Genomic DNA, 54,596 nt, shown 5'->3' with positions numbered 1-54,596 from the left:
GTTCGGGGCCTGCTGTCGCCGTGTAGCCCTCGTTGAAGATCAGGTAGAGCACCGCGAGCACCGCGTCGAGACGTTCGGGAAGATCGGCCTCGTGCGGCACCCGGTAAGGAATGCGGGCGTGGCGGATCTTCGCCTTCGCCCGGACGATCCGCTGCGCCATGGTCGCCTCCGGGACGAGGAAGGCGCGGGCGATCTCGGCTGTGGTGAGCCCGCCGAGCAGGCGCAGGGTGAGCGCCACCTGCGCGGTACGGGAGAGTGCCGGGTGGCAGCAGGTGAACACCAGCCGCAGCCGGTTGTCGGGCACGGCGCCCTCCTCGACGTGCTCTGCTGGGGCGTGCAGGACCGTCGCCTCGGCGTGCTTGTGCGCACGGGCCGACTCTCGGCGCAGCTGGTCGATCGCCCGGTTGCGGGCCGTGGTGATGATCCAGCCGGCGGGACTGGGCGGCGCGCCTTCGTCCGGCCAGCGTTGCAGGGCGGTCGTGAACGCGTCGGCGACCGCCTCTTCGGCCAGACCGATATCGCCCAGCACGCGGACAAGAACGGCGACGGCCCTGCCGTACTCGGCGCGGAAGACGGCCGCGATCTCTTCCGGCAACATGGCGTCAGGACGGCGCTGCGTTCCGGAACGGGCGTACGTCAATCGGCAGCGTCGTCGCGGCCGCGGCCTTGCGCCCCCAGACCAAGGCCGCGTCCAGATCGGGCGCGTCGATGATCCAGATGCCGCCGATGTGCTCCTTGCCCTCGAGGTAAGGGCCGTCGGTGATCATGCCGTCGGGCCGGACGACCGTCGCGGTGTCCGGGGAATGCAGGCCGCCGGTGAACACCCACGAGCCGCTCTCACGCAGCTCCTCGTTGAGCCGGTGCAGGTCGGCCATTATGCGGGCCATGGTTTCGGCGTCGGGCATGCCGCTGTCGGGCTGGTAGATGGAGAGCAGGTACTGCGGCACGGTCCGCTCCTTTACCGGCGAATGTACCGGGCAATGATGACGCCCGTGGTGGTCGCGACGCTACGGGTGAGCTCGAAGCCGGCTCGCGGGGCCGGGTCTTCGAACAGCAGCGAACCGCTGCCCAAGGCCAGCGGGTGGATCAGTAGCGTGTACTGGTCGATGAGGCCGGCAGCGTGCAGGGTGCGGACCAGCGACGCGCTGCCGATGATTGACAGATTCTGGTCCGACTGGGCCTTCAGCTCGGCCACCGTCGCGACCGCATCGCCGTGCAGCAGCACCGAGTTCTGCCAAGCGTCCACATCTTTCAAGGTCCGGGAGACCACGTATTTCGTGGCCGCGTTCATGTGCGTGCTGAACGGGTTGTCATCGGTCGCCTTTCCCCAGACAGTGCGGAAGTCCTGCCAGGTGCGGCGGCCGAGCAGCATGCCGCCCGGCGTGCTCATGCCCACCCCCATCTCCCGGGCCATCACCTCGTCCCAATAACCCTGCCCCCAGCCGCCGTAGGTGAATCCGCCGCGGGTGTCCTCATCCGGCCGCCCCGGACTCTGGACCACACCATCGAGCGTGACGTTCATCGTCACCGTGATCGAAGGCATCGAGTGCTCCCTCTGGGTTTCGCGGGCCGCCCGCTGCGAGCCCGTCACCCCTACACGAACGACACCCAGCGAAATCGACACCGCCGCGAAGCTGGGCGGATATGCCTGACCGGAAGGAGGTCTTCGACTTCAGCCACGGCGCCGTGCTGCGGGGTCGTGTTTCCCCGCAGCACGGCCGACCGGTCAGGACGGCGGCTCGTCGACGAAGCCGCCGCTGGCCGGGGGCGGCGCGGCGTCCCACGGGTCGTCCGCCGCCGGGACGTTCTTGCCACTACCGTCGCAGGTTTCTGACGTATTCCGGTCCCACCCCACGGAGGCCGCGGTACGGCAGGCCGGGCATCGAGCCCGCGAGCACATGCAGGCCCGCCGTCCTCGTCGGCGATCTGGGGCTCGAGGAACGGCGGGCAGCGCGAAGCGCCCGGTAAATGCCGGCCTTGCCATTACGGTGCGGTGTATGGCCAGGGGCTAGTGGCCGGCGGCCTTCGAGATGGCGGCGGCCAGCTCGTCCGGACGGCTCCACATTGGCCAGTGCCCCGTAGGCAGGTCGACGAGGGTAAGGTTCGTGAGCCGCGCGGTCTCCGCCATCATCGGGTGCCCCTCGCGGGCCATGGTCATCATGACCTCGGACGGGAACGACGACGCGATTATCGTCGCCGGGACCGACAGCCGCCGGTCGTCGTGCAGCGAGATCCGCTCGCGCATGATCGGCCCCGGCTCGGGCACCGACCGATCGCGGAAGCGCCGGAGCGCGGCGGCGTCGATTCCCTCAAGGCTCGCCCTCTGCGCGAGCACGTCGAAATCGGGCAGAGGGACCTCGTCGACGTCGTCAGGTAGTTCGGCGTCGAAGATCGCTCCGTCGGCGACCGGCCCGCTGTCGACATAGACGACGTGCGTCACGGCGTCGGGCCGGCGGTCGAGGAAGAGCATCGCGGGGAAGTTGCCGCCGCTGTGCACCACGAGTGCCACTGGGCCGCCCGCCGCGGCACGTGCCACCGCGTCGGCCAGGACGCTCGCCTGCTCGTCCAGCGTGCGCGCGGCGCGATCAGGGTCGTCGGGATCCAGCCCTGGAAGTGTCAGTGCCGTCACCGCATGGCCCAGCTCGCGCAGTGCGGGCACCACGCCGTCCCATGCCCACGCGCCGAGCCAGTGGCCGGGCACGAGTACCAACGCGGGGCGGACGGCCGCCGCGCCCTGCTTCGTCCAGTTCGATGTCATGGCCAGAGGTTATGGGGGACGGCGGTCCGCCGTATGTCACCATTTCTGTCATGAATTGTGGACGGGAGCGCGGAGCGTGAGGCGCGCGGAACGGCTGCAGGCACTGACCGAGAGCCTGCGGCGTGCCGGTCGACGAGGCCGCACCGCGGAGAGCTTGTCCACCGAGCTCGAGGTGACGACGCGCACCGTGAAGCGCGACATCGCTGGGCTCCTTGCCGCGGGCCTGCCGATCTGGAGCCGTACCGGCCCGGGTGGCGGATACGGCCTTTCCGAGACCGGATCCCTACCACCGGTCAACCTCGGTCCGAGCCAGGCCCTTGCCCTGACGGCGGCGGTGACCGTCCTCGGGGTGGGTCCGTTCGGTGACTCGGCGCGCAGCGCGACGCGGAAGGTACTCGACGTCGTCGACCCGGCCACCCGCCGTCGTGCGACGGACCTCGCCACGAGAGTCTGGGTCGACGTGGCATCCGGTGCGCCCCGTCGGGTGATGTCCCCGTTGGAGCAGGCAATGCTCGACCAGCGTGTCGTGAACATCGCGTACACCGACGCCCAAGGCCGCGCCACCCGCCGTGCGGTGGAGCCGCTCCTCTTCGCGTTCCGCCGCGGACACTGGTATCTCGTCGGCTGGTGCCTGCTGCGTGACGCGGTGCGGTGGTTCGAGGTTGGTCGCATCGCCCGGGCGACGGCGACTCGACGGCCCTGCTCCGGTCACGCCGTGTCGGAGGTCGGCGAACCGCCGGACACGGCGCGTCCGGCCGCCGTGTAAACGGCCGTCAGGGACGCGCCCTCATCGGCTGCGGTCAACCGCGCCCGGGGTCCTCTGGTCACTGCGCCGATTACATCCGCGGCTTGATCACTCACCTTCGACTGCGAGCGCCAGGGGATGCGCCGCAGCCGTCCAGCCGACAACGCCCCTGACACTCAACGTCATCCGCGACGCGCTCGCCCGGATCGTCGGACAGCGGGTGATCGTCGGACAGCGGGTGGCTGACGACCCGAACCTGCATTATCTCGACGGCCGTGACCTCTGCGGCGAGACGGACTACGTCGAATTCCCGCTGCCTACTGTGATCGCGACTCAGCCGCTCGGGCGCCTGTGTCCGTGGAACTGTGGTGCAAGGGCCGCTGTCCTGCCGCGATCATGGAACCATGAACGCGCGAATCGATGCGCCGGCTCGACTGGGCGAGACCGGCTTGCCCGACGGACGACGGCTTGCCTGGGCGGAATGGGGGCCCGACAACGGCACTGCGGTACTCCTGATCCCAGGTGCGGCGACGAGCCGGTGGCTCGGGTTGACCAGCGGGGTGGTGGAGTCGGTTGGTGCACGGCTGATCTCGGTGGATCGCCCCGGGCTTGGGGCCTCGAGCCCTTTCCCGGGCCGTACGTTCCAGGACTTCGCCGCGGACATCGAGCATTTCACCGAGACTCGTGGCTTCCGGCGCCCGCCGGTGATCGCCAACTCACAGGGCGCGCCGTTCGCTCTGGCCTGTGCGGCATCGGGGCAGGCGGGACCGCTGGCGATCGTATCCGCTGCTGACGAGATCGCAGCACCGGAATTCACCGAGCTGCTGCCCGATGACCTGCGGGCACTGGTGGAGCTGGTGGCTTCCGATCCGGCCGCGGCCGAGGCCACTTTCGCTGGTTTCGACGCCGACGCCATGTGGCGTTTGGTGACCCAGGGCAGCCCGCAGTCGGACCTCGCCGTTTACCGCGCCCCGGCGTTCGAGGACGCCTACCGTCGGGCCTTGACCGAGGCATTCAGCCAGGGGGCGGCGGCCGGCTATGCGCGGGACACCGTCCTGGCGATGGGACGTTGGCCCTTCGACCTGTCCGCGATCACCAGCCCGGTTGACGTCTGGTACGGGGCAGAGGACAGGAGCCACTCGCCGGACAACGGCGAAACCTTGGCCCGGCGCATTCCCAGAGCACATCGCCGGCTGGTCCCCGATATCGGCGGAGCCGTGCTGTGGACGCACACCGAACAGATTCTCCGCTCCTTGCTCAGTCACGACGCCTGACAGCCGGCGAAGATCGTCACTTCGCGGCGGTCAGTGCGTTTCGGACCAGTTCCAGCCAGCGCAACCGCGCGGGCTTCGGGGTCTGCTCGCCAGGAGAGGTGGTCAGCAACAGGATCACGTCGTCGACCGTGATGTCCGGGCGCAGCGTGCCAGCCTGGTGCGCCATGGCGATCATTCGCTCGACCGATTCCCTCGCATGTGCCTGTATCGCCTGGAAAACCTGCGGCGCCAGGTCCGACAGGGCGGCCCGGAGGAGTCGCTCGTCTCCCATCTCGACGACCACCCGGCGCATCAGGTCCATGATCTCGTCCGCCGCGGTGCGGTGACCGTCGATGATCCCGGCGACGGCAGCGTCGAGTGTCTCGGCGATCGTTGCGCCGAGGTCTTCCGCGATGGCCTCGATCAAGTCCTGCTTGGTGGGGAAGTGGCGATAGAGGGTGCCGACGGCGACGCCCGCCTGCGTCGCGATCTCGTCCATCCCCACCTCCGGGCCGCGCGCCACCAGAAGCGCCCGCGCGGCATGGAGGATCGCCCCACGGTTGCGCGCGGCGTCCGCTCGTAGTCCTGTTCGTCCGGTCACATCGCCCCTTGCCGAGAAGGTGAACTCGTGGTTCATAATAAAACATGAACGAGTCGTTCATGTTAAGGAGTGGGCATGGATAACTGGACAGCGGCGAACATTCCCGATCAGCAGCGCCGGGTCGCCGTGATCACCGGAGCCAACACCGGAATCGGTTTCGAAACAGCGAGCGCGCTGGCCCGGTGCGGCGCACGCGTCGTGCTCGCCTGCCGGAACCTCGACAAGGCGAAGGAGGCCGCCGGACGAATCGGCCCGGACACCGACGTCCTCCGCCTCGACCTGGCGTCGCTGACTTCCGTGCGCGAGGCGGCCGACGAGTTCCAAGCACGGTACGAGCGGCTCGACCTGCTGATCAACAACGCCGGCGTGACCGGTTTGACCGGCCGGACACGGGACGGGTTCGACATCCAGTTCGGGGTCAACCACCTCGGCCACTACGCGCTGACGGGCCTGCTGCTGAACCGGATGCTGCCGGTGCCGGGTTCGCGGGTGGTCACGGTCAGCAGCATCGGCCACCGATTCGGCCGGATCGACACCGAAGACCTGCGGTCTGCCGGCACCTATGCCGGCTCGAAGCTGGCGAACCTGCTGTTCACCCACGAACTGAACCGGCGGCTGGACGGCTCGAACACGGTCGCGCTGGCCGCCCACCCGGGCGGGGCAACCACCGAGATCTTCCGCTACTCGTCCGCATTGTTCCGGATCCCGAACCTCGTGATCGCCCGGCTGCTCGGGCGAACCCCCGCGATGGGCGCCCTGCCCACGCTGCGCGCCGCCACGGATCCGACTGCCCAGGGCGGGGAGTATTACGGCCCCGGCGGCCTGTTCGAAATACGCGGATACCCGCAACGGGTCCAGTCCAGCGCCCGCTCCCGCGACAGCGGTTCACAGCAACGCCTGTGGGAGGTCTCCGAACGGCTCACCGGGGTCGTCTACCCCGTCTGACCCGTACGAATACCTCGTCAGGGTTTGATGTTCTGGTTGAGGTGGAACAGGTTGTCCGGGTCGTAACGTTTCTTGACCTCCACGAGCCGGTCGAAATTGCCCTTGTAGTTCGCCCTGACCCGGTCCTGATCGTCCGTGGCCATGAAGTTGACGTAGCCGCCTTCTTCCGAATGCGGTGCGGTCGCGTGATAGTAGTCGCGGACCCAGCGGATTGCCGTGTCGTTGTCCGCGGGGTCGGGCCACATTCCCGCGATCACGGTGGCGAAGTTCGCTTCCCGGTAGGCGAAAGCGGTGGCGTCCGGAGCGACCCGGTGGCAGGCGCCGTTGATGGGATAAATGTGCACTGCCGAGTTCACCGCAGGCAGTCCCGGGCCGTGCTCGAGGTGCGCCGCGATTGCCTCGTCGGTCAACTCGGTGACGAAGTTGGCTTTCCAGTAGTGCTGAAGTCCCGGAGGCACCAGCGGGTCGAACACGCTGTTCAGCGCAGGGTAGGGCATCGGCCCCACCAGTTCGGCCACGACCGGGCCGATCTCGCGCAACGAATTGATCGCCTGCTCGCCCTCGTCGAGGCGCCCCGTCCAGCAGGCGACGAACAGCGCAAACGGCTCGCCCTGCCGGTCTTCGGGGATGAACGGCAACGGCGGCGCTATCTGGAATCCGGGAAACCCGCCGAACTGTTCAGGCGCGTCGACGATGAACTCACGGTAGAAGCGAAGCAGGTCGGGCGCCGCGTCGAGTTCGAACAGCATCGGCCCGCCGTAGATGTCGGCGACGGGGTGCAGCCGGAATTCGAAGGAGACCACGACACCGAAGTTGCCGCCACCCCCGCGCAACGCCCAGAACAGATCATCGTTCTCCCTTTCGCTGGCGACCACAAAACGGCCGTCCGCGGTCACCACGTCGGCGGAAATCAGATTGTCGCAGGACAATCCGGCGGCGCGGTCGAGGTAACCGATGCCGCCGCCGAGGGTGAGGCCGCCGACACCGGTGGTGGAGATGATGCCACCGGTGGTGGAGAGCCCGAACGCATGCGTGGCCGCGTTGAAGTCTCCCCAGGTGGCACCGCCTTCCACGCGCGCGGTCCGGTTCCTCGGATCGACGCGGACGCCGCGCATCGCCAACAGGTCGATCACCACCCCGTCGTCGCACGTGCCGAATCCCGGCACGCTGTGGGAACCGCCGCGCACGGCCAGGTCGAACCCGTGTTCCCGGGCGAAGTTCACGGCCGCCAGCACGTCCCCGGCGTTGACGGCCCGGACGACCACCCTCGGGTGGCGATCGATCATCGCGTTGTAGACCCTGCGGGCCTCGTCGTAGTTCTCGTCGTCCCGGGTGATCACCTCGCCACGAACCCGTTGCCGCAACGTGTCGAGAGTGGGAGCACTCATGTCGCCTTCCTCCGGTCGACCCCGTGATGGCGTAAGAATTCAGCTCACCGTCCGCGATGCGTCACGGCTAGAGGCGGAAGTCCTCTGTGGATGTCGCGCCCGTGGTTGTCGCCGGCAGGCGCGGCCCGTCGACATGAATGAGAACACGTTCTACACTCGGGGCCCAGGTGAACGGCTGGTGAGGAGCGACGATGCCCGAGGCGTGGAAGAGGGCCGTAGCCCTAGAAGACACCGAGGTCGACGTGGTCGTGGTGGGGTTCGGCGGGGCGGGGGCGTGCGCGGCCATCGAGGCGGCGGATCGCGGCGCGGACGTGCTGGTCGTGGACCGCTTCCAGGGCGGGGGCGCGACGGCGATCAGCGGCGGCGTGGTCTATGCCGGCGGCGGCACCGTCTACCAGAAGGAAGCCGGCTGCGACGACAGCGTCGAGGCAATGCTCAACTACCTTCGCCTCGAGGTGGGCGACGCGGTCTCGCCGGCCACCCTGGAACGTTTTTGCGCAGACAGCGTGGCGAACCTGGACTGGCTCGCCGCCAACGGTGTCCCCTTCGAGGGCAGCCTGGCCCCGCGGAAAACGTCCTACCCCACCAACGACTACTACCTCTACTACTCGGGCAGCGAGGCGGCGCCACCGTTCCGCGACGCCGCGACGCCCGCGCCGCGCGGCCACCGTGCGAAGGGCCGGGGCACCTCGGGGAAAGTCCTGTTCAAAGCCCTGGCACGAGCGGCGACACAGCGTCGGGTGCGGGTGGCGCGCCAGACCCGGGTGACCGGTCTGACCACCGACGCGGACGGCCGGGTGACCGGCGTGGAATGCCGCCGGATCACCTCGACGACGGGACGGCTGGCACACCGGTGGCTGTCGGTGTCCAACCGTAAGCTCAACATCTATTTCCGGCCCGCGGGCAGACTGCTGGACGGCCCGATCCGGCGGCTGGAGGCCCGGCACGGCCGCACCTGGCGGGTGCGCGCGCGGCGAGGCGTGATCCTGGCCGCCGGGGGGTTCGTCTTCAACCGCAAGATGCTCGCCGAACACGCCCCGCCCTACCGCAGCGGCTCGTCGCTGGGCACCATCGGCGACGATGGCAGCGGCATCCGGCTCGGCGAGTCCGCCGGCGGAGCGACAGCACGCATGCACCGAGTCTCCGCCTGGCGGTTCTTCAACCCGCCGCTCTCGCTTGTCGAGGGCGTGCTCGTCAACCGCGACGGCGAGCGGTTGTGCAACGAGCTCTACTACGGAGCACGGATCGGTGACCACATAGCGGAACAGCGCGACGCCAAGGCGTACCTGATCATCGACCAGCGCATCCTGGACGCGGCCAAGTCGCAACTGGCCGGGCAGACGCTGTGGTTCCAGCGCTGGCAGGCGAATTACCTGTTCACGGTGGGCCACCTCAAGGCCGGCAACATCGAGGAACTGGCCACGCGGACCGGGATCGATCCCACCGGGCTCCGGCGCACCCTCGACACCTACAACGCCGATGCCCGGTCCGGGAAGGACCGGATGGGAAAGGACGCCGAGCACGTACATCCGTTGGAACGGGGACCGTTCTACGCCTTCGACTGTTCACTTCGGACACAACGGGGCTTCCCCTGTCCGATGATCACCCTCGGTGGCCTGACCGTGGACGAGGAATCGGGTGCGGTGACGCGGGTGGACGGTTCCGCCATTCCCGGCCTCTACGCGGCGGGACGCACCGCGGTCGGGGTGTGCTCGGAATCCTACGTAAGCGGACTGTCCATTGCGGACTGTGTCTTCTCCGGCCGGCGGGCCGGTTCGGCCGCCGCAGGCGCATCCTGAGCTCACCAGGCCGCGCGTTCGACCTCCCTGCCGTGCGCGATGACGGCCCAGATGACCACGACGTCCAGCGCGATCACGATGGTGGCCCACACCGGGTGCGCGGACAGGAACGTGAGCTGGGCGATGGCGTTGATGCCCGCGAGCACCACGGCGGTGATGCGAGCCCACAGCGCACCGGTGAACAGCGCGGCCCCCGCGGCCACGGCGAGGATGCCGATGATCAGGTGGACCAGGCCCCAGCCGGTCAGGTTGAACAACAGCAGGCCGGACGGGCTCACGATGTAGAACCGGGGGCTGAACAGGGCGACGATGCCTTCGATGATGTTGAAGAAGCCGAGCAGGATCATCATGGCCCCGGCGAACCAGATCCAGCCCACCCAGGCCGAGCCGGGGCGGATTTCCCGTTCCGGCGCGACGGACCTTTCGCGTTGGGGTGAGGCGGGCGGTGCACCGTCCGCTGCCGGAGTTCCTGGATGCGTGTGTTCACCCATGGCCCCTCCCAACTGTGGCCGACCGGTTCACCTTGATGATCGATCGGGCACGGGGCCTGGTCCTCGCCCGCTTGAGGTGGTTTACGAGCCGTCTGGCGCGTGGTGGTTCACGGCCGTGCTTCGAGCGCTTTGAGCAGACGCTGCGCCGAGCCACCCAGGTTCCAGCGTTGCGCCAGTTCGGCGACCCGGCCGGGGTCGGCGGCCTGGGCCGGCACGGTGTCCGGTCCGGACAGCAGCACCGGCGCGCCGGTGGCCGCGCGGACCACGGTCGGCGCGGCGTCGAGGTAGTCCTCGGCGCCACTGATCTTGAGCCGCAGCTTCAGCGGCAGCTCGGTGCTGCCGGTCCTGGCCGCATCCAGCAGGGCTTCGACCGAGCCGAACTGGGTGATGAGCCGGGCGGCGGTCTTCTCGCCGATCCCGGCGACCCCAGGGAGGCCGTCCGACGGGTCGCCGCGCAGGATGGCCATGTCGGCATAGGCAGGACCAGCGTGGTCGCGGGGCACCCCGTATTTCGCGGCGATCTCGGCGGGGCCGAAGATCTCGGCCTTGGCCCAGCCCCGGCCGACATAGATCACCGACACCGGGGTGGGCTCGTCGCGCACCAACTGGAACAGGTCGCGGTCACCGGTGACCACCTCGACCGGGTCCTGCTTTTCGCGGGCCGCGAGCGCGCCGATGACGTCGTCGGCCTCGTAGCCCCGCGCTTCCGCCGTGGCGAGGCCGACCGCGGCGAGCAGGTCGAGGATGATCGGCACCTGCGGGGTGAGCGCGTCGGGCACATCTTCGGCGTCGGAGTCCGGGCCGGCGACCCGGTGCGCCTTGTAGCTGGGCAGCGCCTCGACCCGGAACTGCGGCCGCCAATCGGCATCCAGGCAGGCAACCAGCCGGGAGGGCCGCCGCTCGGTGAGGATCCGGGCGAGCGTGTCGGCGAACCCGCGTACCGCGTTGACCGGCGTGCCGTCCGGCGCGGTCAGCGAGTCGGGCAACGCGTAGAACGCACGGAAGTACAGGCTCGCGGAGTCCAGCAGGGCTAACGTCACGAGCACAGCCTGCCAGACCCCCTGCATGCCGACCCGCTGTCCCCGGCACCGCCCAGGCGGGAGCCGATAGGCTTTGCCCATGTCAAGCCGATCTCCCCGGGCCATGGACCCGGCCACCCTCCGTGCCCGACTCGACCGTGCCCGCGCCGCCGCGGCCCAGGCCGAGACCGACGCCCTGCTGATCTCACCCGGTGCGGACCTGCGCTACCTGATCGGCGAGGCAGGCGGCTCCCTGGAACGGCTGACCACGCTGGTTCTGCCCGCCGGCGACGGGGTCCCCGCGCTGGTGGTGCCGAAGCTGGAGGCGCCCGGGTACGCGCACGTGCCGACCACGGAACTCGGCGTCGAGGTGGTCACCTGGGTCGACGGCGAGGACCCGTACCGAATGGTGGCCGCCCGGCTGGGCCGGCCGGGCCGGGTCGCGGTGAGCGACGACACCGCGGCGCGTCACGTGCTGCCGTTCCGCGCGGCGTTGCCGGACTCGCGGCAAACCCTGGCCGGGCCGGTCCTGCGGGAGCTGCGGATGCGCAAGGACGCCGCCGAGATCGACGCGTTGCGGCGGGCGGGCGCGGCGATCGACCGGGTGCACGCGCGGATGGGCGAGTGGCTGCGGCCCGGCCGCACCGAGGCCGAGGTGGGCGCGGACATCACCGCCGCGATCGTCGAGGAGGGCCACACCCACGCCGACTTCGTGATCGTCGGGTCCGGCCCGAACGGAGCCAGCCCGCACCACGACGTGTCCGGCCGGGTCATCGAGCGGGGTGACGTGGTCGTGATCGACATCGGCGGCCCGTTGCCCGACGGCTACAACTCCGACTCCACCCGCACCTACGCGGTGGGTGAGCCCCGCGACGCCGACGTGGCGGCGACCTACGCGGTCCTGCAGCGGGCTCAGCAGGCGGCCGTGACCGCGGTGCGCCCGGGGATGCGCGCGCAGGACATCGACGCGGCGGCGCGCGAGATCATCGCCGAAGCCGGGTTCGGCGAGAACTTCATCCACCGCACCGGGCACGGGATCGGTCTCGAGGTGCACGAGGAGCCCTACATCGTCGGCGGTAACGAACTCGTGCTGGAAGCGGGCATGGCCTTCAGCGTCGAGCCGGGCATCTACCAAACCGGCCGGTGGGGCGCGCGGATCGAGGACATCGTCGTGGTCACCGAGGACGGCGTCGAACCGTTGAACACCCGTCCGCACGAACTCGTCGTCCTCGAGCCATGACCAGTGCGTTGGAGCCACTGGACCGGGCGATCGCGCGGGAACTCGCGTTGGACGGGCGGTGCAGCTTCACCGACCTCGCCGAACGGGTGGGGCTGTCGGTTTCGGCGGTGCACCAGCGCGTCCGGCGGCTGGAGCAGCGCGGGGTGATCCAGGGCTACCACGCCCGGCTCGACGGCGAGCAGATCGGCCTGCCGCTGACCGCCCTGATCTCGCTCACCCCGAACGATCCGGCCGCGCCGGACGACTATCCGCAGCGGCTGGAGCACATCACCGAGATCGAGTCGTGCTACTCGGTGGCCGGGGACGAGTCCTACATCCTGCTGGTGCGGGTGGAATCGCCGCGTGCGCTGGAGGACCTGCTGCGGCGCATCCGGGAGTCCGCGAAGGTTTCCACCCGCACGACCGTGGTGCTGTCGACGCCGTTCGAAGGCCGGTCCCCGACGCTGTGAACTACGGTACGGTGATAGGTATGGCAACTCGTAAGATCACGCTGTCCCTGGATGCGGCCGCGGTGGAGTTCGCCGAGCGCGCGGCCGCCGAACACGGCATTTCGCTGTCTTCCTGGCTGTCGCGGGCGGCCCGCCGGGAAGCCGTCCGCACCGGCTACCACCCGCCCGCGCGGGCGGCCGACGCGGAGCGGCAGGCGGCAGGCGACGAGGCGGAGCTGGCCGCGGCCGAAAAGGAGCTGCGTGCGGAGGGGTGAGATCTGGACCTATCACCCACCGGCACAGCCCACCCGGGCACGGACGGTGCTCGTACTGTCTTCGGACGGCGTGAATGAGTCCGAACGGCCCTGGCTGCTGGGCGCCGAACTGCTCGAATACGACCCGCAGGACATCCTCGGTGTCGCCCTGGACAGCCGGTTCTGGGTGTCCACCCTGAGCGTGACCCGGCTCTACCGGCCGTGGTTCACCGAACGCCTCGCCGAGATCGACGCAGGCGTGCAGGAACGCGTGGACATCGCCCTGCGCGCCGCGCTCGACCTGTAGCGGCTCAGCTCGCGGTGAGCGTGGGCGTGGCGTGGAGGTTGCCGTCGGCGCCGACCAGGCATGCCGACGAGGGCAGGGGAGTGGCGAGGAACTCGGTGAGGCAGCGCCCGATCTGGGCGTGGCCTGCCGCGTTGGGGTGGAACGACTCCTGCAGCGCGTGGGGCGCGCGGTCGGCGTCGGAAAGGTCATGGAGCTGCAGGGTCAGGCGGCTGAACCATTCCTTCGCCGGGTCGGCGCCGCCGCTGCACGCCTCGTGCCCGTCACCGGCCCTGGACAGATCGAGGAACCGGGCCCCGGTCTCGCCGGCGGCCCTGGCCAGCCCGTCGGACAGGGCCCGCACTCCCTTGTCCCGGACCCACACCAGATCCTCGCTGCGAAAGGGGCAGCCGTTGAGGTTCTGCAGTGCCGCGGCGATGTCCGGGCCGATCGGCGCGGCGTAGGACTGCAGCACCAGTTGGTAGTCCTCGGTTTCGTAGCCGGCCCGGGCGAGCACCTGCCTGACGTCACGCAGCGCGGACACGACCTTCGGCACCATCGCGTCGATCCGGTCCTGCCAGGTGGCCTTGATGGTGTCGCTGCACGGCGCGTGATCGGTGATGAACCAGGACTGGAAGCATTCGTTGACCAGCTGGGAAAAGTGCGGGTCGTCGTTGGCGCCCACCGCCACCACGACCACCGCGACGCGGTGGGTCTTGACCAGCGAGGCCAACTGCTCGGCCTGTGACGGCTCGGTGTATTGCTTGACGTCGCCGAGCCCGACCTGTGCGGACGTGGCGCCGGAACAGGCCAGGTTCACCTTGGCTTCGATACCGGGCACGTCGGTTTGAAATACCTCGGCGTGGGGAGAACGATGACACCAGTCGCCGTTGGCGCCATTGGTATCAGGGGTGTAGTCCCCAGCGCCTTCGCCAGAAATCGTGCTGTCGCCGAGAGAAACTATCGTGAGCGGCCCGGTTCCGGGCGGCCCCTGACGCCTTACCGGCGGTGTGCCGGGGCCCCACGTCAAAACGAGCACCGCCGCCAGGACGGCCACGAAGAGCAACGCTCCCGCACTGATCCACCACCGATACCGCCGCATCGCACGAAAGTGTACGGACTCCCACCGAAGGGCCGTGATGAACCATGAGGACCAACCAGAGCCCGTGCCGGTTCTGTGATCGGCCGCCGCGGCCCGGACAGTACCGCGCGCCCGGCCCACGGGGACCGATCTGCGTCGACTGCCTGGAGGCGGGCCTGCAACTGGTCCACGACGGGCAGGCACGAGTCAGCCTCGGCGGCACCCACCTCGCCCTGGCCTCGTCGCCGGGGGAGCAGGCGTGCGAGTTCTGCGGTCGCAGCGAGCGCCGGTCCTTCCTGGGATTACGGCGGGCGCTGGCCAGGATGAGCTGCCCCCAGCGGGGTTCGGTGATCTGCGCCGACTGCCTCGATCGCGGCGGCGATCTGTTGAACCGGGTGGCGCGGGAACGAACGAAGTGAGCGGTCCGGATTTTCTGTAGGGTCGGCAACGGAAAGTTAACCGTAGGCACACACAGGAGGGCCGCATGAGCCACCATTGCGCAGCCCTGCTCGTGCGGCCCGACCGGGCTGGGCCCCCGCTGTGGCACGCTTTTCCGCCACAGCAGGGGAGGGTGTCTCGCAAGAACGCGGGAAGTGAATGACCGTGGCCGCCTCGACCAGTGCTTCGCTGCTGCTGGCCGTTCCGGCCGCGGTGGTCGGCGCCGCCTGCATGGGACTGGCCAGCGCGGCGCAGGAGCGCGCCACCAAGGAGGTCGCGGTCACCCGGATCCTCGACCCGGGGCTGCTGCGTGGGCTGGTCCGCCGGCCACTGTGGCTGATCGGCATGGTCGCCACCGGCGCCGGGCTGGCGCTCCAGTTGATCGCGCTGGCCTTCGCCCCGCTACTGGTCGTGCAGCCGCTGCTGATCACCTCGCTGATCTTCGCCGGCGTGTTCTCCGCACGCCTGGAACGCCGGGCCCCCGACGCGGTGATGGTCGTCGGCTCGCTGACCTGCGTGGCCGGACTCGCGTCGTTCCTGCTGCTGGCCCGCCCCAGTGGGGACGTCGACCTGCTCGCCACCACCCCCCAGCCGTTTCCGCTGGCCATCGCGCTGATCCTGCTCACCCTGCTCGGGCTCGGCGTGTCGGTGGTCGCTCACGGGTCGGTGCGGGTGCTCGGGCTCGCCGTGGCCACCGGGGTGCTCTACGGCATGACCGCGGGGTTGATGAAGATCGTCGCCGTGCAGGCACGCGCAGACCTCACCGAGCCGTTCCGCAACTGGGCGCTCTACCTGGTGTGCCTGGTGGGGCCGCTGGGTTTCCTGCTCAGCCAGAACACCTTCCAGCAGGGGCGCTTCCTCACCCCGGCGCTGGCCGTGATCACCGCGCTGGACCCTCTGGTCGGGGTCGGCATCGGGGTCTGGTGGATGGGGGAGACGGCCAACACCTCGCCCGCGGCGCTGGCGGGGGAGGCCGTTGCCGGAGCCGTCATCATCGTCGGCATAGTGCTGCTGTCCGGCCGGGCGACCAAGCTGTCGCGGCAGTCCGGTGAACTCCTCGGGAAGGAGCCACGTGAACAAGGTGCTGGTCGTCTCGGCGGAGATGGGTGAGGGCCACAACGCGACCGGACGGGCACTTCAGGATGCGATAGGCCGGCTGTGGCCGCGGGCCACGGTGACCTGGCTGGACACGCTCGACGTGATGGGCAGGGGAGTCGGGCCGCTGTTCCGGTGGATCTACGTGTCCAATGTGCAGACCACCCCCTGGTTGTACGAGTTCTTCTACCGCTCGCTGTGGCGGTACCGGTGGTTCGCCGCGGCCTCCAAGCGGTTCGTGGCCGCCTGGTGCGGCCGGCGGCTGGCGCGGGAGGTCACCCGGCAACGGCCCGACCTCGTGATCTCGACCTACCCGCTGGGCACGGCCGGGCTGGAGTGGCTGCGCCGCCACGGGAAGCTGCCGGTGCCGATCGGCGCGTGGATCTCGGACTTCGCGCCGCACCCGTTCTGGGTGTACGGCGACATCGACCTCAACCTCGTGATGCACGAGTGCGCGATCGAACCGGCGTTGCGCTGCGTCCCCGGCGCTTCCGTCGCCGTGTCCGCGCCTCCGGTCCGGGCCGAGTTCAAGCCCGGCGACGCCGAGGCCGCCCGCGCCCGGCTGGGCCTGCCCGCCGGGGCGTTCATCGCGCTGGTGTCCTGCGGCTCGCTGGGCTTCGGTGACGTCGGGGACGCGGCGAAGGAACTGCTCGACGCCCATCCGGACGTGGTGCCGGTGGTCGTCTGCGGACGCAACGAAGCCCTGCTACGCCGGCTGCGGCCGCTGGCCGACCGTGAGCCGCGGCTGCGACTGCTGGGCTGGACCGACCAGATGGCGGAGTACACGGTCGCCGCGGATGTCGTGGTCACCAACGCCGGTGGCGCCACCGGGCTGGAGGCGCTGGCCTGCGGCCGCCCGGTACTGATGCACCGGCCGATCGCGGCACACGGCCGCGCCAACGCGACGCTGATGGCCGAAGCCGGACTGGCCATGGTGTGCGCCCACGACGGGGAACTGGCCGCGGCCGTCCGCAGCCTGATCGCCGACCCCGGCCAGGGCAAGGCCATGGCCGAGGCCGCCATCCGGCACTGCACGACCACCGGTGACCTGACCGAGGGGCTGCTCGCGCTGGCGGCCACCGCGGCGGTTCCCAGCGGGACGCGCCCGGCCGGGCTGGACACCTCGGGCTGAGTGCCGCATCCTGCTTGACATGGCTCGACCGAACGACGAGGTCGAAGCTCTGCTCCAGGAATACGCCGACCTCCTCGCCATCACCGGTGGTGACGCGTTCAAGGCGCGCGCCTACGAGAAGGCCGCCCGCGCCATCGGCGGTTACCACGAGGATGTGTCCACCCTCGGCGTGCGGGAGTTGCGGGCTGTTCCCGGGGTGGGCAAGTCGATCGCCGAGAAGGTCGACGAATACCTGCGCACCGGCAGCGTGCCGGCCTTCGAGGAGGTGCGGGCCCGCATCCCGGTCGGGGTCCGGCAGCTGATCACCATTCCCACGCTGGGGCCGAAGAAGGCGGCGGTGCTGCACGACGAGCTGGGCATCACCTCGGTCGAGGAACTGGTGGAGGCGATCAAGCAGGAGCGCCTGCGCGACCTCAAAGGGTTCGGGCCCAAGACCGAGGAGAACATCCTCCACGGCATCGAGCTGATGCAGCAGGCCGGCGGCCGCGTCCTGCTCAACGTCGCGATGGAGCTGGCCGAAGAGATCGTCGCCGAGCTGTCCGAAGTGGTGGGTTGCCAGCGTTGCGCCTACGCGGGTTCGTTGCGGCGCTACCGCGAAACGATCGGCGACATCGACATCCTGGCCGCGTCCGACGATTCCGCGCCGATCATGGCGGCGCTGAAGAACCTGGACGTGGCCGGCGAGGTGATCGCCGGCGGCGAGAAGAAGACCTCCATCCGCACCACGAAAGGACTTCAGGTCGACCTGCGCGTGGTACCTCTGCAGGCGTGGGGCGCTGCCCTGCAGTACTTCACCGGCTCACAGGCGCACAACGTGCGGACCCGCGAGATCGCCGTCCACGCCGGGCTGAAACTGTCGGAATACGGCCTGTTCGACGTGGAAACCGGCGAGCTGGTCGTCTCTGAGACCGAAGAGGAGGTCTATCGGCGCCTCGGGCTCGCCTGGGTCCCGCCCACCCTGCGCGAGGACCGCGGCGAGATCGAGGCGGCCGCACGCGGTGACCTTCCCCGGCTGGTGACCGAAGACGACCTGCGCGGTGACCTGCACACCCACACCGACCTCACCGACGGCGTGTCCACTTTGGAGGACATGCTGGCGACCGCGGCCGAGCGCGGCTACCGGTACTACGCCGTCACCGACCACGCACCGAACCTAGTCATGCAACGCATGTCGGACGAGAAGATGCTGGCGCAGCGAGCCAGGGTGCGCGAGCTCGACGGCAAGTACCGGGGGATGCGCGTGCTGCACGGCACGGAACTCAACATCGACGCTGACGGCGAAGTCGACTGGCCACCGGAGTTCCTGGCCGGCTTCGACGTGTGCGTCGCGTCGGTGCATTCGTCGTTCGGCCAGTCATCCGAAGACATGACCCGGCGGCTGGTGCGTGCCTGCGAGAACCCGCACGTCAACATCATCGGCCATCCCACCGCGCGGCTCATCGGCCGGCGCCCGCCGGTCGACGCCGACCTCGACGAGGTGTTCCGCGCCTGCGCCCGCACCGGCACCGCACTGGAGATCAACTCCTTTCCCGACCGCCTGGACCTGCGCGACGAGCACATCCTGTGGGCCAAGCGGTTCGGCGTGAAGTTCGCGATCAACAGCGACGCGCACTCCACGATGAACCTCGGTGTGATCCGCTACGGCGTCGGCACCGCCCAACGCGGCTGGCTCACCCCCGACGACGTGATCAACACCTGGCCGCTGACCAAACTGCGCGCCTTCCTGCGCAAGGGCTCTCGCCGGTCGTGACGGCGGATCGTAGCCGCTGGTCTCGCCGAGTTCACCTTGCGGCTTGTTGAGCAGGTCCCTCGATGTTCAGCGCGAGCACCGCGTTGACGCGCGAGGTGGACTCGTAGAGCACCAGTAGGGTGTCGGCATGGCGGCGCCGTTGGCCTATTCCAGGGTGCTCAGGGGCGCACGCGAATGACTGTCTTGCCCTTGCGCCGCTCGGTCGGGTTGAGCGCAGGGACGGCGTCGTCAAGGGTCGCGACGGTTCCGATGTGCGTACGAAGGCGCCCGTCCCGCACCCGCTCGACGATCTCCACCAGCTGACTCGGCACGGACTCGACGACGAAGTCGATCGCGAGGCCGTCGACCGGGCGAGCCTGGGCAGGCCCGACCACCGACACCAGCGTCCCGCCAGGCCGGATGATGCTCGCCGAGCGCCGTTGGATGTCACCGCCGATGACATCGAAGACCAGGTCGACCCCGCCGATGTCGTCGAGTTCCTCGTCGTCGAGGTCGAGGAACTCGTTCGCGCCGAAGTCGAGCGCCGCCTGGCGGTCCGCCGCCCGCCCGGTACCGATGACGTAGGCGCCGAACTCCCGGGCGAGCTGCGTCACCACAGATCCGACCGCGCCGGCGGCGCCGTGTGCGAGGACGCTCTGCCCCGCCTGAAGACGCCCGTGCCGGAACAGGCCTTGCCATGCGGTCAGGCCGGAGATCGGCAGGCTCGCACCCACCATGAAGTCGACGTTCCCCGGCAGCGGCGCAAGGTTGCGTGCCTCCACGGCCGCGTACTCGGCCAGGGTTCCATCGCGGTGCCAGTCCGTGATCCCGAACACCCGCTGTCCCAGCGAGAGTCCCGTCGTGCCGTAGCCGAGGGAGGTGACCACTCCGGCGAACTCGTGGCCGATGATCGCCTGGGTTCGATCGTGACCGGAGCGATCGACCCACGTCGAGGGCCACTCCCACTCTGCAGGGACGAAGCCCGAAGCATGGACTTCAACGACGACGTCGTTGATCGCCGGCGTCGGCTCAGGCCGCTCCGCGAGTGTGATCCCGGCTGCTTCCGCGGCCTGATCCGTCACGACGATTGCCTTCACTGGTACCTCCGTGTATCTCACGCTCGCCGGCGACCGAATCCGCGCGTTGACCTGCTTCGGCAACCATGTGCTCCCGTGGTTCGGCCTACCGCGATCGCTCCCGAGCTACAGCCGCTGAGCCAGACCACCGGCAAGGCATGAATGGCCCGTTACTGTCGAAATTCGGCATGAACGGGTCGTTCATGCGCCCTGCTCGGCCCACCAGCGCCGGCCGGTTTCGGGCAGCGTGGAGATCGGGTCGTAGTACGGGTAGCGCCGGCGCAGGGCCTCCGGGTCGTCGTGTTCGATGCCCGTGCGGTAGTTCTTCGTCCAGTAGGAGATGCCCCGCTCCCGGTCGTACTCGGCGAGCTGATGTACCCAGCGCTTCCCGACGTAGGGGACATCGCACACGATCCGCGGCGTCGCATAGCCGGGCAGGTAGCCCATGATCGCGTGCTGCAGTTCCTGCGCCTGGAACACCGCGATGCGCCAGTGCTCGGCGTTCGGGATCATGTCGCACATGTAGAAGTAGTACGGCAGGATGTTCGCTTCCCCTTGCAGCGCAAAGCAAAGATCGAGCAGCGCGGCGGGTGTCGCGTTCACCCCGCGCATCAGCACGCCCTGGTTGCGCACGTCGCGGACACCGACCTCGAGTGCGGTCCTGGCGGCCTCGGCGACCAGCGGTGTGACGGACTGCTCGTGGTTGATGTGCGTGTGGATCGCGAGGTTCACACCTCGCCGCCGCGCCGTGCCCGCGACGCGTTCCAGCCCCTCGACGACCTTCGGCTGCAGCCAGTGCTGGGGGAGACCGGCCAGTGCCTTGGTCGCCAGCCGCACGTCCCGCACGGTCTCGATGTCCAGCAACCGCATCAGGAACGACTCCAGCTGGTGCCACGGGACGTTGGCCACGTCACCACCGGAGACCACCACGTCCCGCACCGACGGCGTCTGCTGGAGGTAGCCGATGATCGCGTCCTGCCGGTCGACCGGCTTGAGCGCCAGCCGGTGCTTGGCCACCTGCTCGGTCGAGTTCCCGACCAGGTCCATCCGGGTGCAGTGGCCGCAGTACTGGGGGCAGGTCGAGAGCAGTTCGGCGAGCACCTTGGTGGGGTAGCGGTGGGTGAGTCCCTCGACCACCCACATTTCGGCCTCGTGCAGCGAATCCCGTTGCGAATGCGGGTGGCTCGGCCACTGGAGGTCCCGGTCGCTGCGCACCGGCAGCATGTAGCGGCGGATCGGGTCCGCATACAAGGACTCCGTCGAGTCGACGACCATGGTGTTGAGCATCTGCGGCGGCAGGAGCATCGACATGGTTGCCCGCTCGTGCTGGTCGGCCGCCAGGTCGTCGTAGAACCGGTCGTCGACCAGATCGCCGAGTACCGCCCGCAGCTGCCGGATGTTGCGCATGCAGTGCACCCGCTGCCACTGTGCGTCCCGCCACTGTGCGTCGGTGACCTCACGCCAGCCGGGAAACCGCCGCCAGTCCGGCTCCACCAGCGTCTTCCGGTGGTACCGGTAGGGCTGGCTGAGCGTGTCCGCGGACGAGACAGCCTCCTGGGTCACAGTCATCTGTACTCCTCCTCGTCATGCTGACCTAAAAATATCCTGTAAGTATGAGCATATACCGAAAATATTACTGTTGCGGATATGGTGCAGACTCGAACCGTGAACGAAACGACTTTGCTGGTCGGCGGGCGGGTCCACTCGCCGGCCGCGCCGGACGCCACCGCGATGGCGGTCACCGGGGACACCGTGGTGTGGGTCGGCCAGGACGGGCCGGGGCGCGCACTGCACCCCGAGGCCGAGGTGGTCGACCTCGACGGCGCGTTCGTGGCCCCCGCCTTCGTCGACGCGCACGTCCACGCCACGTCGAGCGGGCTGCACCTCACGGGTCTCGACCTGTCCGGCGTCCGTGACGGTGGCGAGCTGCTCGCCGCGCTCGCGGACGCCGCCGCGGCCACCCGCCCTGGCGAGGTGCTCGTCGCGCACGGCTGGGACGAGTCCACCTGGTCCGCCCCGCGCGTGCCCAGCCGCGCCGAACTCGACCAGGTGGTCGGCGACGTCCCGGTGTACCTCAGCCGCACCGACGTCCACTCCGCCCTGGTCTCCACCGCGCTGATCGCGCTCGCCCCGCAGGCCCGAGACGCCGACGGCTGGTCCTCCGACGGACCACTGACCCAGGAAGCGCACCACCGGGCACGTCGGGCCGCACGTGACGCCATTACCCCGCAGCAGCGCCGGCGCGCCCAGGACGCTTTCCTCCGCGAAGCCGCCGCACGTGGAATCGTCAGCGTGCACGAATGCGCGGGCCCCGACATCTCCGGTGAAGCGGACCTCGCCGACCTGCTGGCACTCGCGGCCGAACCCGGACGGCCCGAGGTCGTCGGATACTGGGGACAACTCGGCGCGACCGGCCTGGCACAGCGGCTCGGCCTACGCGGTTTGGCCGGCGACCTGTTCGTCGACGGCGCGCTCGGCTCCCACACCGCCGCGCTGGCCGAGCCCTACACCGACTGCCCCGGCACCCACGGCGCCCGCTACCTCGACGCCGACACCATCGCCGAGCACCTCGTCGCCTGTACCGAAGCGGGCCTGCAGGCAGGCTTCCACGTCATCGGCGACGCGGCCGTCGCCGAGGTGGTCCACGGTTTCCGGCTCGCCGAGAAGGTCTGCGGCCAGCGAGCCCTGGCCGCCCGCGGGCACCGCCTGGAGCATCTGGAAATGGTCGACGAAGACCAAGCCGAACTGCTGGCGGGCTGGGCGGTGACCGGTTCGATGCAACCGCTCTTCGACGCCGCCTGGGGCGGTACTGACGGCATGTACGCCACCCGCCTCGGCGCCGAACGCGCCGCGGGCCTCAACCCGTTCGCGGCCCTGGCCGCCCGGGGTGTGGTGCTGGCCTTCGGCTCGGACAGCCCGGTGACCCCGCTCGACCCCTGGGCCACCGTCCGCGCCGCGGTGCACCACCGCACGCCAGGCTCGGGCGTGTCCGCCCGCGCCGCCTTCAACGCGCACACCAGGGGAGGCCACCGCGCGGCCGGCATGAACGACGGCATTACCGGCAGCCTGGTCCCCGGCGCACCGGCCCACTACGCGATTTGGGACGCCGCCGAACTCGTGGTCGCCACCCCGGACTCCCGCGTGCAGCGCTGGTCCACCGATCCCCGGTCCCGCGTGCCGGCACTACCGCCCCTGGAGCTGGGGCGCCCACTGCCGACCTGCTTGCGCACCGTGCGCTCCGGGCGGATCATTTTCGATGCTCTGCTCGGTGGGGACACCAACCCCACGCCCGTACCGGGGGCAAGCCCCCAGACCACTCTGTCCGGTGGGGGCACGGCCCCCACACCCCCGCCGGGGGCAAGCCCCCAGACCCCCTTGACCGGCACGGCTTAGGGTTGAGTGGTGGCCGCACCAGTGACAGCGTCGGGCGCCCCGGCACGGGAGAAGCGCAACCGCGAGAGAATCCGCCCGTCCTGGCGCGGTTGGTTGCTGCGGCTGCTGCTGACCGCCGCCTCCGGGTACGTCTTCTACCTCAGCTTCGCGCCCCGCCCCCTGTGGTGGCTGGCACCGCTGGCCTTCGCCGGGTTCGGCCTGGCCCTGCGCGGGCGCCGGCTCTGGGGCGGACTCGGCTACGGCTTCGTGTTCGGCCTTGCCATGTACCTCCCGCTGCTGATCTGGCTCCAGGACTTCCTCGGGGCCGACTTCGGCCCCTGGCCGTGGCTCGCGCTGTCCGCCACGCTGGCCGCCTACCTCGGCGTCGGGGGCGCCTTGTGCACCCTGGTGGCGCGGCTGCCGGGCGCGCCGGCCTGGATGGCACTGGTGATCATCGCGACGGAAACCCCGCGAACCTGGTGGCCGCTGGGCGGCTTCCCCTGGGGCCGGGTCGCGTTCAGCCAGCCCGAAGGCGCGTTCCTGTCGCTGGCCTCCATCGGCGGCGCGCCCCTGGTCGGATTCGCCGTGGTGCTGAGCGGGTTCGGCCTGGCCGCCCTGCTCACCCGCCTCAACCGGCCGCGGCACACGCTGATCGCGCCCGCCGCTGCCACCCTGGTCCCGGTGCTCGCCGGGCTCGCCGCGTGGCCGACCATCGCCACCGCCGCGGAGGGCGGCACCCTGACCGTCGCCACCGTCCAGGGCAACGCGCCCAACGTCGGGCTCGCCCTGTTGAACGAGTCGGCGACCCTGCGCACCAACCACCTGCGGCAAAGCGAGCAGCTGGCCGCCGAGATCCGAGCCGGTGCGCAGCCGGAACCCGACCTGGTGATCTGGCCGGAGACCGCCACCGACTCCTTCGGCCGCGCCGATCCCGTGCTCAACCAGGCGGTCGCCGACCTCGGCGCGCCCACCCTGGTCGGCGCCCGGTTCCGGCCACCCGGCGGACAGGCCCAGAACGTCGAGATCGTCTGGGATCCGCAGACCGGGCCAGGCGCGCGTTACGCGAAACAGCAACTCGTACCCTTCGCCGAATTCGTCCCGGCGCGCGCGATCGCCGAGTGGGTCACGCCCTTCGTCGACGACACCAGCGACATGCTGCCCGGCTCCGCGCCCTCCGTGCTCGACGTCGCCGGAACTCGAGTCGCCACCCCGATCTGCTACGAGATCGCCTACGACTACGTCTCCCGCGACGCCGTCGACTACGGCGCCCAGCTCATCGTCCTGCCCACCAACAACGCGTGGTTCGGCAAGAGCGAAATGAGCTACCAGCAGCTGGCCATGGCCCGGCTGCGCGCCGTCGAACACAGTCGCGCGGTTGTGGTTTCCGCCACCAGCGGGGTCAGCGCGATGATCGCTCCCGACGGCACGATCACCGCCTCTACCAGCGAGTTCACCGCAGCATCCCTGGTCGGCCGCGTGCCGTTGCGGGACACGACTACGCTGTCGGATCGACTCGGTGCGTGGACGGAATACGGGCTGGTCTCAGCGGCACTCGCGGGAGTGCTGATCGGGCTCGGGTACGGCCGGCGCACCCGGCGCGCGAGCGCCGACGACACGCGAGCAACCGGGGCGGAGTAACGAAATCCGCCGAGAGAGGATACGGATGGCCCAAGCGCCACGGGCAGCACAACCGATCGACCCGGTTCTGGTGGTGGTCCCGACCTACAACGAGCGTGAGAACCTCACGCCCATCCTCCAGAGGCTGCACGAAAGCCTGCCGGACGTGCACGCGCTCGTGGTCGACGACGGCAGCCCGGACGGCACCGGCGAGCTGGCCGACAAGCTCGCCGCCGACGACGATCGGGTCCACGTGCTGCACCGCACCGAGAAGGCAGGGCTCGGCGCCGCCTACGTCGCCGGTTTCCGCTGGGGACTGGAACGTGACTACGCCACCATCGTCGAGATGGACGCCGACGGGTCGCACGCTCCCGAGGATCTCCCGCGGATGCTCGAAGCGCTCTCCGACGCCGACCTCGTACTCGGGTCGCGGTACGTGCCCGGCGGCAGCGTGGTGAACTGGCCGAAGCACCGCGAACTGCTCTCGCGCGCCGCCAACCTCTACTCCCGCCTCGCGCTCGGCATGCGGGTTCGCGAGTACACCGCGGGCTTCCGCGCCTACCGCCGCGCGGTGCTGGAGAAGCTGCCACTGGACGAGATCGCCTCCCGCGGCTACTGCTTCCAGATCGACCTGGCGTGGCGCACCGTGAAGGCCGGCTTCGAACTGGTCGAGGTTCCGATCACGTTCACCGAACGGGAGATCGGGCAGTCGAAGATGAGCAGCTCGATCATCCGCGAAGCCATGGTGCGCGTGGGGATCTGGGGCGCCCAGCACCGCTGGCACCAGCTGCGACGCTTGCTTCGGCGCTGAGGACCGGAGCGGACAGCAAAAATCCCCCGCGAACGGCGGGGGATTTTTGCTGTGAATGGGCGCTGTGCCAGCTACGCCGAGCGGGACGTCCGACGGCCCTTCAGCTCGGCCAGACGCTCGTTCAGCAGATCCTCCAGTTCCGGGATGGAACGCCGCTCGAGCAGCATGTCCCAGTGGGTACGCGGAGGCTTGACCTTCTTCTGCTCGGGCTGCCCGCCATCGACGATCTCGGACTCGCTGCCGTGCAGCCGGCACTCCCACACCGAGGGGATCTCGGCGTCATCGGAGAACGGCACCTCGAACTCGTGGTTCTTCGGGCAGGCGTAGCGCACGGTTCGGCGTGGCGCCAGATCGTGGTTGCGGTCGGTCTCGTAGCTGACCGCTCCCAGCCGGCTTCCACGGAGAACACGGTCGGCCATGATGACGTCCTTTCAGTGGGCTCTCGGGTTCGAGCCAGGGTGGTGCTCACCCTATGCAACGACGGCCGGTGCCCGGAGAATTCCCGCGATACCGAGTCGTTGCTCACGATGAGCTGGCTCACCCCGTGGCAACAGCTTCCACCAGAGGGACGCGATTCGAACCTCTCTGTGACGCGTTTTCGCTTGTCTTCTCGGTGAATCCCCCAGTCGGGCTACCCTCCGAGCCGGTTCAGAGCAATGCGAACAACGTTCAAGTCAGTCGTAACTGACCGTGGCCGCCGGCGGAGGGACCAAGATCACCAAGCCGGAAATGGCGACGGCAGAGTACTTGATAACGCAAAGTAGCCGATTCGGGACGCGCAGGTGATGGTATTTCGTCTTCCACCTCCGTGGGCCCGGTGTCGGCGACCACGACGGTGTCGCCTTCGCGCAGCACCTCACCGTCACGTACTCGCGCGTTGAACCGGCCAGGGACACCACACCAGCACAACACCTCGACCTGCACCGGCTGCAACTCGTCGGCGAGCTCGAACAGCCGTTTCGCCCCGGGGAACATGTGGCTCTGGAAGTCGGTGGCGATGCCGAAACAGTAGACGTCGAGTCCGACCTCGTCGGCCAGTTCCGCCAACTGCTCCACCTGGGCGGGGGAGAGGAACTGCGCCTCGTCCACGATCAAATAGTCCAGCGGCTGCCCGGCCACCCACCGACGGCGGATCAGCGCGCGCAGGTCGGTGTCCTCGCCGACCTCGACGGCCTCCCGGGTGATGCCGATCCGGCTGGTGATCCGCGGCGCGCCCGACCGGTCGTGCCGCACCAGCAGCAGGCCACGCCGGCCCTGCCGGGCATGGTTGTGGTTGATCTGCAGCGCCAGCGTGGACTTCCCGCAGTCCATCGGGCCGTAGCAGAACCTGAGCAGGCCACGGACGGGGGTGCGCCGCGCGGCACGAACGGCGGCCAGCGCGTCGGTCGGATCGTCGTCAAGCAAGGTCACGACGGCAAAAACTACCGCCGCGCCTCAACCCGTCCGTGCTCAGCCCGGCGGCCAGGCGCCGCGTTCGATCAGAAGGGCGCGCAACAGGTCCGGGCGGTCGGTGACGATGCCGTGCACCCCGAGATCCAGCAAGGCACGCATGTGGTTCTGGTCGTTGATCGTCCAGGCGTGCACCTCGATCCCGGCCCGCGTGGCGGCCTGCAGAAACGCGCGGTCGACCACCCGCAGCACACCCTGCCGCACCGGCACCTGGGCCATCGCGCCCCGGCCCGAGAAACCGAGTCGGAGCCACGGCCAGCAGCCGTTGGCCCACAGCGTGGCCACCGACCGCGGCCCCATCGCGGTGATCAGCTTCGGCCCGGCCAGCCTGCGCAACCGGGCCAGCCGTGCGTCGGAGAACGCCGCCGCCGCGACCCGCTCGTAGGCCCCGAACCGTTCGATCACCCGCACGAACGGCTCAACCGCGTCGCTGCTCTTGATGTCGACGTTGAACTTGACGTCCGGGAGCTCTTCGAGCACGTCCTCCAGCCGCGAGACCGGCTCCCGCCCGCCGATCTTGGCGCGTCGGACCGCCGACCAGGGCTGCCTGGCGATCGGCCCGCGTCCATCGGTCGTGCGGTCGAGGCGCATGTCGTGGTGCACCACCACGACGCCGTCAACGGTGGCATGCACGTCGGTCTCGATGTAGGAGTAACCCTCGGCCGCCGCGCGGCGGAACGACGAGAGCGAGTTCTCCATGTCGTGGAGGTCGTCCAGATGCCACCCACGGTGCGCGAATGCCCGAGGGTGCGTGCCGGTCAGGTAGGGGTGGATGATCTGCACCCGTTCAGTGTGCGTCATCGGCGTGGACATGGCATGAACATGGGCCGACTCCTCGGGTGGTTCACCCGACCCGCCGAACGATCATGGAGGTGGGGGAGGGCGGTTAGGATCATGCCGTGACCGACGGCGCATCGCCCACCACGACACCCTCCGACGTCTCCGGCAGCACCGGCCGCGACGGCAGGCACTGCGGCTGGTGCGGACGCCGGCTGGAGCAGGGAACGACGGTCGGGCGGCGGCGCCGGTACTGCGGCCAGTCTTGCCGCCAGCGGGCCTACGAAAGGCGAAGCGCCGTGCAGCGCACCGGCCTGCCCGAGGATGCCGTCGTCCTGTCCGACGGCGAAATCACCGCGCTGCTCGACCGGCTGTTCCAGGTGCGATGCGCGGCCGAAGACGTCGTAACCGCCGCCGAGGACGGCGCCGGGGCCGAGGTGCTGCGGCGCATGGCCCACGAACTGGCTCACACCGCCCGTGAACTCGAACGCATCCGCTGAACGATCGCCGTATTAATCGGCATCGGCGAGGCAGAGCAGGGTGATCTGTGCGTTCCGCTTGTCGACAATGACGAAGGTGTTGTTTGCGGGAATATTTTCGTCGAAGAAGCCGGCCCAGGCTTGGTCGGTGTGATAAACCAGAAATTCGTCATAGCGGTCCTCGATAATGGCGTGGGTGAAATCGCCCGCCATGCGCTTGGCCTCGACAGGCGTGCCCTGGAACTTCTCGTAGCAGCCCCCGGCATGCAAGAACCCTGCCAAGATCCCGTCCAGGGAAAAGGAATTGCCGGGTGGCCATTTCAATTCCAACGACTTGTCGCCCAGCCGGCGCGGCGCGCCCAGTTCCGGCAGCGCGGTCCGGACCGCCTCGGAGGTCAGGAAAGGCCCGAAGAACCCGTACTCTTGCAGGCGATTACGGCTGGCGAACCACTGGGCCACCGCATCGTCCTCGAACACCCGGAACGACGCGAGGAGCGCGCCTCCGCCCGCGAACAGCCGTCGCAGTTCGGCCAGCATCGCATCGATTGCGGGATGTTCGAGCGAAACCTGCTCGAATCTCAGGCGTTCCCGTGAACGCGTAATCGCGCGCTTGTCGGGAAGGGGTGTTTTCCAGTCGATTTCGAGCCAGCGATCGGTCACCATCCGGACCCTATCCGCCGGACACCGCGGGCCTGCGAGCGAGTCGGGCGCGGTCGACGATGTCGAGGCCGTCCAACAGCCGTCCAGACGAGTGACCTCCGTGTTCCGACCAGTCCTGATCGAACGCCGATAATGAACATTATGTTAAGTGAAGCCTCTGTGTTGCATCTGATGAATCAGCAGTCCTCCTCCGCGATCGGCCTTCCGTCAGGGCGAAGGACGTGGAGCGGATGGCGAACTTGCGGTGGTTGGCGGGCTATCGCCCTTCCCGGTGTTTGCACGCGGGCCGGGCTACCGACTTGCTGCGGCGTTTCAGCAGCCGTTATCGTTGCTGGACGGAGCTCGGCGTGTCGGCGATCCGATCGCGGTGTTGCCGACGCTGTTCCATCTGTTGTGGAAGCAGGTCTCGAAGACCGATCTGGACTCCGCTCCCCTGTTGGCGTGTTGAACTGTGACGCGGCAACATCCACACATGCCGAACAGCGTGCGTCGTGCGTCGTGGGCCTGTGGTCGTGCGCCCGATTCCCCTGCCGGAAGTGTGTGGGCCGTGGAGGTCGGGTCAGCGGTCCTCGTGGTGGTCGGCGGTCAGGCGGTCGAGCCATTCGCCGAGCAGGTGTCGCTCCGCGCTGGTGAGCGTTGTCTGTTCGGGTAGCAGGGCACGCAGCGCCCGGGCGGCGCCGGCGGGGCCCACATCGCGCACGGCGGGTTCGTCGAGGGCGACGGCGGCGATCATCGCTTCGCGCAGGACGGCGAGGAGGGCGGGGTCGCGTCGATTGTCAGGGAGCGACAGCCAGGTGAGCACGGCTCCGCGGGCGGTCGCGTGGATGACCGAGGCCGCGAGTTCCTCGTCGACGCGCAGTCGACCGCTGGCGGCGAGGCGGTGGATGCGTCCGAGCAGGATCTCCATGCCGGCCTGGAAGGCGGCTGAGTCCGTCCCGCGCCTGGGTTCGCCGTACATCAGCGTGTACAGCTCGGGATTGGCGAGCCCGAACTCGACGGCGAGGTCCCAGCCCGCGCGCAGATCCTCTACGGGATCCTGCGGTCGGGTGTCGGCGTGTTTAGCCGCGAGGAAGGTGGCGTAGCCGTGCTCGGCCACCGCGTCGAGCAGCCCGTCCTTGTCGCCGAACAGGCGATAGATCGCCGGGGCCTGTACCCCGGCGGCGGCCGCGACCGCCCGGGTGGTGACCGCCTCACGTCCCTCGTGCGCGAGCAGGTCGGCCGCAGCCTCGACGATCCGCTGCCGGGAGACCTCACGCGCCTCGACCTCTGCGTCCTCCGTGCCACCAGCCACGTATCAAGGATAACGAAAAGCTGATTCCAGTGATGTTTCCAGTGATACGCTGTGTCGAGTATCGCTGGAAACATCAGGTGAAGGAGCTGCCGTCGTGTCCGAAAAACTGCGCATCATCGCCCTTGAGGAACACGTGGTCCTGCCCGTCCTGCTCGACGCGTGGGCGAAGGCGGGGGTCCGGCCGCACGGCTACGACGACGACCACCCGGTCACGCGCCGGCTGCGCGATGTCGGCGATCGACGCCTCGCCGACATGGACGACCAGGGCATCGACGTCGCGGTGCTGTCGCTGGCCACCCCTGGTGTGCAGAACCTTCCGGCGGCCGACGCCGTGCACGTCGCGCGCGAGGCCAACGACGCGCTCGCCGAGATCGTCGCCGCCAACCCCTCGCGGTTCCAGGCATTCGCCGCCATCCCGACGTCTTCGCCCGAAGTCGCCGCCGAGGAACTGGAGCGCGCGGTCACCCGGCTCGGCTTCCGCGGCGCGATGCTGTACGGCCGCACCGGTGACAAACTGGCCGACGCGCCGGAGTTCGACGACCTCTACAGAACCGCCGAACGACTTCGCGTCCCGCTGCACTTCCACCCCCAGGCCCCAGTGCGAGCGGTCCAGGAGGCGTACTACTCGGGACTGCCCAACGGCGTGGGGGCAGCGCTGGCGACCGCCGGGCTTGGCTGGTACTACGACCTGGGCGTGCAATACCTGCGGATGATCTTCTCCGGGGTGTTCGACCGCCACCCCGAACTGCAGGTGATCGCCGGGCACTGGGGCGAGGTCGTCCTGTTCTACCTCGACCACGTCGGCTTCCTGCGGGACATGGCCGGGTTGCGGCAGCCGTTGGCCGACTACTTCCGCCAGAACTTCTGGGTGGCCGGTAGCGGCACGGTCAGCGAGCGCTACCTGCGCTGGACGGCCGAGGTCGTCGGGACCGGCCGCATGCTCTACTCGACCGACTACCCGTACACCTTCGGCACCCGCCCGGGCGGCTTCCCCTACCTGGACACCAGCGGCGGTGTCGCCAGGTCCTTCCTCAAGAACGCACCTTTCACCGAGGAAGAGAAGGCCGCTATTGGGTCCGGCAACTGGGAACGGCTGACCGGCCACCTCGCAGCCGGCCAAACAGGTCCTTCACAGTGGAGGGTGTAGCCGCTGGTCCGGCTTGCGCAGCGCTCCACATCGAGTTGGTCGGCTTCGATCGGGAGATGTGGACTGCCGCATGATCTCCGTCGGCGCCGTCGCCGGCATGCCGTCAGCAGACTTCGGGATGCACCTCTTGCGGTCCTTCCAGCAGGTGCCTACCGCCCCAACACCGGTTCCAGCGCCCGACTCAAGCGCTCCAGCCACTCCTCGGCCGTGCCACGTACCTGCGGGTGGTTCGCGCGGAAGTTCTCCCAGTCCACGGACCACAGTGCTACCGCGTCCAAGCGCAGGGCGTCTGCGGCCGCCGTGTTGCCGGGCTCGTGGCGGAACACCTTGCGCAGCAGCCGTGGCGACAGCTTCGTGGCTTTGGCCTCCGCGAGGAGTACGGCGTCGTAGAGGTCCTTGGCCTGCGCCCGGCCCTCCGTGGCGCAATCGGCGTGCAGCCACAGCAGCTTCCAGGCGAGCGACAGTTCACGGCCTGCGGTGCGCACGACGCTCTGCCCGGCGCCGTCGCCATGGGGTATCGCCGTCCACACAGGAGGTTCGGGGAGCCACTCGTCGCGGGCGAAGTCCAGTTGCACCTCGCCAGGCGGGAGGCCTTCCGCCTCCCAGGGGATGATCAGACGTATGCCCGGGGTGTCGTACTCCAAGTAGGTCCAGGTGCCGTCGTTCCGGGCGGCGTCCGCGTCGAGCACCAGGCCCGGCGCGGCCATCGGCCGTTTACGCACCAGGTCGAGCAAAGTTTCATGTGGTGGGTAGTACTCCGGCTCCGCTTCGACGATCCAGTGCAGCCCCTCGGGCGGGACCAGTGGCCGAAGGCCCCTGGTGTCGAGCTCCTCGAACTTCCAGATCTCGTACCGGTCGGCACCGTCGGCCGCCTCCGGCCACTGCTGTACGGCTTCCACTTCCTCAACGTACGGATACGGGTGCTCGGGATCGACCGGGATCAGCAGGGGCCGGGAAACGATCCAGTCGAGGTCCGCCGGCTCCCGCGCGTCGGCCCCCACCCACGCCGGCATGACCATGCTTCCCCGCAGGATCAGGATGTCACCCAACGGGGACCCGGCGACGAGGCCGAGTAGGTGATCGAGCACAGCCCGGTGCGCGATGCGCCACCGTTCACCGTCCACGGAGCCGGTCATCGACCGTCCGCCTTCTCGTCGATCCAGCCGCTGTCCAGGGCTGGGCGGTCGTCGTGCACGACGAACTCTTCCTCGACCTCGACGGCCTTGAATCCCGCCGTCTCAAGGACATCGAGGAGGGCGTCGAGACGGCGGCGGGCCTCGGGGCGGCTGACACCACGGCAGCGTTGGGTGACGAAGCGTTCATGACCACGCCCGCCCAGATCGCGGCGGGCGTTGCGCGACACATGGGCAGTGTGCCGCTCGGCGAGTGCGCGCACCGCCGCCATCTCGGTCTCGTCGGTGAGAGCGAGCTTGACGTGGTGCTCGAAGTAGCAGCCGGGAGGGAGCCCCTGGGCCTCGGCGGCCGTCTGCGGCACGTCTTCGTTCCATGGTGCTGCCTCGATCTTCACACGGGCGACGCTGAACCCTTCGGCACACAGCCGCTCGATCCATATCTGCGCGGCCTTTCGCTGTGCTTGCAGGCCACCGTGGCCGCGCACTGTCAACATCGGCTGGTCGGGGGTCGCGCCGCGGTCGAGCACGATTCGTGTGTATTTCACACGGTGGCGCTCCGCCCAGCGGCGTAGGCGGCCCTCGTCACCAGCCATGGAGGTGCACACCACCGTCAGATGGGTTTCGAACTCGCCCGCGAAATCCTTCACTACCGCCCCGCACTTGTCCGTCTGTCCGCCAGTGGCCAACTGTACTGACCACCACTGACAGCGACGGTGAGGCGACGGCAGCCTTGCTTGGTGCCTGCACTTGCTCTTGGCCTAAAACGTCGAACAGCGTCTCGAAATGGTTCGAGCAACCAGTTCCCCGGCCTGCGAGCGCGGCCATCCACAGTGGACGCCCAAGGGATTAGCGCGAGATCAGATACGCGGACTTACCGGTAAACTTCCTGCGTCGCGACCCGCACGCTCACGGTGCCGTTTCCTGTTCCCCGTTCCAGTACTCGTGCACCCGGTCCGGCGCGAACGCACCCCGATCGGTCACTACGGTCGTCACGAACCGCGGCTCGGTGACGTCGAAGGCTGGGTACAGACCCCGAACCCGTTCGCTGGCGCTGCGCCGTCCCAAGGTATACAGCACCTCGTCGCCGTCGCGGAACTCGATCGGCACGTCCGCGCCGGTGGTCGAATCCGGATCCGGAGCGTGGCACAACGCGTAAAACGGCACCCCAAAGGTGTGCGCGGCCACGGCCAGCTGCAACGTCCCCACCTTGTTGATGACGTGCCCGTCCATAGTGATCCGGTCACTGGCGGTCACCAACGCGTCGATCTCGCCGGCCCGCATCAGCGACGCCGGCATGCCGTCGGTGATCACCGTGGTGTCCACGCCCATCTCGGCCAGTGTCTCCGCGGTCAACCGCGCGCCCTGCAGGTACGGGCGGGTTTCGGTGCACACGAACGACAGCTGTTTGCCCGACTCCAGCGCTGCTTCGACCAGTCCGATCAAGTACAGATCACCCCAGCAGTGCGTGAGGACCCGTCCCCGCTCTGGCAGCAGCTCCGCCCCGGCGCGCCCCATCTCGCGGCTGCGCCGCCGGTAGTCGGCGTCGCCGGCCCGCGCGCCGGCGAGCGCCGCCGCGACCACGTCATCGCCACCGGCATCCACCGAGGCCATGACCCACTCCACGGCCTTGCGCGGCTGGTCGTTGGTCGGCCTGGTGGCGATCAGCCGGTCGGCGGCGGCCCGCAGTCGACCGCGCGCGGCCTCCGGGTTCTCCCCGGTGGCCTCCCGCGCGGCCAGCACCATGCCCCACAGCACCGCGAAGTACGGGCCGGAGGACTGGGTCACCATGTCCTCGATCGCCGCGGCGACCTCCTCGACCGTGCGGGCGTGCACCCACCGATGCTCGAACGGGAACACCCGGCGGTCCAGCAGGTGCACCCCGTCCTCGGCCAGCCGCACACTGTCGGCCAGCGTCGGCAACTCCGGATGTGCGGCAGGTCGCGGCATCGAATTCCTCCGCGGCGGTGAACGGAATCTCACCGCCAGCGTATCGATTACAACTCGCATACTTGCAACGACATCTATATCGCGGGACCAGCGGAAGCCCGCAGCGCGGCCCCTCAGCCGAGGCGGCGACCGACTTGCCGGACCGATTCGTAACTGTGAGCGTTCCGCTACCGTCGCTCTCATGCAGGAGAAACCCGGGACGTTCGACACCGCCGTAGCCGCATGGCAACGGTGGCAGGAAGCTCCTTGGGGCCGGCTGCGCTATACCCAAGCCGAGGCCAACCTGGCCTGCCACCTGGACAGTCTCGGCTCTCCCCCGCTGCGAGTGCTCGACCTGGGTGGCGGAGACGGCGGCGACGCGATCCGGCTGGCCATGAAAGGCTGTCACGTCACCATCGCCGACTACGCTCCGGCGATGCTGGCCGCAGCCGAACAACGGGCCGCCGAAGCAGGAGTCGCAGACCGGGTTACCTGCAACGACCCAATCGCCGCCCGCGCAGCGCTGGACACCGACCAGGCGCGTACCCACACCTTCGGAACGGCGATGATCCTGCGCACCGCTGATGAGGTCGGCTACGTCCTCGATGAGCTGGGCTGCCCGGTGACCGGCCATTACGGCATCAGCAGCGTCTGCCACTACATGACCGACGACGAACGGAAGCAGGACCCGGTCTTCTACGCGGAGTTGGAGAGGCTGGAACTGGCAGTCGCCGACCGGTTGCCCTACCTGCACACTGCCCGGTTCTTCCACTTGATCGGCCAGACGCAGTTCGGCTGACGAGGCCCCCGAACCCACCGATTCGAGGGCTCGGCGGACAGGAACTACAGGGCGGGTGGGCCTTGGTTGATGCGCCGCAATATCGGTTCAAGCCGGTAGAGGTCTTCGCTGGTCTGCAGTTGCCTTTCGTCCCACCAGGTGGCGCCCGCGTCGGCCAGTGGTGCGATCAGGTCGCGCGCCCTGGCCGGATCGCCTGGGCTGACGCCGCCGAGGACGATCTCGAAGGGGTTGCCCTGCTGGTCCTTGCGGTGCTGGTGGACATAGGCGATCAGGTCGCAGACCTGGTCGGCAGGTGGGGCCTGGCCGTGCTTCGCGGTGGCGAACAGCGGGACCACCCCGTCCCACCGGGCCGCTCGCCGCATCGGCCGCCGGTGCGGCCAGAATCCTCCGATCCAGACCGGCGGACGGGGTCGCTGCACCGTGGCGGGCAGCAAGGTGACGTCTCGGACCTGGTAGTGCCGCCCGTCATGGTGTACCGGCTCGCCAGACCAGTAGCGTTGTAGCAGTTCCAAACCCTCGTCGAGACGTTCGGCCAGTACGACCGGATCGGTCGGCTCACCGAAGCTGCCGAACTCGTCCTCGACCGGCCCGCCAAGGCCCGCGCTGAAGATCACTCGTCCGCCGCTGAGGGAATCCAGGGTGGCGACCTGGCGGGCGAGCTGTTCCGGCCGCCGCCGGGCCACCGGGGTGACCAAGGTGCCCAGCTTGAGGCGGGAGGTCGCCAGCGCAGCGGCGGTCAGCAGCATCCACGGATCACCGAAAGACTGCCCCCGGCGCTCGCGTTTGTCGTGCACCACGTGATCCCAGACGAACAGCGCGTCCCAACCAGCCTGCTCCGCCGCGGTGGCCACCGTCGCCACCGTCCTGGCATCGGCGAAGTCCCCAAAATTCGGGATATTGATCGAGAAGCGCATTTCGACATCGTGCTTTCTGAACATCAGGCTCAGCAACCGAATAAAGCGGCCACTCCCCTGCCGCCTTCGTCGATGGTTCAGCGGCGCAGCGTGGTCTCGTGCTGCAAACGCGACAACTTCTGGGGATTGCGCACGGAGTAGATCCCGGTGATGAGGCCGTCCTCGATGTGCAATGCCAGGACGGTGTCGATCTCGCCGTCGAGCCGCAAGATCAGTGCCGGACAGCCGTTGACCGGTGCCGGCTGCAGCGATCTCGCGGCGAGGTTGGTCAGCCCGGCAGCCAGCAGGCCGGCCACGGCGTCGGCCCCGATGATGGGTGCCAGCGCGGCTTGCGCGACTCCACCACCGTCACCCAGGAAGACAACGTCTGGTGCGAGTATGTCGAGCAGGCTCTGCAGCTCGCCCGTTTCGATCGCCTGCTGGAAGGCCGCGAGCGCGTCGCGGGTCTCGGCCGGAGAAACGACCCCGCGCGGCCGGCGCGCCGCGACGTGTGCTCGTGCCCGGTACGCGAGCTGGCGGACCGCGGCCGGGGTCTTGTCGACGGCCTCGGCGATCTCCTCGTAGCCCAGATCGAACACTTCGCGTAGCACGAACACCGCCCGCTCGATCGGCGCGAGGGTCTCCAATACCAGCAGCATCGCCATCGACACGCTGTCGGCGAGTTCGACGTCCTCGGCCACGTCGGGTGTGGTCAGCAGCGGCTCGGGCAGCCACGGGCCGACGTAGGACTCCTTGCGCCGGCCGAGCGTACGCAGCCGGTCGAGCGCCTGGCGTGTGGTTATCCGGACCAGGTACGCCCGCTGTTCCTGCACCGTGTCGAGGTTGACGCCCGCCCAGCGCAACCAGGTCTCCTGGAGGACGTCCTCCGCGTCGGCGGCTGACCCGAGCATCTCATAGGCGACGGTGAACAGCAGGTTGCGATGGGCGACGAAGGCCGCGGTGGCGGGGTCCGGCCGGCCGTCCCCGTTCCTGCCGGCGCGGTGATCGTCGGGTGTGGTCTGCGCCGTGCCGGCCATGGGTGGCTCCTGTTTCTTCTCGACTGGGTCGCTCATCAGACGCCAGGTCCCATCGCTTTGTAACACCGGGACGGCAGTGGTACGCGTCACGGGAGCGTGCTGTTACGCGGATCGGGTCGCCGCCGTCTTGTGGTCGTTCAATACACAACCACGAGCGAGGACGAAGTCATGGAACCCCGTTTCGACCTGAACGAGAACGAACTCGGCGCCAAGATCGGCAAGCGGTTCGCCAACACCAGCGTGGCGATCATGCAGTCGTCGCTGCCCAAGTCCCTCCAGGAGTTGGTGGAGTTGCGCGCCAGCCAGATCAACGGCTGCGGTTTCTGCGTCGACGCCCACGCCAAAGAACTGGCGGCCGCCGGTGAACCCGCGGTGCGGATCAACCTGGTCGCCGCCTGGCGAGAGTCCACTGTGTTCACCGAGGCCGAGCGGGCCGCACTGGCACTGGCCGAGGAGGGCACCCGGCTCGCCGACGCCAGCCACGGTGTGTCCGACGAGACCTGGGCCCAGGTGCGCAAGCACTACGACGACGACCAGATCGCCGCGCTGGTCTATCTGGTCGCCATGATCAATGCCGCCAACCGGCTCCTCGTGATCACGAAGACCAAGGGCGGTTCCTACCAGGCCGGCACGTTCGACAACGTGGCGAACTGACCGGCACGCGAATCCCGGCCCGGCCCGGGATCATTCGGTCCGGGCCGGGCCACGGCGGTACCAGCGGACCGGCCACTGTCGTCCCTTGATCTCTTTGGTCTCCCCGTCGCCGGTGCAAGCAATGAACCCGGCGTTCTCGGCGACCCGTTGGGACGCAAGGTTTTCCGCGTGAGTCCACAGCCGGATCTCGGTGACAGGCCAGGTGTCCGCTACCCGCTGGCACAGTTCTTTCAACGCTCGGCCGGCCACCCCTTGGCCCCTCGCCGCGGGCGCTACCCAGTAGCTCACCGAGGCCACGTCTCCTTTGCGGGCAGCGGCGATATTCGCCAACCGAATGCCCGCTGTCGCATCAACAACGACGTAACCGAGGGCGTCGTCATCATGGCGCAGCCGGTGCAGCGCGGCCCGGAATTCTTCGACGGTCAGAGATTCGCGCTCGGTGGTAAACCGAAGGGTCTCCGGATCGCGCGCCTGCTGCACATACCACTCGGCGTCCGAGTCCAACCAGTCCCGCAGCATGATCTCCATGCGTCCTCCAGTGGGCCTTCGCCGCCTGCTTCACCGGAGAGCGGTTACCGGGAAGGTTCGGTAGCTGCTGGTTGGATACTGTCATAGGTTTCCCGGGCGGCCAGGACCTGTTCCATATGCGACTCGGCCCAGGCCTTGATGGAGACCATGACGGGGAGCAGGCTTTCCCCGAGGTCGGTTAGTGTGTAATCCACGCGAACCGGCACCGACGGGGTCACGCTGCGGGAAACCAGGCCGTCTCGTTCCAGGGTCCGCAGTGTCTGGGTCAGCATCTTCTGGCTGACGCCAGCAATGATCCGGCTCAGATCGCTGTAACGCTGAGAGCCGCTCGCGAGCGCGTTCACGATCAGGCTGACCCACTTGTCGCTGATGCGGTCGAGCAACTTACGGGCGGGGCAGGCGGCGAGATACGCGTCGTAGGCGTTGCGCTGTTCTGCTCGGCGTTGTGTCGCCGTCTTTGTAGCCATGGCACTCCCAGGTTCGGTACGCACCTTGAAGTGCGTACTTCCCAATGGAGAGTAACCCTACAAGAGTGTGTCTCATGAGAGCCGTGATCATTCGTTCCTTCGGCGGTCCCGAGGTACTCAAGATCGCCGATGTCCCGGTGCCGAAGCCGGGACATCGGCAGATCGGAATCAGAGTCGCAGCCGCCGCCGTCAACCCGGTCGACGCGCAGACCAGGTCCGGCGCCCTCACCGAGGCCGGCTTGCTGCTGGCGCGGGATGTCATCGGCATCGGCTGGGATGTGGCCGGCACAGTGGACACGCTCGGCCCCGGAGTCGCCGGCTTCAAGCCGGGTGATCAGGTGATCGGCCTGTCCGATCGCCTCGCGATCCCGCTGAAGACGCATGCCGAATACGTGGTGCTGGACGCGGATGCGGTCGCCGTGGTACCGCCGGGTACGGACCTGATCGCCACCGCGACGCTGCCGCTCAACGGGCTCACCGCGGCCCAAGCGCTCGACCTCGCCGAACTACGGCCCGGCCAATCCCTGCTGGTCACCGGCGCGGCCGGCGGCGTGGGCAGCTACGCCACACAACTCGCTGCTTTGGCTGGCGTACGTGTTGTGGCTGTCGCAGGAGATGGAGACGAAGAGTTGGTGCACGAACTCGGCGCCGAGTTCTTCGTGCCGCGCACGGCCGCCGACCTGCCTGCAGCGGTGCGCGACCTCTTCCCCGGCGGTGTGGACGCGACGATCGACGCCGCGTCCATCGGCATGCTCGCTCTGGACGCCGTCCGCGGTGGCGGTGTCCATGTCGCCGTGCTGTCTCATGGCCTCACACCATTGCGTGGCATCCGACTCGCCAACGTCTGGATCCGCGCGGACGGCGCACGTCTTGCCCACCTGGCCGCCGCCGGCTTGCGGCACCGTGTTGCCGACATTCTTCCGCTGGACCAAGTAGCCAACGCACACCGGAAGCTCGAGCGGGGTGGGATGCGCGGCCGTCTGGTCCTCACACCCTGACCGCGACGCGGCAAGCCATCCTGGCGAGACAGTGACGCCTCCTCGACCCAGCCAGCGCGATGCCGGAACTCCGCCACACCCGAATCCGGTTCGACAGATGGCTCATGCCATGCATGAATTCAGGTTCGTCACTCCAAGCTCAGTGCCGTTGTGATCAGTCCCCGGATTTCCTTGCGCGAGACGTGTCCGCCTCCCACCAAACGATCGAAGACCAAACCGTCGATGCAGGCCAGCAGCGTGAGAGTCCGCTCTTCCACCTCCCCCACGCCTTGTGTGGCCAGAAACGTCCGCACGGCGACATGCGCCGCGTTGTCGCGTGGCATGAGGATCTCGCGCAGTTCCGGGTGGCGCGCGCTCTCGACGGTGCAGGCATAGCGGGCGAGGGAACGCTGCCGTCCGCTGCCGGACAACCGCAGCTCAACGAATCCGGCGATTTCCTCCGCCAATTCCTCGGCGTTGCGCGGCACCGGCGTTGCTTCTCCGAGTGCCTGGAGTTCGGCTTGGTCGAGTTCGACGAGCCGGCGGACCAGCGCGGTGAGCAGGGCCGTGCGTGTGCGGAGATAGGCCGAGGTCGTGCCGGGCGGGAGGCCGGCTGCCTGGTCGACGGCGCGGTGTGTCAAACCCCGCATCCCTTGGTCGGCGAGCACGGCGATGGCTGCGTCGGCGAGAACGGTGCGTCGGTTTGAGGCCACATCCCTCTTTCTACACCAGTAGAAGCCGGACCTATCCTCTTCTACGGATGTAGAAGGAATCGATGAAAGGGGCCGGTGGCATGGGCGGCAAAGCAGTGGTTGTAGGCGGGGGCATCGTCGGCCTGGCCGCGGCGATCGGTCTGCACCGCATCGGCTGGGAGGCGACGGTCCTTGAACGCTCTTCCGTCCTCGACGACGCGGGCGCGGGCATCTCCTTGCATGCCAACGGCATGCGTGCCCTGGATGCCCTCGGCATCGGCGGGCCGGTGCGCAAGGCCGCGCGGTGCCAGTACACGGGCGGCACCCGCACGCCCAACGGCCGCTGGCTGGCCCGGATGGACGGCGCCGCGCTGGAACGCCAGCTGGGCACACCGATCGTCGGCATACCTCGCGCCGCGCTGCACCAAATGCTGCGCGACGCCCTGCCGCAGGGAGTACTGAGGGTCGGAGCCGAGGCAACGGCTGTCGACTGCTCTACTCCCGGCCAGGTGCGAGTGACCTGCGGCAAGGCCGTGCTGGACGCGGATTTGGTCGTTGCCGCGGACGGTGTCGGCAGCCGGTTGCGCGCACAGTTCTTCCCAGCACATCCCGGCCCTGTCCACAGCGGATCGACAGTGCTGCGCGCCGTCACCCAGCGTCCGGTCGACCTGCAAACCGACTTCGAGCTGACCTGGGGCCCCGGCGCAGAGTTCGGCCACATCGCCTTCGCCGACGGCCGGGCCGAGTGGCACGCGGTCATCAACTCACCGGCCGGTGTGCGCTACCCCGACCCGCTGGCCGAGGTGCGCCGCCGGTTCCGCGGCTGGCACGACCCCATCCCCGTCCTCCTGGCTGCAACACAGCCGCAGGACGTCCTGCACCACGACGTCAACGAGATGGCCACCCCGTTGCCCTCATACACCGTGGGCGGCGTCGCCTTCCTCGGCGACGCGGCCCACGCCATGATGCCGAACCTCGGACAAGGCGCCTGCCAAGGCTTGGAGGACGCGGTCACCCTGACCGCCGCGCTCGCCGCGGATCCCACGATCGAATCCGCGTTGGCCCGGTATGACAACGAGCGCCGGCCCCGCAGCCAGGCGGTCGTTCGCGCCGCGCGCCAAGCCGGCCGAATGGGCCAGCAGTTGCACAATCCGCTTGCCATCGCCGCGCGCAACTTCGCACTCCGGCTGGCCCCGTCCCGCGCCACCATGCGCGCAATCCTGCGCCACGCCGCCTGGACGCCCCCACGCCTCGGCTGACCGCCACCAGCCCGCCTGGAGTCCGGCCTTCGGTATCTGTGTTCCCAAGCCGGAACTCAAGCGCCTGAACCGGGGACACGCCCGCCTGAACCGGGGACACGCCAGGCGCTGGCGTGTCCCCGGCTGGGGAGGCTGAGTTCTGGGTTCAGGCGGGCGAGTTCTGGGTTCGGGCAAGAACGTCAGAATCAGCCCAACCTCAACCGACTTCGACACGGGCCCTAGCGGGGCGACGAAGTCCAGGCTGTCGACAACCTGGCTCAAACCCGGCGCCAAGGCGCGCGAGACCGCGGACATACATTGCGATCATGCGAACCATAGCGATCGATGCCCACGGGGCCTTCCAACTGGAGCAGCGTCCAGATCCGGTCGCGGGACCGGGGGCCGTGGTGGTCCGGGTGCGAGCCGCCGGGCTCAACGCCGCTGACCTGCAGCAGGCACGGGGGGACTACCCGGCGCCACCGGGATGGCCGGCCGACGTGCCCGGCCTGGAGATCGCGGGCGAGGTCGAGCAGGTCGGACCCGGCGTCCCGGGGGTTGTACTCGGGGACCGGGTGATGGCGCTGGTCGGCGGTGGCGGCCACGCCGAGCGGATCACGGTCCCCGCTGATCTTCTACTGCCGGTACCGGAGGGCCTGCCGTGGCAGGAGGCCGCTGGTTTTCCGGAGGCGTTCAGTACCGCCTGGGACGCCCTGGTCATCCAGGCCGGAGTCCGCGCCGGCGACCGGGTGCTGGTCAGTGGCGCGGCGGGCGGGGTGGGTACCGCCATGGTGCAGGTCGCCGCGGCCTCCGGGGCGCACATCGTGGCCAGCGTGCGTCGGCCCGAGCTCCATGAACGGGTGAAGTCACTCGCACCGGATGGCCAGGTGGACGTCGTGACTCCCGACCAGGAAGCCACGCACGCGCCGTACGACGTGATCGTGGAGCTGGTCGGCGGCGAAGACTGCCTGCAGCGGGTCGCTCTGCTCCGCAGCCGGGGCAAGTTCCTGGTCGTCGGAGTCCAGGCCGGCACCACGGCGCCGCTGCGGATGTTCGATCTCATGCTCGCGCGCGCCCAATTGATCGGCACCACCATTCGCGGACGCTCGCACGCCGAAAAGGTGCTCCTCGCCGCCACGGTGCGGACGTCGGTGGTGCCCCTGCTGGCGCGGGGACGGTTGCGGGTGCCCATCGACGCGGCCTTCCCGCTTGGCCAGTTCGCGGACGCCTACGCCCGACTGGCCGGGCCGGGCAAGTTCGGCAAGGTCATCATGCTGCCTTGACGGTCTCGCGTGACTCCGGCTGGAAACACCCATGCGACCGCCCACAAAGGACACGATCAGGCACGGTCGATCAGGTGCCGGATCCGCTCGGCCTCGTTGAGGTAGCGAACCGTGGTCTCCGGGTTGCCGGGCCAGTACGCGGAGGCGAGGAACTTGAGCGCGTCGTGGCACTGCGCAAGGTCGCCCTGGGTGCGCCAGGTCTTCAGCGCGGACTGCAGCAGCGGCTCCACGACGTCGATGGGTTCCTTGGCGAGGATGAGGAAGCGGGCCTTCCAGGCACGGGCGAGCGCGGCAAACCACTCCGTTCGTTCCGGGACGAGTGCGCCGGCGTCCAGCAGGAGGTCGCACGCGCTCACCGCGGCCGGAACGCGGGCGAGGGCCTCCGCGCCTGGTCCCGACTCGCCGTGGTCGGAGAGACGGTAGTAGAAGGTCGCGATCGCCTGGAAGAAATCGCCGACGTGCCGGGGTTCCGTCCGTGCGGCGAACTCGGGTGACCGGCTCAGAAAGCGGTACTCGTCGTCGTTGATGAAGTCCTCGAACAGCAGCCCGGTCAGGGTGACGAATGGGTTCCGGGAAACCGGGGCGTAGGTGCCCGCGGCCTGCCAGTGGGCGATTGCGCGGTCGAGTTCGTCGCGAGCGCGCTGGAGGGGGACGCCGAATTCCGGTAGCACACGGTCCTCGTCCAGCAGCTCCGTAACGCGGTGCAGGACGTTGTCGTCGAGCCATTCCCGCGCCGGCGACGCGTCGAGCGATACCGGTTCGGTAGCCTCGGCGAAGGCCATCGCGAGCACGGTCACGGTGGCATCGATGATCTCCCGGTAGAACTCGATCCGGAACACCAGATGCGCATCGTCGACCTTCGGCATCATTTCGTTCTTGAGCATGGTCAGCCGATCCGCCCCGGACATGGCCAGCGGATGATCCGGATACAGTCCGGTGTGGACGGTGAAGCCGTGGTGCAGCGTCTGCATTTCCAGAAACGGCGCGGGTTTGAAGATCTTCAGTGCCTGCAACGTCTGGGCCGGGTCGTCCGGCGGCGCGATCCCGAAGACGACGCCTTGCGCTCCTTCGCCGAGGAATGCGTTGATCAGCACCCGGTGCTTGCCCTCCGGCCACCCGGACATCCCGGTCGTGTCCGTTTCGAACGTCGTCCCGACGAAATGCTCACGCAACATCTGGCCCCCTCACGCGCGTTCGGCGCGGAATACGATCGGATGGATCTGCACGCCGGAGTCCGCCGGTGCGAGTGTTCCGAATCCCGCGACGGCCAGCGGTGCTCCTCGAAGTGCCAAGGTCAGCGCGGTCACGGTATTCGAGTTCAGCACGAGATGCTTGCGGGACACGGTCATTACCGCGTCCATCGTGCTGACGCGGCCGTTGAATTCCACGTACGGGTAGAAGAAGGGGTCACGCGCGCCGAAGACCGCGGTGACGACGTGGTAGGACTCCTTCCCCGCGTCGAGGGCTTGCCGCGCATTGGGCACTTGGTCGAGCGCGCCGTCGTCGCGGACCAGGGTGAAGTCCCCGGTGAAGAAGACCCACTGGGCGTCGTCGGCTGGCTGCGTGCCCGGCAGCAGGTGCGCGGGGCCGAACAGGAGGCGGTCGCGCGAGCGGAAATACCGGTGCAGGGCGAGAAAACGCTGCTCTGGGCTCAGCGGCCGGTCGTCGGCAAGGTGGCACTGGTATGCGCGGTGGAAGGCGACCACTTTGCGCGTGCTGAAGTAGAAGCTGGTGGTCAGTAGCCGCTCCGGCTCGACGTACGCGGCGAGATCGCGCGCGAAGCGCCGCAGTGCCGGGGTCAGCACAGCGGGTGGATTCGGCGGCGTGGGGTCGTGCTCCCGTTGGAACTGCAGGAGTACCGCACGGGTGACCTGGTCGACCGCGTTGGGCAGGTCGGGTCCAGGGACACCGAGCGCGGTGAGACAGACGTCCAGGTCGCGCAGGGCGACAGCCAGCGCGTCCGCGGTCCGCTCGTCGAGTTCGACCTGCCGGGCGGCGCCGGAGCGGAACGGGTCGGAAACGGTGAGATGTAAGTGAACCCCACCGTGGATGTCGCGCGCCTGGACGGAAACGCCGGCAACTCCGGACATCAGGTTCACCAACTCGCTCACCCCGGGATTCTAGCGATCAACGGCCGGGAACACGGCGAAGCGGCCGGATAGTTCAGTTTCGCACGAATGGGTCAATACGTGAATTTCCTACCAACCGTAAAACTATCTTGACTAGGCCACAATCGGACAGGAAAGATCAACTACCCGGGCGCCCAGTCGGGGTCAACGAGCGGCGCCACCTCACGAGAACTGGGAAGTCAATGCGAAGAACCTTGCGCTTGCTTGCGTCCGTTTCCGTGGCTGCCGCCGCGCTGACGCTGTTCACCGCGCCGGTAGCCAGCGCCGACGAACCGACGGGGTCGGCACCCGTAACGCTCAAGCTCCGACCCGTAAAGGTCGCGAAGTCCTCGCCGGGCATCGCGCCGCAAGCCACGCAGCAGGCCACACAGCAGGCGTACTATTTGGGTCCGGTGTCCGACTGGACCCGGTGCCTGGACGCCGATCTGAACACGATCAACGGTAACGGCACCAAGGTGCAACTGTGGAGCTGCATCATGTTCCCGGACGGCACCGTCCCGGCCAACCAGGCGTGGTACATCACGCAGATCCCCGAGGGCTACTACCGGTTCCAGAACGCCTACAGCGGCCGGTACCTCGACGCCGACCTCAACACGATCAACCGCAACGGCACGAAGATCCAGCTGTGGGACTACGTGGCCGGCGCACGGAACCAGTGGTTCGACGACATCGTGATTCCCGAGGGGTTCGAGCGCTTCCAGAACGCCTACAGCGGCCGGTACCTGGATGCCGACCTCAACACGTCGGGTCGCGACGGCACCATCGTGCAGCTGTGGGACTACGTCGGCGGCGCGACGAACCAGTGGTGGGGCTGACGCAGCGGTTCATGGTCTCAGCGGGAGTCGCGATCTGACGTTGGCTCTTGACGAATAGACCGATCCGCATGGTCCGGGCCGGTAGCCGATTGGCTACCGGCCCACTTTCTTGTGGTCAAGGGCGCTGGCTACGGATCAGTTGGTCGAGGCGACCGGTGCCGGATCATGGCTTTGGCGAACTGAAGTCTTCAGGAGCTTTCCCGCCGTCCGGTTGACCGTGATGCGCTCCAGTGCCCAGAGTGCGACGGTCCCAGCCGAGAGGAAGGCACCCACGACGCACACGCTGGTCCAGCCGCCGCGCACCCAGACCACCGAAGTCAGCGCAGAGCCTGCCGCACTGCCGGCGAAAAAGGAGGTCATGAAGGCGGAGTTGATCCGGTTGCGAGCCTCGGGCCGGAGTCCGTAGATGACGTTCTGGTTGCTGTTGAGCACAGCCTTGTACGCCAGGTCGAACACGATCACGCCGACGAACAGCCAGGCCAGCGAGCGTGCGCCGATGGCGATCGTCAGCCAGGACGCCAACAGCACGACCGTCCCGACGCCGGTCACGATCTGTACGTATCCGCGGTCGGCCAGTCGCCCCGGCACCGAGGCGGTCAGCGCACCCGCGGCGCCGACCAGGCTGAACAGGCCGATGGCCGACTCCGACCAGCTGTACGGCGACTGCGCCAGCAGGAAGGTGAGCGCCGTCCACAGCACGCTGAACGAAGCCGCACTCAAGGCGCCGATACCCGCCCGCCACCGCAGCAGCGGCTCGTACCGGAACATCGCCACCGTCGAGCGAAGCAGACCAGGGTAAGAAAGGCGTTGGCCGTCGCCGCCGAGCCGGGGCAGGAAGACACGCAGCAGCACGGCCATCAGCGCCATCAGAGCCGCGTTCACCCAGTAGACCGTCCGCCAGCTGCCCAACTCCGACAGCGCCCCGGAGGCGGTGCGCGCCAGCAAGGCGCCGAGCATCAGCCCGGTCATCACCGTGCCGACCACCCGGCCACGCTCGCCCGGGGTCGCCAGCGTCACCGCGAACGGCACCACGACCTGTGCCCCCACCGAGGTCAGCGCGGTCAGGGCCGTCGCGGCCAACAGCATCGTGCCGTTGGGGGCGGTGGCCGCCACCAGCAGAAACACCGCGGTCACCGCATACAGGGACACGGCCAGCCGTCGCCGTTCCACCAGATCTCCCAGCGGTACCAACAGGAACAGCCCCAGTGCGTACCCGGCCTGGGCGGCCGTGACCACCAGCGCAGCCAGCGAGGGGCCCAGGCGCAGTTCGCGGCCGATCAGGTCGAGCAGCGGCTGCGCGAAGTAGTTGCCCGCGACCGCCAGTCCGGTGGCCACCGACATGAGCAGAAGCAGCCAGCGTGAAAGACCGCCACCATCCACGTTGGATCTCGTCGTCATGCACTTAGCCTCGGGCACGACGATCAATGAGTCCAATACATGTTTGTCATATAGATCGATCGTGAGTCACGATTGCTTCGTGGAGCTTCAGCAGATGCGCTATGTCGTCGCCGTCGCGGAGACGGGCAACTTCACCCGTGCCGCCGAGCAGTGCCTGGTCGTCCAGTCCGCGCTCAGCCACCAGATCGCCCGGCTGGAACGCGAACTGGGCACCAAGCTGTTCGACCGCACCAGCCGCCGCGTCCGGCTGACCCCGGCCGGCGAGGCGTTCCTCCCCGCGGCCCGGCAGGCTCTGGACGCCGCCGAGCGGGCCCTGGCCGAGGTGGCGGCCGCCTCCGGTGAGATCCGCGGCCCGCTCGCCATCGGCGCCATTTCCACCGTCACGGCGGTCGATTTGCCAGCGGTACTGGAGCGCTTCCACGCACGCCACCGAAAGGTGCGGATCAGTCTCCGCTCGGGCGCGAGCCTGGAGTTGGTCGAACGGGTGCGACAGGGCACCCTGGATGTCGCGTTCCTTGGAATACCGGTGAACGCGCGTCCCAAGGGGGTTCGCGGCCGCGAACTGGCGCGCGGCGACCTGGTCGCCGTGGTGGCACTCGGCCACCCCCTGGCGGACGAGGATGACGTGGACCTGCTGCGCCTCTCGGCTGAACCGTTCGTCGACTTCCCCGCCGGAACCGCCGCGCGGGCCCAGTCGGACGAGGCGTTCGTGGCGGCCGGAGTCCGGCGCGAGGTCGCCTTCGAAGTGACGACCGTGAACTTCATGGCCGGCCTGATCCGGCAGGGCCTGGGGATCGGGATGTTGCCCGCCGCATTCGTGCCCGAACTCCGCGATCTGTCCATCCTTCAGGTCCGCGACGCTCCCGCCCGCATGGAGTACCTGATCTGGAGTCGCTTCCCGCTTTCCCCCGCCACCGCGGCCTTCCTGTCCGCGCTGGGTATCTCGGCAGCGGAATCCTCGAAACCGCCGAACGGTGATGAATAGCGAACCCGGCAGGTCTTGGCCACCGGACCGTCTCACTGAGGGATCGTCAACTGAAACAGCTTTTCAGGAGGTTCTGACCAGGCTCCGGCCGTCAGCGGCGTGAAGCTCGATGGAGTCGAGTCCGGGGACGTTCCCGGTGACATGGACGGCATCGGAGTTCTTGCCATCCGCGCGGATGCCGCCCCCGACCTCGAACCGGCCCACACTTCCTGCTATTTCCACGGCGTTGACACCATCGCCGCGGGTAGCGATCGTCCCACCAACGGAGATGCGCTCGACCTCGCCTCCCGGCTTGATGCTCAGGGCAACGGCCTTGAGGAGGACCTGCACTCCCTTGACCAGGCTCAGTCCCTCACCGCCGCTGGTCGTCACGTCTCCGGACACCGACAGGACACCCATCGGCTTGCTGACCTGGATCCCCACCGATCCGTCGCCGGTGGTGGCCACGCGCGCAAAACGCGCTTCACGCAGCGACCCGTCGTAGAGGTTGAACCCGCGGGCGCCCTTGCCGTTGGTCTGGATCGGGGCCCGCACGTCGAGGCTGTCGATGGTGCCGAAGTTGACGAATCCGATGCCGCTGGGGCCGTTGGAGGTGACCGGCGCGGTGACCGTCCAGGTGGCGACATCACCCCAGTTGTCCAGCACCATGTCGTTCTGCCCGTACGTCGTGGTCGGCCCCGCGTTGGTGACCTGGTCGACCACAGCCCCGGAGATGACGAAGACACCACCGGAGATCAGGTCCGGGGTGGCCTCCGGGATGCCGCCGTCGGTGTGGATCTCGCCGGTGCGCAAGTGCGAGACGCGCAGCAGGCCGCCATCGCCCTTGCCCGCCCAGTTTCCGTGGCCACCGGCGAAGACCCCGCTGCCCCGCACCGGTGTGACTGCGGTACCGACCGACACGTCCAGCAACTCGGCGGTGATGGTCACCGCAGGATCGGCCTGCAGGTTCCAGACCGTCAACGCGCCTTGTAGCGCTTCGACCCCGAAACCGTGCGGACGACGCGACCGTCCGCGCACGTCGGCCCGGTCGATCCACAGTCCCTCGACCTGCACATGCCCGGCGCGGATCGCGCCCTCGGCCACGAGCAGCACCTGCCCGACGGCCCGTACGTCGCGGAGGGTGAGCGTTCCCATGTCGCCGACGCCGGTGTCGTTGAGGATCGCGACCTCATCGTCGGCCGTCAGCACGGTCACGCCGTCGAGGGTGTTGTCCGCGGTCAGGCGCACCCCCTTCGCGCCGAACCGCAGGGTGCCGCCGCGCAGTGTGACACCGGGCGGGATGGTGATCATCGGCGAGCCAGTGATCGTTCCCTCGATCCCGATCTCCCGGACGCCCGATTCGAGCGCCTCGGCAAGCTCCGCGACGTTCGTGACCTGCGTTGGTGAGCGCATCCTTGCTCCTCCTCGGCGCCAGGGATGCTGCCGTCATGCCGAGTCAACCACGGCCGTGCCGCGGAAGCAGGTCATCAGCACCCTGCTGGGACGCTCAGGACCAGCGCGGATGACAACTTGCCGGTGTTTCAGCGGAGGAACCCCTAACGCCAACACCGGCGACCCAGCACGTCAGCTCCGCACCTCGGGCCGGTCGATGATCCGCAGCCAGGTCCCGTCCGGCTGGCGGCGCGCCACCTGAACCCGGCCGCCGGTGTTGTCGGCGGGACGGGTCGAGGTGAGGGCGAGGTCGCCGTAGTAGACGGTGGGCAGCGGCTCCTCGATCGCGAACGGCGCCGGCGCGTGTTCCAGCATCCGTTCGAGCACGGCCCGGATCGCCTCCCGCCCCACGGTGGTCGACCCCGGCGGATAGGCGATCACCGCGTCCGGTGCATACAACTGGGCCAGTCCTTCGGCGTCATTGGCGTTGCACCGTTCGACGAACAACCTGGCCAGATCTTCGGGCTGCGCGGCCCGTTCGCGTTCGTTGGTCATGAGTCCAGCCTGTGCGCAGCCCAGCCATAAGTCCAACAACTAGTTCGTCTGAAGGCTAGAATCAACAGTTATGGAGTTGCGGCAGCTCGAATACTTCGTCGCGGTGGCGGAGGAACGGAACTTCACGCGGGCGGCCGCCAGGGTGCATGTCGCGCAGCCCGGCGTGAGCGCCCAGATCCGCCGCCTGGAACGCGAACTCGGCCAGGAACTGCTCGACCGGTCAGGACGGTCGGTGCGGCTCACCGCGGCCGGCGAGGCGGTCCTGCCGTTTGCGCGCTCCGCACTGGCCGCGGTGGAGGGTGCACGCCTGGCGGTCGACGAGCTCACTGGGCTGCTCCGCGGGCACGTCGCCATCGGCATGGTGACCTCGCACGCCGTCGACCTGCCCTCCTTGCTCGCCACCTTTCATGAGGACCACCCGGCGGTGGAGATCACCCTGGCCGAGGCCACCTCCGAAGAACTCGTCGAGGGCGTGCGCGGCGGCCGGTTCGACGCCGCGATCATCAGCCTCGGCAGCACCACCCCGGCAGGCATCGACATCGAGGTGATCACCGACCAACCGATCATGGCCGCGGTCAGCCATGATCACGAACTGGCCGCGCAGCGCACGATCTCGATCGACACGCTCCGCGGCCGCCCGCTGATCAGCCTGCCCGCGGGCACCGGCCTGCGGACGCACCTCGACCAGGCGTGCGCGGCGGCCGGGTTCACCCCGGTGATCGCGTTCGAAGCCAGTGATCCGGGTGTGGTCGCCGCGCTGGCCGAGCGCGGGCTGGGCGTGGCGATCCTGCCCGGGGAGTTCGCGCAGGCGCGATCGGATCGGCTGTGGCCGATCGCGATCAACCGGCCACCGCTGCGCGGGCGGCTGGCCTGGGCGTGGCGCGCGGGCGGGCCCAGCAGCCCGGCCGCGCGGGAGTTGGTGGAACGGGCCCGCAGGATGACCGTCGCGACCCGCTGAGTCAGCCAACCCGTTGGCGTGCGCGGAAAGTCGCCGTCTTCACCCGGTTCTGGCACGACGTCGAGCAGAACCGCCTGGTGCCGTTGCGCGAGGTGTCGACGAACACACGGTCGCAGGCGGGGGCGGTGCACACGCCGAGCCGGTCGTGTATCGGGTTGCCGAGCACCACGGCCAGACCGGTCGCCATGGCCGCCGCCCAACTGCGGGCCCAATCCGCGTTCGGGGCATGGAAGTGCAGGTGCCACGGTTCGCCGTCGTGCCTGCTCAACACCGGCACCGCGTGGGTCTCGCGCAGTAGCGCGTTGGTCTGCTCGCAGGCGTCGTCGACCCGGCCCGCATCGACGGCGGCGAACACCTGCCGCAGCTTGGCGGCGTAGTCACGGAGTCGATCGACATCCCGCTCCGACAGCTCCCGTGTCCGCGGCGGCCGGAGCAGCGATCTCACCTGCCCGGTGCAGTCTTCGGCCCGGTATTCGCGGCCATGCGCATGACCAGCGGTCAGCAGGTTGACCGTGGCCACGGCCAAGGACACGATCCCACTGGCGTGACTGTCGAAGTTCACTCGGCCAGCCACCTCCTGTCGGTCTCACCGGGTCGGTCCACTGTTCCATATTGGACACGCCGGTGACTCCCCCGCCGTTCACGCGGTCGCGCCGGTTTCCCTCCTGGCGCGGGCCGAGTCCCGTGACCGCGGCGATCTCGTCGATGATCGACGACCACAGCGGGCGGTCCACTGTCCCGTGACCACGGTGGGTGTCCAGAGTCAACGGACGACGTGCAGGACCGTCTTACCGGTTGCGCCCTTCCCGGCATGGAGGTGAGCATTCGCGGCTTCTTCGAGCGGGAAAACGCGATCGACGTGGACGTCGAGTTCGCCGTTGTCGATGAGTGCGGCGAGCCGGGCCAGACCGTGACCGTCCGGCTCGACGAGTGGCTCGGGCGCGAGGCGGACACCGACCGCGTCAGCGCGCTCAGCGAACCCTGCCGGCCGGCCGGGCGCGACTGGAATGAACAGGCCACCGGGCCGCAGGACTTCGAGCGAGCGCAGCGCGGTGTCGGGCTGCACCATGCCGACGAGATCCAGGACGATGTCGATGTCGCGTGCCACCCGCTCGAATGGGATCTCCCGGTAGTCGATGAGTTCGTCCGCGCCCAACTCGCGTAGCCAGTCATGTTTGCCTTTGCTTGCAGTCGCGGTGACGTGCGCACCCAGACGTTTGGCGAACTGCACGGCGAGGTGCCCGACGCCACCGCCCGCGCCGTGGACGAGCACTCGCTGTCCCGGACGCAGGCCGGCCAGATCGGTCAGGACCTGCCAGGCGGTGAGTCCCGCGAGCGGAACCGCGGCGGCGTGATCGTGGTCGATGGTGACCGGCTTGCGGGCGAACTGCCGGGACGGCGCGGCGACGAACTCGGCGTAGGCGCCGGCGGGGCGAGGCAGCCACAACAGCCCGAACACCTCGTCGCCCGGGGCGAACAGGAACTCACCCCGGCCGGTTTCCTCCACCACACCGGATACTTCCCACCCGAGGATGTGCGGCGGTGTCCCGAGCGCGTCGGCGGCCGGCGTCGGCAACCCCTCCCGGGTACGCAGATCCAGCGGGTTGACGCCCGCCGCGTAGACGCGGACCAGAACTTCGGTCGGCATGGGCACTGGTCGTGCCACGGTCACTGGCGTGAGCACTTCGGGGCCGCCGAAGCCATTGATCCCCATGGCGCGCATGGTCGCGCCCCCATCCATGACTGCTGCCATTGCTCGTCTCCACCGGTGCGTTCGTTCGGACAAACGCCAACGCTATGCGGAAAGTCGTGGTTACCCGCAAGGGTTCCCACTACCCATTGGGTAGCCTTGCTGGTGAGGAGGCCGCCTGTGAGTAAGCGCTGCGACAGTGGCGTCCACGACGAACACGACGTGTACGCCGCCCTGTGTCCGTGTCGGGACGTCCTGGAGGTGCTGGCCACCAAATGGTCGGCCCTCGCGATCGGCGCGCTCGAAGCAGGGCCGCAGCGGTTCGGCGCACTACAGCGACGGCTCCAGGGAGTGAGCCCGAAGGTACTGACTCGCACACTCCGTCGGCTGGAGGAATACGGGTTCGTCAGCCGGACGGTCTACCCGGCGGTGCCGGCCAAGGTGGAGTACGAGCTCACCGAGCTCGGACGAGGAGCCGCCCGCCCCTTGGCCGGCCTTCGCGACTGGGTCGAGACCCACATCGACACCGTCCGAGCCTGACATTGTCGCCTGCCCTTCCAGTCAACGGTCGTCGGAGTGCCTGGTCCCGCAGTCCGCAAGGTCGATGGCTGGAAGGACTTCGTGGTTTGTCAGTCCGCGCCCGTACGATTCCGCGCCGGAGGATCATCGAACATCGTGGAGGATGGAAATTCGGCCAGCCCCTGAGGAATCCAGCGCCATACGCGTCCGCGGGCATACAAAAACGACGCGGAGCTTCTGCTCGAAGAGTCGATGTGCGTCATCGGTGAAGTCGGGTACTTCCGGCCGTACGCCACCACAGAGGAGCTGCACGCCCGCCTGGAGCCCAAGCTTTCTCACGTCGAAAGCGTCCTCGGCGTGCTTGTCAATGACTTCCTTGCGGCGGCAGCCCGAAATCTCTTCCTACATCGATGACTTGATGGCCAATCTGGCTGATGAGGACCTGCACGAGTGGTCCGGCAGCCTCGGCTACGCGTCGCCGTTCGCCGTCTGAGGTCGCCTTGACGCGATCGCCTCACGTACGGCCAGGGCGATCTCGTTGGCCCATCTGGACACGTGCAGACCATTTCGGAAATTGACAACCTGATCCGAAAGTCCAGCTGGCATGAGTCCATCAAGATTGTCCGAAATTCAAGGTTCAGAAAGGTGCTCGTGCGGTCTCGCATCCACAGTTCACCGCCCAGCAACGTTGGCGCTTAGCGCTGGTTTTCGTTCCGATGTTCCATCTGCCGCCAATTGCAGTGAATGCGAATTCGCGACAGTTTGAGAATCGGGTCCGTTGTGGACAATGGTTTGACGAGCCAACCTGCAGGTTAAGGCCCTGAAGCAGGGACTCCCTACCGTCCTGCCAGCTTGGTATCGGCTGGAGGCGAGTACGGGTTGTGCCGGGTCCGGTTCGGCAAAGGCAAAGAAAGGCTCGCCGCCTAATACTCCAGCCGGACTTCGTGATCGGGGCTGATGAGGGGGCGCCTGAAGTGGGTGCGGCCGCCAGTTGATCATGGTCGGTTGTGTGGACTTCCCAAGATCGGCTGGCGGCCGCGGGCGCCAGCATAGACCCTGCCCGCTGGCGGGCGATGTTCGATGAGCTGACGGGGCGGATCGCGGGCCGTTTCAGCCGGGTCGAGCCCCGTCGCCGGGCGGAGAAACTGTTGCTAGGACTGGTGTCGCAGCTGCCACGGAAGAACTGCTGGACCA

The 54,596-nt window shown here is 68.6% G+C and carries 58 protein-coding genes and 1 pseudogene (1 of these 59 running past the window's edge); 28 read left to right on the top strand and 31 right to left on the bottom strand.

Going from position 1 to position 54,596, the window contains the following annotated elements; translation table 11 throughout:
• From A3CU_RS0129695 to A3CU_RS0129680, 4 genes are all read right to left on the bottom strand, one after another.
• Positions 1–598 carry the 5' portion of an RNA polymerase sigma factor gene (locus tag A3CU_RS0129695; RefSeq protein WP_043843009.1) on the bottom strand. The gene continues 614 nt to the left of window position 1, outside the view, so only the first 598 of its 1,212 coding nucleotides appear in the window; it begins with the start codon at positions 596–598; the stop codon falls past the left edge of the window.
• Between the two features lie 4 nt (positions 599–602).
• Positions 603–947: a YciI family protein gene (locus A3CU_RS0129690; RefSeq protein WP_027945341.1), complete on the bottom strand. Its 345-nt coding sequence runs from the start codon at positions 945–947 to the stop codon at positions 603–605.
• An 11-nt stretch (positions 948–958) separates the two neighbouring features.
• Complete coding sequence (locus A3CU_RS0129685; RefSeq protein ID WP_027945340.1) at positions 959–1,543, bottom strand: dihydrofolate reductase family protein; 585 nt, start codon at positions 1,541–1,543, stop codon at positions 959–961.
• A 465-nt stretch (positions 1,544–2,008) separates the two neighbouring features.
• On the bottom strand, positions 2,009–2,758 hold the full coding sequence (locus A3CU_RS0129680; RefSeq protein WP_027945339.1) for an alpha/beta fold hydrolase: 750 nt from the start codon (positions 2,756–2,758) through the stop codon (positions 2,009–2,011).
• 76 nt (positions 2,759–2,834) lie between these two features.
• Here A3CU_RS0129680 and A3CU_RS0129675 point away from each other — a divergent pair, with 76 nt between their 5' ends.
• Together A3CU_RS0129675 and A3CU_RS0129670 are read left to right on the top strand one after the other, a co-directional pair.
• Complete coding sequence (locus A3CU_RS0129675; RefSeq protein ID WP_027945338.1) at positions 2,835–3,524, top strand: helix-turn-helix transcriptional regulator; 690 nt, start codon at positions 2,835–2,837, stop codon at positions 3,522–3,524.
• A gap of 383 nt (positions 3,525–3,907) precedes the next feature.
• Positions 3,908–4,777, top strand: a complete 870-nt coding sequence (locus tag A3CU_RS0129670; RefSeq protein WP_027945337.1) for an alpha/beta fold hydrolase — start codon at positions 3,908–3,910, stop codon at positions 4,775–4,777.
• A gap of 16 nt (positions 4,778–4,793) precedes the next feature.
• Here A3CU_RS0129670 and A3CU_RS0129665 read toward each other — a convergent pair whose 3' ends face one another.
• Complete coding sequence (locus A3CU_RS0129665; protein ID WP_027945336.1) at positions 4,794–5,357, bottom strand: TetR/AcrR family transcriptional regulator; 564 nt, start codon at positions 5,355–5,357, stop codon at positions 4,794–4,796.
• Positions 5,358–5,432: 75 nt separating this feature from the next.
• Between A3CU_RS0129665 and A3CU_RS0129660 the strand changes: the two genes are divergently transcribed.
• Positions 5,433–6,302 carry an oxidoreductase gene (locus A3CU_RS0129660; protein WP_027945335.1) on the top strand — a complete coding sequence of 290 codons (870 nt, stop codon included), beginning with the start codon at positions 5,433–5,435 and terminating at the stop codon, positions 6,300–6,302.
• Positions 6,303–6,319: 17 nt separating this feature from the next.
• Here A3CU_RS0129660 and A3CU_RS0129655 read toward each other — a convergent pair whose 3' ends face one another.
• Entirely contained in the window at positions 6,320–7,690 is a 1,371-nt protein-coding gene (locus A3CU_RS0129655; RefSeq protein ID WP_027945334.1) for an FAD-binding oxidoreductase, read from the bottom strand.
• A gap of 191 nt (positions 7,691–7,881) precedes the next feature.
• Between A3CU_RS0129655 and A3CU_RS0129650 the strand changes: the two genes are divergently transcribed.
• On the top strand, positions 7,882–9,489 hold the full coding sequence (locus A3CU_RS0129650; RefSeq protein ID WP_052372395.1) for an FAD-binding protein: 1,608 nt from the start codon (positions 7,882–7,884) through the stop codon (positions 9,487–9,489).
• A 2-nt stretch (positions 9,490–9,491) separates the two neighbouring features.
• Here the strand turns inward: A3CU_RS0129650 and A3CU_RS0129645 are convergent, their stop codons facing one another.
• On the bottom strand, positions 9,492–9,980 hold the full coding sequence (locus tag A3CU_RS0129645; RefSeq protein ID WP_027945332.1) for a DUF7144 family membrane protein: 489 nt from the start codon (positions 9,978–9,980) through the stop codon (positions 9,492–9,494).
• Positions 9,981–10,087: 107 nt separating this feature from the next.
• A complete protein-coding gene (locus A3CU_RS0129640; RefSeq protein ID WP_043843007.1) occupies positions 10,088–11,047 on the bottom strand; it encodes a 5'-3' exonuclease in 960 nt (319 codons plus the stop codon).
• Between the two features lie 52 nt (positions 11,048–11,099).
• Here A3CU_RS0129640 and A3CU_RS0129635 point away from each other — a divergent pair, with 52 nt between their 5' ends.
• The 4 genes from A3CU_RS0129635 to A3CU_RS0129620 are packed head-to-tail and all read left to right on the top strand — an operon-like array spanning position 11,100 to position 13,228.
• Positions 11,100–12,239 carry a M24 family metallopeptidase gene (locus tag A3CU_RS0129635; protein ID WP_027945330.1) on the top strand — a complete coding sequence of 380 codons (1,140 nt, stop codon included), beginning with the start codon at positions 11,100–11,102 and terminating at the stop codon, positions 12,237–12,239.
• Positions 12,236–12,688 (top strand): Lrp/AsnC family transcriptional regulator, encoded by a 453-nt coding sequence (locus A3CU_RS0129630; RefSeq protein WP_027945329.1) that lies wholly within the window; start codon positions 12,236–12,238, stop codon positions 12,686–12,688. Before A3CU_RS0129635 ends, A3CU_RS0129630 begins: the two co-directional genes overlap by 4 nt.
• A gap of 20 nt (positions 12,689–12,708) precedes the next feature.
• Positions 12,709–12,942, top strand: coding sequence for a hypothetical protein (locus A3CU_RS0129625; RefSeq protein ID WP_027945328.1), 234 nt, complete (start codon positions 12,709–12,711; stop codon positions 12,940–12,942).
• On the top strand, positions 12,929–13,228 hold the full coding sequence (locus A3CU_RS0129620; protein WP_027945327.1) for a hypothetical protein: 300 nt from the start codon (positions 12,929–12,931) through the stop codon (positions 13,226–13,228). Before A3CU_RS0129625 ends, A3CU_RS0129620 begins: the two co-directional genes overlap by 14 nt.
• A gap of 4 nt (positions 13,229–13,232) precedes the next feature.
• On the opposite strand, the gene A3CU_RS0129615 is transcribed toward A3CU_RS0129620, so the two are convergent.
• Positions 13,233–14,306, bottom strand: a complete 1,074-nt coding sequence (locus tag A3CU_RS0129615) for a GDSL-type esterase/lipase family protein (RefSeq protein WP_027945326.1) — start codon at positions 14,304–14,306, stop codon at positions 13,233–13,235.
• 44 nt (positions 14,307–14,350) lie between these two features.
• Here A3CU_RS0129615 and A3CU_RS0129610 point away from each other — a divergent pair, with 44 nt between their 5' ends.
• From A3CU_RS0129610 to polX, 4 genes are all read left to right on the top strand, one after another.
• Positions 14,351–14,704, top strand: coding sequence for a hypothetical protein (locus tag A3CU_RS0129610; RefSeq protein WP_027945325.1), 354 nt, complete (start codon positions 14,351–14,353; stop codon positions 14,702–14,704).
• 178 nt (positions 14,705–14,882) lie between these two features.
• Entirely contained in the window at positions 14,883–15,833 is a 951-nt protein-coding gene (locus tag A3CU_RS47300) for a DMT family transporter (protein WP_043843005.1), read from the top strand.
• A complete protein-coding gene (locus A3CU_RS47295) occupies positions 15,796–16,950 on the top strand; it encodes an MGDG synthase family glycosyltransferase (protein WP_052372394.1) in 1,155 nt (384 codons plus the stop codon). The genes A3CU_RS47300 and A3CU_RS47295 overlap by 38 nt, the downstream gene beginning before the upstream one ends.
• A gap of 19 nt (positions 16,951–16,969) precedes the next feature.
• Entirely contained in the window at positions 16,970–18,700 is a 1,731-nt protein-coding gene (gene polX / locus A3CU_RS0129595) for a DNA polymerase/3'-5' exonuclease PolX (RefSeq protein ID WP_027945324.1), read from the top strand.
• A gap of 158 nt (positions 18,701–18,858) precedes the next feature.
• Here polX and A3CU_RS0129590 read toward each other — a convergent pair whose 3' ends face one another.
• On the bottom strand, positions 18,859–19,776 hold the full coding sequence (locus A3CU_RS0129590) for an NADP-dependent oxidoreductase (RefSeq protein ID WP_027945323.1): 918 nt from the start codon (positions 19,774–19,776) through the stop codon (positions 18,859–18,861).
• A gap of 180 nt (positions 19,777–19,956) precedes the next feature.
• Entirely contained in the window at positions 19,957–21,324 is a 1,368-nt protein-coding gene (locus A3CU_RS0129580) for a KamA family radical SAM protein (protein WP_027945322.1), read from the bottom strand.
• Positions 21,325–21,402: 78 nt separating this feature from the next.
• Between A3CU_RS0129580 and A3CU_RS47290 the strand changes: the two genes are divergently transcribed.
• Genes A3CU_RS47290 through A3CU_RS0129565 form a run of 3 tightly spaced genes read left to right on the top strand, consistent with a single transcriptional unit; the run spans position 21,403 to position 25,555 of the window.
• On the top strand, positions 21,403–23,148 hold the full coding sequence (locus tag A3CU_RS47290; protein WP_084143936.1) for an amidohydrolase: 1,746 nt from the start codon (positions 21,403–21,405) through the stop codon (positions 23,146–23,148).
• A 9-nt stretch (positions 23,149–23,157) separates the two neighbouring features.
• Positions 23,158–24,765, top strand: a complete 1,608-nt coding sequence (gene lnt, locus A3CU_RS0129570; RefSeq protein ID WP_027945321.1) for an apolipoprotein N-acyltransferase — start codon at positions 23,158–23,160, stop codon at positions 24,763–24,765.
• 25 nt (positions 24,766–24,790) lie between these two features.
• Positions 24,791–25,555 carry a polyprenol monophosphomannose synthase gene (locus A3CU_RS0129565; RefSeq protein ID WP_027945320.1) on the top strand — a complete coding sequence of 255 codons (765 nt, stop codon included), beginning with the start codon at positions 24,791–24,793 and terminating at the stop codon, positions 25,553–25,555.
• 71 nt (positions 25,556–25,626) lie between these two features.
• Here the strand turns inward: A3CU_RS0129565 and A3CU_RS0129560 are convergent, their stop codons facing one another.
• The 3 genes from A3CU_RS0129560 to A3CU_RS0129550 all read right to left on the bottom strand — a co-directional run bounded on the left by A3CU_RS0129560 (position 25,627) and on the right by A3CU_RS0129550 (position 27,817).
• Positions 25,627–25,974: an RNA polymerase-binding protein RbpA gene (locus A3CU_RS0129560; RefSeq protein ID WP_027945319.1), complete on the bottom strand. Its 348-nt coding sequence runs from the start codon at positions 25,972–25,974 to the stop codon at positions 25,627–25,629.
• Between the two features lie 250 nt (positions 25,975–26,224).
• Complete coding sequence (locus A3CU_RS0129555) at positions 26,225–26,965, bottom strand: thymidine kinase (RefSeq protein ID WP_027945318.1); 741 nt, start codon at positions 26,963–26,965, stop codon at positions 26,225–26,227.
• A 39-nt stretch (positions 26,966–27,004) separates the two neighbouring features.
• Positions 27,005–27,817 (bottom strand): glycerophosphodiester phosphodiesterase family protein, encoded by an 813-nt coding sequence (locus A3CU_RS0129550; RefSeq protein WP_425388286.1) that lies wholly within the window; start codon positions 27,815–27,817, stop codon positions 27,005–27,007.
• A 179-nt stretch (positions 27,818–27,996) separates the two neighbouring features.
• Here A3CU_RS0129550 and A3CU_RS0129545 point away from each other — a divergent pair, with 179 nt between their 5' ends.
• On the top strand, positions 27,997–28,281 hold the full coding sequence (locus tag A3CU_RS0129545) for a hypothetical protein (protein WP_169739711.1): 285 nt from the start codon (positions 27,997–27,999) through the stop codon (positions 28,279–28,281).
• 12 nt (positions 28,282–28,293) lie between these two features.
• On the opposite strand, the gene A3CU_RS47285 is transcribed toward A3CU_RS0129545, so the two are convergent.
• Positions 28,294–28,920, bottom strand: coding sequence for a hypothetical protein (locus A3CU_RS47285; protein WP_156960618.1), 627 nt, complete (start codon positions 28,918–28,920; stop codon positions 28,294–28,296).
• Positions 28,921–29,479: 559 nt separating this feature from the next.
• On the bottom strand, positions 29,480–30,211 hold the full coding sequence (locus A3CU_RS0129530) for a TetR/AcrR family transcriptional regulator (protein ID WP_027945315.1): 732 nt from the start codon (positions 30,209–30,211) through the stop codon (positions 29,480–29,482).
• Positions 30,212–30,305: 94 nt separating this feature from the next.
• On the opposite strand from A3CU_RS0129530, the gene A3CU_RS0129525 reads away from it, so the two are divergent.
• On the top strand, positions 30,306–31,358 hold the full coding sequence (locus tag A3CU_RS0129525) for an amidohydrolase family protein (RefSeq protein WP_027945314.1): 1,053 nt from the start codon (positions 30,306–30,308) through the stop codon (positions 31,356–31,358).
• Positions 31,359–31,507: 149 nt separating this feature from the next.
• Here A3CU_RS0129525 and A3CU_RS0129520 read toward each other — a convergent pair whose 3' ends face one another.
• The 3 genes from A3CU_RS0129520 to A3CU_RS0129510 all read right to left on the bottom strand — a co-directional run bounded on the left by A3CU_RS0129520 (position 31,508) and on the right by A3CU_RS0129510 (position 34,438).
• Positions 31,508–32,494 carry a nucleotidyl transferase AbiEii/AbiGii toxin family protein gene (locus tag A3CU_RS0129520; protein WP_027945313.1) on the bottom strand — a complete coding sequence of 329 codons (987 nt, stop codon included), beginning with the start codon at positions 32,492–32,494 and terminating at the stop codon, positions 31,508–31,510.
• Positions 32,491–33,138, bottom strand: a complete 648-nt coding sequence (locus A3CU_RS0129515) for a hypothetical protein (protein WP_027945312.1) — start codon at positions 33,136–33,138, stop codon at positions 32,491–32,493. Before A3CU_RS0129515 ends, A3CU_RS0129520 begins: the two co-directional genes overlap by 4 nt.
• Positions 33,139–33,397: 259 nt before the next feature.
• Positions 33,398–34,438 carry a s-methyl-5-thioribose-1-phosphate isomerase gene (locus A3CU_RS0129510; protein WP_027945311.1) on the bottom strand — a complete coding sequence of 347 codons (1,041 nt, stop codon included), beginning with the start codon at positions 34,436–34,438 and terminating at the stop codon, positions 33,398–33,400.
• Between the two features lie 181 nt (positions 34,439–34,619).
• Between A3CU_RS0129510 and A3CU_RS0129505 the strand changes: the two genes are divergently transcribed.
• Positions 34,620–35,216, top strand: coding sequence for a methyltransferase domain-containing protein (locus A3CU_RS0129505; RefSeq protein WP_027945310.1), 597 nt, complete (start codon positions 34,620–34,622; stop codon positions 35,214–35,216).
• A gap of 44 nt (positions 35,217–35,260) precedes the next feature.
• Here A3CU_RS0129505 and A3CU_RS0129500 read toward each other — a convergent pair whose 3' ends face one another.
• Both A3CU_RS0129500 and A3CU_RS0129495 read right to left on the bottom strand, forming a co-directional pair.
• On the bottom strand, positions 35,261–36,130 hold the full coding sequence (locus A3CU_RS0129500) for an LLM class flavin-dependent oxidoreductase (protein ID WP_027945309.1): 870 nt from the start codon (positions 36,128–36,130) through the stop codon (positions 35,261–35,263).
• A 77-nt stretch (positions 36,131–36,207) separates the two neighbouring features.
• Positions 36,208–37,146, bottom strand: coding sequence for an RNA polymerase sigma-70 factor (locus tag A3CU_RS0129495; protein ID WP_027945308.1), 939 nt, complete (start codon positions 37,144–37,146; stop codon positions 36,208–36,210).
• Positions 37,147–37,314: 168 nt separating this feature from the next.
• Between A3CU_RS0129495 and A3CU_RS0129490 the strand changes: the two genes are divergently transcribed.
• A complete protein-coding gene (locus tag A3CU_RS0129490; RefSeq protein ID WP_027945307.1) occupies positions 37,315–37,800 on the top strand; it encodes a carboxymuconolactone decarboxylase family protein in 486 nt (161 codons plus the stop codon).
• A 30-nt stretch (positions 37,801–37,830) separates the two neighbouring features.
• Here the strand turns inward: A3CU_RS0129490 and A3CU_RS50130 are convergent, their stop codons facing one another.
• Together A3CU_RS50130 and A3CU_RS0129480 are read right to left on the bottom strand one after the other, a co-directional pair.
• Positions 37,831–38,328 carry a GNAT family N-acetyltransferase gene (locus A3CU_RS50130; RefSeq protein ID WP_052372392.1) on the bottom strand — a complete coding sequence of 166 codons (498 nt, stop codon included), beginning with the start codon at positions 38,326–38,328 and terminating at the stop codon, positions 37,831–37,833.
• A 44-nt stretch (positions 38,329–38,372) separates the two neighbouring features.
• Positions 38,373–38,795, bottom strand: a complete 423-nt coding sequence (locus A3CU_RS0129480; protein WP_027945306.1) for a winged helix-turn-helix transcriptional regulator — start codon at positions 38,793–38,795, stop codon at positions 38,373–38,375.
• A 74-nt stretch (positions 38,796–38,869) separates the two neighbouring features.
• Here A3CU_RS0129480 and A3CU_RS0129475 point away from each other — a divergent pair, with 74 nt between their 5' ends.
• Positions 38,870–39,793, top strand: a complete 924-nt coding sequence (locus A3CU_RS0129475; protein ID WP_027945305.1) for an NADP-dependent oxidoreductase — start codon at positions 38,870–38,872, stop codon at positions 39,791–39,793.
• A gap of 128 nt (positions 39,794–39,921) precedes the next feature.
• Here the strand turns inward: A3CU_RS0129475 and A3CU_RS0129470 are convergent, their stop codons facing one another.
• Complete coding sequence (locus A3CU_RS0129470; protein ID WP_027945304.1) at positions 39,922–40,485, bottom strand: TetR/AcrR family transcriptional regulator; 564 nt, start codon at positions 40,483–40,485, stop codon at positions 39,922–39,924.
• A gap of 80 nt (positions 40,486–40,565) precedes the next feature.
• On the opposite strand from A3CU_RS0129470, the gene A3CU_RS0129465 reads away from it, so the two are divergent.
• Positions 40,566–41,723 (top strand): FAD-dependent monooxygenase, encoded by a 1,158-nt coding sequence (locus A3CU_RS0129465; RefSeq protein WP_027945303.1) that lies wholly within the window; start codon positions 40,566–40,568, stop codon positions 41,721–41,723.
• 305 nt (positions 41,724–42,028) lie between these two features.
• Entirely contained in the window at positions 42,029–42,982 is a 954-nt protein-coding gene (locus A3CU_RS0129460) for an alcohol dehydrogenase catalytic domain-containing protein (RefSeq protein ID WP_027945302.1), read from the top strand.
• A 56-nt stretch (positions 42,983–43,038) separates the two neighbouring features.
• Here the strand turns inward: A3CU_RS0129460 and A3CU_RS0129455 are convergent, their stop codons facing one another.
• Together A3CU_RS0129455 and A3CU_RS0129450 are read right to left on the bottom strand one after the other, a co-directional pair.
• Positions 43,039–44,157, bottom strand: a complete 1,119-nt coding sequence (locus A3CU_RS0129455; protein WP_027945301.1) for a hypothetical protein — start codon at positions 44,155–44,157, stop codon at positions 43,039–43,041.
• Between the two features lie 9 nt (positions 44,158–44,166).
• Complete coding sequence (locus A3CU_RS0129450) at positions 44,167–45,093, bottom strand: hypothetical protein (protein WP_027945300.1); 927 nt, start codon at positions 45,091–45,093, stop codon at positions 44,167–44,169.
• A 200-nt stretch (positions 45,094–45,293) separates the two neighbouring features.
• Here A3CU_RS0129450 and A3CU_RS0129445 point away from each other — a divergent pair, with 200 nt between their 5' ends.
• Positions 45,294–45,926 carry an RICIN domain-containing protein gene (locus A3CU_RS0129445; protein WP_027945299.1) on the top strand — a complete coding sequence of 211 codons (633 nt, stop codon included), beginning with the start codon at positions 45,294–45,296 and terminating at the stop codon, positions 45,924–45,926.
• Positions 45,927–46,061: 135 nt separating this feature from the next.
• On the opposite strand, the gene A3CU_RS47275 is transcribed toward A3CU_RS0129445, so the two are convergent.
• Entirely contained in the window at positions 46,062–47,324 is a 1,263-nt protein-coding gene (locus A3CU_RS47275; RefSeq protein WP_043842999.1) for an MFS transporter, read from the bottom strand.
• Between the two features lie 79 nt (positions 47,325–47,403).
• Between A3CU_RS47275 and A3CU_RS0129435 the strand changes: the two genes are divergently transcribed.
• Positions 47,404–48,309, top strand: coding sequence for a LysR substrate-binding domain-containing protein (locus A3CU_RS0129435; protein WP_027945298.1), 906 nt, complete (start codon positions 47,404–47,406; stop codon positions 48,307–48,309).
• Between the two features lie 63 nt (positions 48,310–48,372).
• Here the strand turns inward: A3CU_RS0129435 and A3CU_RS0129430 are convergent, their stop codons facing one another.
• Together A3CU_RS0129430 and A3CU_RS0129425 are read right to left on the bottom strand one after the other, a co-directional pair.
• The gene (locus tag A3CU_RS0129430) at positions 48,373–49,701 is read right to left on the bottom strand and encodes a hypothetical protein (RefSeq protein WP_027945297.1); all 1,329 of its coding nucleotides are present in this window, start codon (positions 49,699–49,701) and stop codon (positions 48,373–48,375) included.
• Positions 49,702–49,872: 171 nt separating this feature from the next.
• Positions 49,873–50,235 carry a YybH family protein gene (locus A3CU_RS0129425; protein WP_027945296.1) on the bottom strand — a complete coding sequence of 121 codons (363 nt, stop codon included), beginning with the start codon at positions 50,233–50,235 and terminating at the stop codon, positions 49,873–49,875.
• 70 nt (positions 50,236–50,305) lie between these two features.
• Here A3CU_RS0129425 and A3CU_RS0129420 point away from each other — a divergent pair, with 70 nt between their 5' ends.
• On the top strand, positions 50,306–51,193 hold the full coding sequence (locus A3CU_RS0129420; protein ID WP_027945295.1) for a LysR family transcriptional regulator: 888 nt from the start codon (positions 50,306–50,308) through the stop codon (positions 51,191–51,193).
• Position 51,194: 1 nt separating this feature from the next.
• Here the strand turns inward: A3CU_RS0129420 and A3CU_RS0129415 are convergent, their stop codons facing one another.
• Positions 51,195–51,755 (bottom strand): CGNR zinc finger domain-containing protein, encoded by a 561-nt coding sequence (locus A3CU_RS0129415; protein WP_027945294.1) that lies wholly within the window; start codon positions 51,753–51,755, stop codon positions 51,195–51,197.
• Between the two features lie 201 nt (positions 51,756–51,956).
• Entirely contained in the window at positions 51,957–52,916 is a 960-nt protein-coding gene (locus tag A3CU_RS0129410) for an NADP-dependent oxidoreductase (protein WP_156960623.1), read from the bottom strand.
• A gap of 147 nt (positions 52,917–53,063) precedes the next feature.
• Between A3CU_RS0129410 and A3CU_RS0129405 the strand changes: the two genes are divergently transcribed.
• From A3CU_RS0129405 to A3CU_RS52840, 3 genes and pseudogenes are all read left to right on the top strand, one after another.
• Positions 53,064–53,423 carry a winged helix-turn-helix transcriptional regulator gene (locus A3CU_RS0129405; RefSeq protein ID WP_027945292.1) on the top strand — a complete coding sequence of 120 codons (360 nt, stop codon included), beginning with the start codon at positions 53,064–53,066 and terminating at the stop codon, positions 53,421–53,423.
• Positions 53,424–53,769: 346 nt separating this feature from the next.
• Positions 53,770–53,895 carry a hypothetical protein gene (locus A3CU_RS55235; RefSeq protein WP_281174161.1) on the top strand — a complete coding sequence of 42 codons (126 nt, stop codon included), beginning with the start codon at positions 53,770–53,772 and terminating at the stop codon, positions 53,893–53,895.
• 556 nt (positions 53,896–54,451) lie between these two features.
• Positions 54,452–54,596: pseudogene (locus A3CU_RS52840) on the top strand (IS701 family transposase); the annotation flags it as partial.

The organism is Amycolatopsis taiwanensis DSM 45107, assembly GCF_000519205.1.
GTDB classification, from domain to species: Bacteria; Actinomycetota; Actinomycetes; order Mycobacteriales; family Pseudonocardiaceae; genus Amycolatopsis_E; species Amycolatopsis_E taiwanensis.
Note: the sequence above shows the minus strand (reverse complement) of the source record. Positions and strands in the feature narration are given on the sequence as shown.

Coding starts and splice junctions, on each gene's coding strand:
- A3CU_RS0129685 (WP_027945340.1), bottom strand. CDS start 1,543: ATGCCTTCGATCACGGTGACGATGAACGTCACGCTCGATGGTGTGGTC.
- A3CU_RS0129680 (WP_027945339.1), bottom strand. CDS start 2,758: ATGACATCGAACTGGACGAAGCAGGGCGCGGCGGCCGTCCGCCCCGCG.
- A3CU_RS0129670 (WP_027945337.1), top strand. CDS start 3,908: ATGAACGCGCGAATCGATGCGCCGGCTCGACTGGGCGAGACCGGCTTG.
- A3CU_RS0129660 (WP_027945335.1), top strand. CDS start 5,433: ATGGATAACTGGACAGCGGCGAACATTCCCGATCAGCAGCGCCGGGTC.
- A3CU_RS0129655 (WP_027945334.1), bottom strand. CDS start 7,690: ATGAGTGCTCCCACTCTCGACACGTTGCGGCAACGGGTTCGTGGCGAG.
- A3CU_RS0129650 (WP_052372395.1), top strand. CDS start 7,882: ATGCCCGAGGCGTGGAAGAGGGCCGTAGCCCTAGAAGACACCGAGGTC.
- A3CU_RS0129645 (WP_027945332.1), bottom strand. CDS start 9,980: ATGGGTGAACACACGCATCCAGGAACTCCGGCAGCGGACGGTGCACCG.
- A3CU_RS0129640 (WP_043843007.1), bottom strand. CDS start 11,047: ATGCAGGGGGTCTGGCAGGCTGTGCTCGTGACGTTAGCCCTGCTGGAC.
- A3CU_RS0129635 (WP_027945330.1), top strand. CDS start 11,100: ATGTCAAGCCGATCTCCCCGGGCCATGGACCCGGCCACCCTCCGTGCC.
- A3CU_RS0129630 (WP_027945329.1), top strand. CDS start 12,236: ATGACCAGTGCGTTGGAGCCACTGGACCGGGCGATCGCGCGGGAACTC.
- A3CU_RS0129625 (WP_027945328.1), top strand. CDS start 12,709: ATGGCAACTCGTAAGATCACGCTGTCCCTGGATGCGGCCGCGGTGGAG.
- A3CU_RS0129615 (WP_027945326.1), bottom strand. CDS start 14,306: ATGCGGCGGTATCGGTGGTGGATCAGTGCGGGAGCGTTGCTCTTCGTG.
- A3CU_RS0129610 (WP_027945325.1), top strand. CDS start 14,351: ATGAGGACCAACCAGAGCCCGTGCCGGTTCTGTGATCGGCCGCCGCGG.
- A3CU_RS47300 (WP_043843005.1), top strand. CDS start 14,883: ATGACCGTGGCCGCCTCGACCAGTGCTTCGCTGCTGCTGGCCGTTCCG.
- polX (WP_027945324.1), top strand. CDS start 16,970: ATGGCTCGACCGAACGACGAGGTCGAAGCTCTGCTCCAGGAATACGCC.
- A3CU_RS0129580 (WP_027945322.1), bottom strand. CDS start 21,324: ATGACTGTGACCCAGGAGGCTGTCTCGTCCGCGGACACGCTCAGCCAG.
- A3CU_RS47290 (WP_084143936.1), top strand. CDS start 21,403: ATGGTGCAGACTCGAACCGTGAACGAAACGACTTTGCTGGTCGGCGGG.
- A3CU_RS0129565 (WP_027945320.1), top strand. CDS start 24,791: ATGGCCCAAGCGCCACGGGCAGCACAACCGATCGACCCGGTTCTGGTG.
- A3CU_RS0129560 (WP_027945319.1), bottom strand. CDS start 25,974: ATGGCCGACCGTGTTCTCCGTGGAAGCCGGCTGGGAGCGGTCAGCTAC.
- A3CU_RS0129550 (WP_425388286.1), bottom strand. CDS start 27,817: ATGTCCACGCCGATGACGCACACTGAACGGGTGCAGATCATCCACCCC.
- A3CU_RS0129520 (WP_027945313.1), bottom strand. CDS start 32,494: ATGACCGGCTCCGTGGACGGTGAACGGTGGCGCATCGCGCACCGGGCT.
- A3CU_RS0129510 (WP_027945311.1), bottom strand. CDS start 34,438: ATGCCGCGACCTGCCGCACATCCGGAGTTGCCGACGCTGGCCGACAGT.
- A3CU_RS0129505 (WP_027945310.1), top strand. CDS start 34,620: ATGCAGGAGAAACCCGGGACGTTCGACACCGCCGTAGCCGCATGGCAA.
- A3CU_RS0129500 (WP_027945309.1), bottom strand. CDS start 36,130: ATGCGCTTCTCGATCAATATCCCGAATTTTGGGGACTTCGCCGATGCC.
- A3CU_RS0129495 (WP_027945308.1), bottom strand. CDS start 37,146: ATGGCCGGCACGGCGCAGACCACACCCGACGATCACCGCGCCGGCAGG.
- A3CU_RS0129490 (WP_027945307.1), top strand. CDS start 37,315: ATGGAACCCCGTTTCGACCTGAACGAGAACGAACTCGGCGCCAAGATC.
- A3CU_RS50130 (WP_052372392.1), bottom strand. CDS start 38,328: ATGGAGATCATGCTGCGGGACTGGTTGGACTCGGACGCCGAGTGGTAT.
- A3CU_RS0129480 (WP_027945306.1), bottom strand. CDS start 38,795: ATGGCTACAAAGACGGCGACACAACGCCGAGCAGAACAGCGCAACGCC.
- A3CU_RS0129475 (WP_027945305.1), top strand. CDS start 38,870: ATGAGAGCCGTGATCATTCGTTCCTTCGGCGGTCCCGAGGTACTCAAG.
- A3CU_RS0129465 (WP_027945303.1), top strand. CDS start 40,566: ATGGGCGGCAAAGCAGTGGTTGTAGGCGGGGGCATCGTCGGCCTGGCC.
- A3CU_RS0129460 (WP_027945302.1), top strand. CDS start 42,029: ATGCGAACCATAGCGATCGATGCCCACGGGGCCTTCCAACTGGAGCAG.
- A3CU_RS0129455 (WP_027945301.1), bottom strand. CDS start 44,157: ATGTTGCGTGAGCATTTCGTCGGGACGACGTTCGAAACGGACACGACC.
- A3CU_RS0129445 (WP_027945299.1), top strand. CDS start 45,294: ATGCGAAGAACCTTGCGCTTGCTTGCGTCCGTTTCCGTGGCTGCCGCC.
- A3CU_RS47275 (WP_043842999.1), bottom strand. CDS start 47,324: ATGACGACGAGATCCAACGTGGATGGTGGCGGTCTTTCACGCTGGCTG.
- A3CU_RS0129430 (WP_027945297.1), bottom strand. CDS start 49,701: ATGCGCTCACCAACGCAGGTCACGAACGTCGCGGAGCTTGCCGAGGCG.
- A3CU_RS0129425 (WP_027945296.1), bottom strand. CDS start 50,235: ATGACCAACGAACGCGAACGGGCCGCGCAGCCCGAAGATCTGGCCAGG.
- A3CU_RS0129420 (WP_027945295.1), top strand. CDS start 50,306: ATGGAGTTGCGGCAGCTCGAATACTTCGTCGCGGTGGCGGAGGAACGG.
- A3CU_RS0129410 (WP_156960623.1), bottom strand. CDS start 52,916: ATGCGCGCCATGGGGATCAATGGCTTCGGCGGCCCCGAAGTGCTCACG.
- A3CU_RS55235 (WP_281174161.1), top strand. CDS start 53,770: ATGACTTCCTTGCGGCGGCAGCCCGAAATCTCTTCCTACATCGATGAC.